The sequence below is a fragment of the Streptomyces sp. CWNU-52B genome (genome assembly GCF_047444975.1).
In the GTDB taxonomy this organism is placed as follows: domain Bacteria; phylum Actinomycetota; class Actinomycetes; order Streptomycetales; family Streptomycetaceae; genus Streptomyces.
Genome location: NZ_JBLFJV010000019.1, coordinates 1 through 57671 on the forward strand (window position 1 = coordinate 1; position 57671 = coordinate 57671).

Genomic DNA, 57671 nt, shown 5'->3' on the forward strand with positions numbered 1-57671 from the left:
GTCGTGGCTGGGCGCGCGGTTCCTCGCGCCCCTGGGGTGGGTGGGGGTTGGGGTGGTGTGTTTGGTGTGGGTCGGGTGTGGTTGAGCGCGCGGTTCCTCGCGCCCCTGGGGTGGGTGGGGGTTGGGGTGGTGTGTTTGGTGTGGGTCGGGTGTGGTTGAGCGCGCAGTTCCTCGCGCCCCTGGGTGGGTGGGGGTTGGGGTGGTGTGTTTGGTGTGGGTCGGTTGTGGTTGAGCGCGCGGTTCCTCGCGCCCCTGGGGTGGGTGGGGTTCGGGTGGTTTGATTGGTGTGGGGAAAAGCGGGGTGTCCCCGGCTTTTTTGGGGGCGCGGGGAACTGCGCGATCAAGTCCCTCGTGGCCGCAGTCGTACGACAGGCGGGTACCACCCACCCCCGTGGTCGAGAGGCTCGCGCGGCTCGGGTCAGTGAGCCGTTGTCGCCGGCTCGCGTGAGACGACCTCCGTGCCCCCGACCTGGCCCCCGCTGGCGATCGGGATGCTCGACAGCACCTCCGCCGGCAGGTCGAACGCGTCGACCAGGGTCATCAGGTGCGGGGCGAGATCGGCCATCACCGTGTCGACCGCCTTCGGCAGGGCCCGTACGTGATCGGCCGTCAGCCACCCCTCGGCGAGCAGATCGCCGGTGTGCTCGCCGAGCTGCTTGAGCAGGAACAGCCGGCACAGGTTCCGCATCAGATGCCCCGCCCGGGGATCCGCGGTCCGGTCGACCGCGGCCAGGAACGCGTCGGCCGCCAGCAGCCGGGCGTGCGCGGACACCATCTCCAGTGCGGCGTCCGCGGTCACGTTCCAGCGGCCGACCGGATCACCGGAGGGACCCTCGCGCAGAGCGGTGCGCGCCCGGTCCTGCCAGATGCGCTCGACCTCGGCCAGCAGGTCCCGCAGGAAGCGCAGCTCGGTGAGCTCGTGATCACCGGGACCGCACGGGCCACCTGCGGCACTCGCGGTACCCGCGGCACTCGCGTCACCCGCGGAAGCGGACTTCGTGTTCCGCCGTGCCACCTCGTGGCCGAAGACCATCTCGGAGGCGGCCTTCACCCAGATCACCAGATTGTCGCCCTCGGCCGTGATGCCCCCCTCGATGTTGAGGGGCAGGTCGGCCAGCCCGTTGGCCGGGAACAGACCCTGCGCGCCACAGCGTTCACGGCACTCGGTGGTGATCGCACGGGCCTCCCAGGTGATCCAGCCCTTGGCCACGGCCACCTCGCGCTCCACCTCCGCCCGGTCCTCCTCGGTGTGCGCGGCGAACCGCCGCACCGTCGACCGGTGCAGGAACGTCATCGCGTACGCCGAGGCCAGCGCGTGCAGCAGCCGGCCGTGGTGGCTGCGGTGGGCGGCCAGCGGAATGCGCTCGCCCGCCTTCGGACCGGACAGCAGACGACTGTGGGCGTACCGCACCGCGATCGTCAGCGCCGCCCGGGACATGCCCAGGGTGCCGGCGCTCATGCAGAGCTTGCCCATGGTCACGCGGTTGATCGAGCGCAGGAGCCGTTTGCGTCTGTTGCCGAGGTTGCTGGTCAGCGTCCCGTCGGCGGCCAGCCGCCCGTGCTCGGCCTCCAGCAGCGCCTCGCGCGGCAGCCACACATGGTCGAACGCGGTGAGGCAGTGGTCGACCGGGGTGCCGGTGCGCTGGGGCAGCCGGTGGACCCGTACGCCGGGCAGATGGCCGCTCTCGTCGCTGAGCGGGGTCAGGAACAGGAACGTCCCCCGGTCCTCGTCGTCCACCAGCAGGCGGGCCGCGACCAGGGCCGTCTTGGGGCCGCCGGTCAGGCTGGTGTTGGGCATGAACTTCTGCGCGCCCTCGGTGGGAGTGGTCAGGAGGAAACCGCCCGTCGCCCGGTCGTAGACCGCGACCGTCTCCATCGCCGCCACGTCGTTCCCGTGCTCCAGCTCCGTACAAAGAAACGTTCCTGTGTGCTGTATCGAGGTAAAGGCGGACAGGTCCCTCTCCGGTCCGCCGTCATGGTCGAGAACGCTGCCAAGAAAAAGGTTGTAGTGGATGCTCGCGAGGGTGGTCAGGCCACCGTCCACCGGCCCGGTCCACTCGTGCAGCCCCGCGAGGCGGTACGGGTCGGTCGCCAGTTCCACCGGATCGCCCGCGGCCTCGTTCAGCAGCCGCAGCCGCTCGTACGAGAGTGCCGTACGCTCCGGCGGCAGAAGCTCGGCCCGGTAGGCGAACTCCTTGCCTGAGACGAGCCGGCGCCAGACGTCGTGGACGCGCTCACGGTCGGCGTCCTCGAACAGGAGCTGGGCCAATTTGTCGGCGACTGGGTGGGTCTTCGTGTGCACGGGCACGGTCATCGAATTCCCCAGAGGGTGGGATCGGTTGGATGCGAACCACTGCCCCCTGAAGATACGTACCAACCGGTTTTGTTTACAAGGGTGCCCGGTGGTGCGTAGGGGCTCACTGGGGGGACTCGGGGGCGCTGGGAGCGTTGTTGATGCATTGTCGCAGCTCACCGATGTGCCGTGATATCGGAAAGCCGGGAATGCTTGCGAAACCGTTTGGCTGGTTTTATTCTGTGCCGCGAAAAAGTCCGCGTACAATACAGACCACTTGGTCTCTTTTCCCGGTGAGCGGGATCGTACGGAGGTATCCCGTGGCACAGCAAGAGCGAGCCATTCGGACGCGACGCGCGATTCTCGTCGCGGCGGCCGAAGTGTTCGACGAGGTCGGGTACGAGGCGGCGACCATCTCGGACGTTCTCAAGAAGTCGGGCATGACGAAAGGCGCCCTCTACTTCCACTTCACGTCCAAGGACGAACTCGCCCAGGAGGTGCTCGCGGAGCAGGTCGAGTCCCTGCCGCGGGTGCCCGAGCACGAGTTGAAGCTCCAGCAGTCGCTGGACGAGGCGCAGTTGCTCGCGTATCTGCTCAAGCAGGACACCGGCGACCCGATCGTCCAGGGCAGTGTGCGTCTCACCGTCGACCAGGGGTCCCCCAAGGACCCCCTCAACCGCCAGGTGCCGATGCAGGCGTGGCAGGACCACAACCAGGCCCTCTTCCAGGAGGCCAAGGTCAAGGGCGAGATGCTGCCGCACGTCGACGTGGAGGCCCTGGCCAAGCTGTTCGTCGGCGCCTTCACCGGTGTCCAGGTGCTGTCACGGATCATGACGAGCCGGGTGGACCTGGCGGAGCGGGTGGCCGACCTCTACCGCCATCTGATGCCGTCGGTCGCGGTGCCGGGAGTTCTCGTACGGCTGGACTTCTCGCCGGAGCGGGCGGCCCGCGTCTACGAGGAGGCCATGCGGCTGCGCGCGGCCGAGGGCGAGGCGGCGGACCCGACGGCCGAGGCGGAGGTGGAGGCGGAGGGCGATGGGGCCCGGTCCTCCGGCCGGCCCGGGAGACAGGCGCGGGGCGGGACACCGGCGGAGACCGTGCCCGCCGTCCAGTGAGGCGCCCCGTGCCGGCGGGCGCGCGAACGACCTACCGAACGGAGTACAGGAATGAACATGCCCGCCTGCCCGTACGCGCTCGACGTGACGGGGCGCGACCTCGTCGGTGAGGCCGAGAAACTGCGCTCGAGAGGGCCGGCCACGGAGGTGGAGCTGCCGGGCAAGGTGGCCGCCTGGGCGGTCGTCCGGCAGAAGTACGTCAAGCGGCTCCTGCTCGACCCGCGGGTGTCCAAGGACGCCCGGCAGCACTGGCCCGCCTTCGCCGAAGGCCGTATAAGCGCCGACTGGCCGCTCTACCCGTGGGTCGCCAACGAGAACATGCTGTTCTCCTACGGCGAGCACCACGCCCGGCTGAGGCGGCTGGTCGCGGGCGCGTTCACCGCACGCCGGAGCGAGGCCCTGCGGCCACGGATCGAGGAGCTCACGGCCGGGCTGCTGGACGGGCTGGCCGCCCTCCCCGCCGGTGAACGGGTCGATCTGCGGACCGAGTTCGCCAAGCTGCTGCCGATGCGGGTGATCTGCGAGCTGTTCGGGGTCTCGGAGCGGGCACGCGAACCGCTCTGCGCCGCGCTGGAGTTGGTGTTCGGCACGTCGGTGCCCGCCGCCGAGATGGCCGCCGCGCAGGTCGAGGTCTTCGGGATGCTGGCCCAGCTGGTCGCCGAGAAGCAGGCCGCTCCCGGCGGTGACCTGACGTCCGCGTTGATAGAGGCCCGCGACCAGGACGGCGGCCTCACCGAGCAGGAACTCCTCGGCACCCTCTATCTCATGATCGCCGCAGGTCAGGAGACGACCTGCACCCTCATCACCAACGCCGTCGGAGCCCTGCTCTCGCACCCCGAGCAGCTGGCCCACATCCGCGCCGGCCGGGCGACCTGGGCGGACGCGGTCGACGAGACACTGCGCTCGCGCAGCCCGGCGGCGTACTCGCCGATGCGGTTCGCGGTGGACGACATCGAGCTGGACGGCATCGACCTCGACGGCATCGTGCCGGGCGCTGTCACGCAGGAGAAGAGCGAGACGGGAAGGGGCGAGACGGGAAGGGGCGAGACGGGGAGCAGGAGTGAGCCGGGAGAAGGCGAGCCGGCCGGTGTGGTGATCCGGAAGGGGGACCCCATCCTCGTCTCCTTCGCGGCCGCGTCCGGGGACCCCGAGGCGTACGGGGACGATGTCGCCGTCTTCGACCTGCTGCGACCGGGCCGACGTGAGGACCTGGCCTTCGGGTACGGGGTGCACCGGTGCCTGGGGGCGCCCCTCGCACGGATCGAGGCGGGTGTGGCGCTGGCCGGTCTGTTCGAACGCTTTCCCCAACTGTCCCTGGCGGTACCGGTGGACGGGATCGAGCCAGTGGAGTCCTTCATCGTCAACGGCTACGGATCTCTACCCGTCCTGCTATAGAAACCGCGACAGTGGTTTGTTATGGTGTCCCTACCTTTCCGGGAGGCATGTCCTCGCGACAACGGAGCGTCCTATGGTCCAGCAGGAGCGCGCGGTGCGTACGCGCAACGCCTTGATCGAGTCGGCAGCCGAGCTCTTCGGCAAGTACGGCTTCGACGTCGTGTCCCTGTCCACGATCAGCACACGGGCAGGGGTGAGCAACGGCGCCCTGCACTTCCACTTCGCCAGCAAGGCCGCGCTGGCCACGGCGGTGTGGGAAGCGGCGGCCCAGCGGCTGCGCCGGATCACCAACGAAGGCGCGGCGCGGGGGCAGGCCGCCGGCTGCGGCGGGTCCCTGCAGGTGCTGGTCGACACCACGCACGCCCTGCTGCGGGGGCTCCGGCACGACGTGATCCTGCGGGCCGGCTTCGACCTGAGCGAGAACCCCGTGCCGGTGGCGCCCGTGGCGGACCTGCGGCGGCGGTGGCAGGCCTGGGTGGAGAGCCTGCTCGTCCAGGCGGCCCGGGAGGGCGCGCTGGCGCGCGACGTGGCGCCGCAGGACGCCGCGCACGCGGTGGTCGCGGCGACCGTGGGCTTCGGCTCGCTGGGCAGCCGCAACGCGCAGTGGCTGTCGCAGACCATGCTGACCCGCTTCTGGTCCCTGCTGCTCCCACGCCTCGCGACGGAACCGACCCTGAAGGAACTGGTCGCCTCCGGCCGCCGCCGAGAGACCGCCCCAGAGCCCCGCATCCACACCACCACACCCCCACGCTTCTTGGCCCGCCAGAGCGCATAGCGCCCCACGCGGGCCCGGTGTTTGAGGCCCGCGCGGAACGACGCGCTCGCCCCCCATGCCCCCGCAGCCGCCACTGCGGCACGAGGCACCCCTCGCGGGGGCGGCTTTTAGGGGCGCGGGGAACGGCGCGCTCAGCCCCCACGCTCCCGCAGCCGCCAACGCGGCACGAGGCACCCCCCGTGGGGGCGGCTTTTAGGGGCGCGGGGAACGGCGCGCCCAGCCCCCACGCTCCCGCAGCCGCCAACGCGGCACGAGGCACCCCTCGCGGGGGCGGCTTGTAGGGGCGCGGGGAACGGCGCGCTCAGCCCCCACGCTCCCGCAGCCGCCAACGCGGCACGAGGCACCCCTCGCGGGGGCGGCTTTCAGGGGCGCGAGGAACTGCGCGCCCAGCCCCCACACCCCCGCAGCCGCCAACACCCCACCAGCCACCCCCTCCCGCGCGGGCTGCTCAGGCGGGCCGCTCAGGCGGGCCGGACCTTCGTGAACCGACCCGCCACCCGAAGATCCGCCTCGATCAGCCCCGCCGTCGCCGACAGCTGAGGCAACACCTCACCCACACACTGCTCGACGGTCCGCCGTGAACTGTGCATGGCCACGTTCACGGCGGCCACCACCCTCCCCGTACGGTCCCGGACGGGCACCGCGATCGACCGCAGCCCCTCCTCCAACTCCCCGTCCGCCAGGGCGTACCCGGCCTCCCGCACCCGCTCCAGGACGGCCGCGAGGGCACCCGCGTCGGTGACCGTGCGCGGCGTCAGCGCGTGCAGGCCGGTCAGGAACGGGCCCCGCTCGGCCAGAGGCAGCCCCGCCACCATCACCCGCCCCAGCGAGGTCGCGTACGCGGGCAGCCGGGTGCCCACCGTGATGTCCACGCTCATGATGCGGCTGGTGGCGACCCGGGCCGTGTACTGGATCTCGGCCCCGGCCAGCACCGCGAGCGACGCCGAGTCGTGCAACCGGCCCGCGAGCTCGGCGAGATGCGGTGCCGCGATCTGCGACAGCGTCGTGCGCGACAGCGGCGGGAAGCCGAGGGCCAGGACCCGGGGCGTCAACGTGAAGGTCCGCCCGTGGGACCGCACATGCCCCAGGTGCTCCAGCGTGATCAGCGCCCGCCGGGCGGTGGCCCGCGCGAGCCCCGTCGCCTGCGCCACATCGGTGAGCGTCAGCTCGGCCCGGCCCTCACCGAACGCCGTGATCACGGTCAGCCCGCGGGCCAGCGACTCGACGAACTCCCGGCCCAGTTCCTGCTTCGAGGCACCGGTCCAGGTGGCGAGCCCGGCGGGAGCGGCGGGGGCGGCGGGCGGCTGCGCGGGGGCCTCGCGCAGGTCCCGTTCCATGGCGCGTACCGTCGCCCGCAGCCGGGGCAGCATGGTCTCCCGCAGGGAGTCCGCGGTGTGGCGGCTGGTGTGGCTCACCACGCTCACCACACAGGCGATGCGCCCACCGTGATCCCGTACGGGTGCCGAGACGGCGACGAGGCCCGGCTCGATCAGCTGGTCGTCGACGGCCCAGCCCTGGGCGCCCGCCTGGTGCGCCCGCCGCTCGAACTCCTCGTCCCGGGCGGAGTGTTCGGCGGGCTGCTCGCGTGGAGGTACCGCCGGGAATCCGCGGTCCTGCGGGTCCGCCGACCGCCGCTCCCGCCACCGGGCCCAGTCCTCGCCCGTCCACTCGGTGGCGAACAGCGGCCCGGGAGCGGTCCGTTCGGCCGGCAGCAGGTCGCCGATGCGGAAGCTCAGGGACATCGCGCGGCGGCGGGTGGCCTGGTGGATGAAGCGGATGCCGTCCCGGTCGGCGACCGCGAGGGAGACGGACTCGTCCAGCTCGTCCGCGAGCGCGTCGGCCCGCGTGTCCAGCAGCCGGGGCAGCCGCAGCGCGGCCAGGTAGGCGTTGCCCAGCTCCATCAGCCGTGGCGCGAGTACGGCGTCCCGGCCGTCCAGGCGCAGGTAGCCCATCCGGGCGAGGGTCGCCGCGATGCGGTCCACCGTGGACCTGGCCAGTCCGGTGGACTTCTCCAGGCCGCTGAGGCTCGACGTGCCACCCGCCTCGGTGAGGCGGTGCAGCACGGTGATGCCGCGCATCAGCGGGGTGACGGCCTCGACGGGGACGACTGCGTCCGGCTCCGCCGGCGTCGCAGGGCCCGGCTCGGCGGAGGTGAGGTGGGTCGGTGGCATGGGCTCCCCATTACGGTGTGCCGCCCACGGTAATGAATGAGGTCCGCTCCGCGCGGGAGGGCCGTACGGAAGCCGCGGGTGGCCGCGGGTGGCCGCAGGTCGTGGGGGCCGGTCGCACAGGGCGCCGCGTCACGTACGGCGATCACGGTCGGGCGATCACGTACGGGTCACGTACACCCGGTGGTTGCCCTTGGAGTCGGTGCCCGCGACCGTGATCCGGATGCCGGTGTCCAGGTCCTTGAAGTACTGGCCGGGGGAGAAGGGCGCGTCGGAGAGCTCGGCGTGGACGTTCGGGCTTCGGGTGCAACCGCCGCTGTCCTTCGTGGAGTCGATCACCGAGATCGGGCCCTGGCCGGTGTCGACGTCGGCGTTCACCTTGTAGATCAGTACGCCCGACTTGCAGACCGACTCGTCGTTGCCCGCCTGGGTGCGCAGTTCGACCGCGTACCCGGTCTTCGAGTCGACGGGCACGAAGACCAGTTTGACGCCGGTGCCGGGCTCGGTCAGCGGCGTCAGCAGATGCTCGGTCGTGCCGGGCTCGGCCGCGCAGCCGACCTGCGCGTCGTCGAGCCAGCCCAGCTTCCACTTGTGCCAGCCCAGCAGGTCGTTGTCGGCCCCCCAGTCCTCGCTCATGATGTCCCAGTGCCCGACCGCGCCGCCCCCGTCCTGGGTGTAGAGGTCGGGCAGCCCGAAGACATGGCCGTTCTCGTGGGGGAGCACGCGGTAACCGGTCTCGGCGTACGAGCCGGACCCGTCGTCCTGGCGGCTGTAGACGAAGGACGCGTTGGCCACGGGCACCCCGTCCGCGACCGGCGCCTCGGTGTTGCCCGCGAAGGTGACGGACAGGACCGTGTCCAGGGCGGACGGGCCGGCGTTCGGGGTGATCAGGATGTTCAGCAGGTCGTAGTCCTGGAAGTCCACCTTCGGGTCGGCGGTGGTCACGATGTCCTGGACCAGCTCGCGGTAGCCGGGGTCGAAGGGGGCGCCGCGTTCTATCCCGTACTCCTTGAACGACTTGGGCATCCGCAGCCAGTCGCCTATCGGGGCCTGCGGGCGGTAGTCGAGGCGGCCGTACGAACTGGTGCGGAACCAGTCGGTGGTCTGCGGGAAGAACTCGCCGAAGCGGTCGAGCGCCTTGCCCTGGCCGGGGGCGTCGGAGAAGTCGACCATCAGGTTCAGGGCCCGGACGGTACCGGTGGAGCGCGCGTAACCCGTGGGGGTGGGGATGCCCTCCGACATCTGCACGCCCAGCGAGCCGCTGATCATGCAGGGGCCGAGCGGGGAGGACCGGGCCAGTGCGATGGGTCCCGCCGTCGTCGTCGAGCCGGCCGAGAGATGTCCCGATCCGGCGGAGGTGCTGACCGCGAGGGTGAGGACGCTGACCGAGAAGAGGGCTGCGGTGCGACGGCGCGGGCGTATCCGACGGCTGCTCGGCTGCATACGGAGGCCTTTCGCTCCAGGCAGCCCACCGTGGCCGGCTGCATCCTGTCCGACTCACCCTGTGCCGCCGAATGCGCGGGCGCGCGCTGGAGGAGACCGATCGGGGAAGAGGCCCGTGACGGCACGGGCCGACGGCGGCCGGGGCCGACCGAAGGCAGGGGCGGACGGGCCGCGGCGGTACGGCCGGCCGCGACGGGGGATAAACCCATGGACCCGGTCCTGTGACTCAGGTCACAAGAAGTCTCTTCGGGAACGGGAAATAACCGGGGATCGTTTCCCCGTTTAGCCATGTGTCCGCATGAAGACGGGGGAAGGTCCCCGGACCGCGCGGACGGCAGAGACCACCGAGAGATCTTCGAAGGAGTACGCCGTGGAGACCGCGACCGTCGCACAGCGCAAGGTGCCCCGCCCGAGGGCCGATGCTCTGCGCAACCGGGAGCGGATCGTCGTCGCCGCACGGGACATGTTCGTCGAGTTCGGCGCCGAGGTGCCGTTCGACGAGGTGGCCCGCCGGGCCGGCGTCGGCAATGCCACGCTGTACCGCAACTTCCCGGACCGTGAGGCCCTCCAGCGTGAGGTCGTCTGCTCGGTCCTGGATCGCGTCTCCGAGCAGATCGAGCAGGAGCTCGCCGAGTCCGGCGACGCGTTCGAGGCACTCTCGCGGTTCGTCCACACGTCGGCCGACGAGCGGATCGGCGCCCTGTGCCCGATGCTCTCCGCGGCCTTCGACGACATCCACCCGGACCTGGTCGCCTCGCGCGAGCGGGTCGAGAGCCTGGTCGAGGCACTCATGGAGCGAGCCCGGGGGACGGGCCGTCTCCGCTCCGACGTCGCCGTCGGGGACCTCATGGTCGCCATCAGCCAGCTCACCCGGCCTCTGCCGGGCACCGCGTGCCCGAACATGGACCGCTTCGTACACCGCCACCTGCAGCTGTTCCTGGACGGTCTGCGGGCACCCGCCCGCTCCGAACTGCCCGGTGCGGCCGTGACCATGGAGGACCTGCGACAAGCATGACCGACCAGCCGGTCCGGACCGCGGCCCGCCGGACCGACCGACCGAGCGACTGATCACCGGGCGACCGATCACCGGCAGCCGGCTGGGCGAGCGTTCCCCGACCGGGGTTCGACGGACCAGCCGACCGACCGACAGGCAGATCGACTGACCGACCGACCGGACGGCCAGTTGGCCAACCGGCCGTCCGGACCGTCCGGACCGATCAGATCCGCGCACTTCGAGAGTCACTACTCACACCACAAGCCACCGGTCGTCACCGACAAAGACGTCGAGGAGGGCGTCGACAACGAAGTCGACGAAGACGTCACCGGCGACGAGCCGTCCCTTCCGTCACCTTTTTTCGCCACGAAGTCCTGAAGTGGGTACTCCCATGTCTGAAACAGTCCAGGCCAACGCCGCAAAGGCACCGGCTCCCGATTCCAACCGCTGGAAAGCGCTGGTCTTCATCGCGCTCGCCCAGCTGATGGTCGTGCTCGACGCGACCATCGTGAACATCGCACTGCCCTCGGCCCAGCAGGACCTGGGGATCTCCGACGGCAACCGCCAGTGGGTCATCACGGCCTACGCCCTCGCCTTCGGCGGACTCCTCCTGTTCGGCGGCCGGATCGCCGACATCTGGGGCCGCAAGCGCACCTTCGTCACCGGCCTGATCGGCTTCGCCGGCGCGTCCGCCCTCGGCGGTGCCGCGACGAACGAGGCGATGCTCCTCGGCTCCCGCGCCCTCCAGGGTGCCTTCGGCGCGCTGCTCGCACCCGCCGCGCTCTCACTGCTCGCGGTGATGTTCACCGACGCCAAGGAGCGCGCCAAGGCGTTCGGCATCTACGGGGCGATCGCCGGTGGCGGTGGCGCCGTCGGCCTGATCCTCGGCGGCTTCCTCACCGAGTACCTGAACTGGCGCTGGACCTTCTTCGTGAACATCCCGTTCGCGGTCGTCGCCGCGGCCGGTGCCTACTTCGTCATCCGTGAGCCCTCCGGGAGCCGCAACCGCTCGCCGCTCGACATCCCGGGCGTGGTCCTGTCCACCCTCGGTCTGGTCTCTCTGGTCTACGGCTTCACGCGTGCCGAGTCCGAGGGCTGGGGCGACTCCATGACGATCGGCCTGTTCGTCGCGTCGGCCCTGCTGCTCGCGTCGTTCGTCTTCGTCGAGTCCAAGGTCAAGGCCCCGCTGCTGCCCCTGCGTGTCATCACCGACCGCAACCGTGGCGGAATCTACCTCTCGCTCGGTCTCGCGATCATCGCGATGTTCGGCCTGTTCCTCTTCCTGACCTACTACCTGCAGATCGTGAAGGGCTACTCGCCGGTCAAGACCGGCTTCGCCTTCCTGCCGATGATCGCGGGCATGATCACGGGCTCCACGCAGATCGGTGCCCGCCTGATGACCCGCGTTCCGGCGCGGCTGCTGATGGGCCCCGGCTTCCTGGTCGCCGCGCTCGCCATGCTGTTGCTGACCCAGATGGAGATCGGCTCGTCGTACGCGACCCTGTTCCTGCCGGCCATGCTGCTGCTCGGTCTCGGCATGGGTACGGCGTTCATGCCGGCCATGTCCCTGGCCACGCTGGGCGTCGAGCCGCGTGACTCCGGTGTCGCCTCCGCGATGGTCAACACCTCGCAGCAGGTGGGTGGCGCGATCGGTACGGCTCTGCTGAACACGATCGCGGCCTCGGCCACCACGTCGTACCTCAAGGACCACCTCGCCGGTGCCACCACCCAGTCCCAGCAGCAGCTCGTGCAGCTGGAGGCCCAGGTGAACGGCTACACCAACGCGATCTGGTTCGCCGTCGGCATCCTCGTCGCGGCCGCGGCGATCGTCTTCACCCTGGTCACCGCCAAGCCGTCGGACGTGAGCCCGTCCGCCGGTTCGGTCGAGGGCGCCGAGGAGGACCTGCTGGTCCCGGTCATCGCCCACTGACCGATCCCGACAGGGGAACCCGCTGACCTCGTACGTACGCAGGGGTGGGGACGCCTTCGTACGTACGACCCCAAGATCTGCCCCGACTCCAGACACTGGAGCCGGGGCAGATCCACACCCACATCCACCACCCACACGGGCACCGCGCAGGCTCGTGGCTGCGGCTTTCAGGGGCGCGAAGAACGGCGCAGTCTCGTGTTCTTCAGGGGCGCGGAGAACGGCGCAGTCTTGTGTTCTTCAGGGGCGCGGAGAACGGCGCAGTCTTGTGTTCTTCAGGGGCGCGGGGAACGGCGCAATCTCTTAGGGGCGCGGGGAACTGCGCGACCAGCCCCCACCCACCCGCACCCGAACTCACACCCGCACCCGGCACCCGCACACGCCGCCCAGCCCTACCGCAGCCAGGGCAGATCCGCCCCCGCCCCCTCCGGCTGAAGCCCCTCCGCCACCACCCGCATCGCCTCACCGAGAGCCTCCTGCTGCTCAGGAGTGAGCCGGTCGAAAAGCGCCTGACGAACCGCCGCCACATGCCCGGGAGCGACCCGCTCCAGCACGGCGTACCCGTCGTCCGTCAGGACGGCGAACTGCCCCCGCTTGTCCGACGGACAGTCCTCCCGTCGAACCCACCCGTTCTTCTCCAGCCGCGCGACCGCATGCGAGAGCCGGGACCGGGTGATCTTCGCCCGCATCGCCAGCTCGGTCATCCGCAACCGCCGCCGCGGCGCCTCGACCAGCTGCACCAGCAGGCCGTAGTAGATGTGCGGCATACCCGCGTCCCGCTGCAACTGGCGATCGAGATGATCCTCAAGGAGCGTGGTCGCGTGCATGAACGCACGCCAGGTGCGCTGTTCCTCGTCACTGAGCCAGCGCGGCTGGTCACCGGATGCCGTGTTCATGCACCCACTGTACGAGGGTCATCCTTGAAACTTAAACAAGTAAGCGGTAATCTGTGACTCGTTAAGCTTGATACTTCAAGCAATCAAGGAGCCGCACCCATGTCCGCACCCACCGAAGAACGTGCCGGCGTGGAGCGCATGCCGGCCCTCTACCTCTCCCACGGCGCCCCGCCCCTGGCGGACGACGCCCTCTGGCCGGGCCAGCTCGCCGCCTGGTCCGCCGACCTCCCGCGCCCCAAGGCGATCCTCATGGTCTCCGCGCACTGGGAGGAGGCCCCGCTGGCCCTCGGCGCGACCGACCCCGTACCGCTGGTCTACGACTTCTGGGGCTTCCCCGAGCACTACTACAAGGTGCGGTACGACGCCCCGGGCGCCCCCGCCCTCGCCGAGTCCGTCCGCAAGCTGCTGCGCGCCCCCGGCACGCCGGTCCAGGACATCCCGGACCGCGGCCTCGACCACGGCGCGTACGTCCCGCTGGTGGAGATGTTCCCGGCGGCCGACATCCCCGTCCTGCAGATCTCCATGCCGACGCTCGACCCCGTCCGCCTCATGGAGATAGGCCGCAAGCTGGCCCCCCTGCGCGACGAGGGCGTACTCATCGTGGGCTCGGGCTTCTTCACCCACAATCTGGCGGCCCTGCGGCAGGGCGGCATCCCCGGCTGGTCGGCCGAGTTCGACGCGTGGGGCCACCAGGCCCTCGACTCGGCGGACGTGGACGGCCTGCTCGACTTCCTCCACAAGTCCCCGGCCGGGCACCTGGCCCACCCGCGCACGGAGCACTTCGCCCCGCTGTTCGTGACCATGGGCGCGGCCGACGCCGCCGGCGACCTGGAGACCCAGCGTTCGGTGATCGACGGCTTCTGGCTGGGCCTGGCCAAGCGCTCGGTCCAGTTCGGCTGACGAGCCCGGCGGCCGGGGAAGCTCCCCGGCCCCGGTCCCGGCCCGGCCCCGTACTCCCTCAGAGCTCCTTCTCGTACCAGGCCACGTCCCAGTACCGCCCGAACTTCCGGCCCACCTCCCGGTACGTACCGACGTACCGGAAGCCGAACCGGTCGTGCAGCCGTGTCGACGCCTCGTTGGGCTGCGCGATCCCCGCGTACGCCCGGTGGAGGTCCTCGCCCGCGAGCGCCTCGAACAGCGCCGTGTACAGGAGCGTCCCGACACCCCGCCCGCCCGCGTCCGGGGCGAGGTAGACCGTCACCTCGACGGACGTCCCGTACGCCGGCTTCGGCCGGAACGCGCTCGATGTGGCGTACCCCAGAATCCGCTGTGAGTCCGCGTCCACGGCAACCATCAGCCGGTGCGGGCCGTCTTCAGGGTGGGAGAGCAGCCAAGGGCGGCGCTCCTCCGCCGTGAAGGCCGCCGTGTCGAAGGTGATCGGCGTCTCGCGTACGTAGTGGTTGTAGATGTCCGTGAGGTCGTCGAGGTCACCTACGACTCCGGGCCTGACCTGCACCTCTGTGCGTTCCGACGGCACTCGGCCTCCTTTTACGGCGGCACAGGGTACTGCAAGATCAGAAAAATCGAGAGGCGGGTTGGGAATTCTGTCCGGATTCCAGTCGTTGTTTCCATCGGAGGCAGGGCACCCGGGAGGGTGACCGAGCCGCCACCGAGACACCACCATCAGGACCTGCCCCGCAAGCCCACCATCGCAAGGGAGCACGCATGGCAACCCGTGCCGTCGCCCGTCGTAAGTCCGCCTCCGGCGAGACCGACGCGGCACGCAGTGTTCGCGTCGTAGGCGGCGAGATCGCCGACCGCGACCTGGTCGGCATGTATCTCGACGAGATAGCGCGCACACCGCTGCTCGACGCCGCCAAGGAGGTCGAGCTGTCCGAGACCATCGAGGCCGGCGTCTACGCGCGGCAGCTGCTCGACGGTGAGGCCACCGAGACAAAGGTGAAGGCCTCCCGCGAGGAGCTCGAAGCGCTGGTCGCCGACGCCGAGCGGGCCAAGGACGTCTTCATCCGGTCGAACCTCCGCCTGGTCGTCGCGGTCGCGCGCCGCTACCCCCGCAGCGGTCTGCCGCTGCTGGACCTGATCCAGGAGGGGAACGCCGGCCTGGTCCGCGCGGTCGAGAAGTTCGACTACCGCAAGGGCTTCAAGTTCTCGACGTACGCGACCTGGTGGATCCGCCAGGCCATCACCCGGTCCATAGCCGACCAGTCCCGCACCATCCGGCTCCCCGTCCACCTGGTGGAGGAGCTGGGCCGGATCCGCCGTGTGCAGCGCGAGTTCAACCGCGAGCACGGCCGCGACCCGGAGCCCGCGGAGATCGCCAAGGAGCTGGGTTCCAACCCCGAGCGCGTGATCGACGTGCTCGACTGGGCCCGCGACCCGGTCTCGCTGAACATGGCCGTGGACGACGACGGTGACACCCAGTTCGGCGACCTGCTGGAGGACACCTCGGCCGTGTCGCCCGAGCAGTCCGTGCTCACGCTGCTGCGCAGCGAGGAGCTGGACGACCTCATCGGCCGCCTCGACCAGCGCACCGCCTCGATCATCAAGATGCGGTACGGCATCGACGACGGCCGGGAGCGCACGCTGACCGAGGTCGGCAAGGAGCACGGCCTCACCCGCGAGCGCATCCGCCAGATCGAGAAGCACGCGCTGATGGAGCTGAAGAAGCTGGCCCGGTCCACGGGGTTCGACGCCGCGGCGTAATCCGTTCTTCGCGGCGCGGACCTCCCGGGCGGGCATACTCGGCTCCGAGAGCTCCGGCGGCGCCCGTGGAAGCGAGGAAGGAAAAACTCGTTCCCACAGAGAGGATTGGGTTCCTGATCCGGGGGCACGCGAGCTTACCGCGGGCCACTCAGGTCGGGGCCGCGTCGGCCACGCCGCACGGCATGGCTGGTCAAGGCCTCCGACCGGCTCGTACAGAAGTCCGTTTACCGCCGCTTCAACACAGCGGTCCTGGGGCACAAAACTCCAGGGCCCCCAAATGCCGAGTCCCGACGCACTTCCCCCGGTGCCAGGGACTCTTCCAGAGTCGAGCTCCGGCGCCTCCCCCCCCTGGCGCCGGAGCTCGACTCCATTTCCGGGGTCGTTCGGTGGGGCCGCGCGAGCGCGCCGGGCACGATGACTGGGCCACCCCGAACCTGAACCCCGGGGTGACCCAGGGGCGACATTGTGTCACGCGAGCACATCCCGCCGAGGCACGCTCCGGCGCCCTCCCGACGGGGCCCGACCCCGCCGCCGCCCCGGCCGCAGCCCCGTCACCCGGCCCGGTCAGCCGGCCCCGTCCTTCGGCCCAGGCAGGACCTGGCTCCCGGCGGCCCGGCTCAGCCGACCGCCCAGATCCCGTACACGATCCACGAGTTCCGCCGGCTCGTGCACGGTGAACTCCACGCCCAGCATCGCGAGCCGCACCGCCAGCCACTCCACCGCGTCCCCGGCCGAGCCACGCAGCCGGCACCGCCGGTCGTCGATCGCCTCGGGTTCCCCCAGCCACGCGGGCACCAGCGCCGCGACGTGCTCCGCGGGGGCGGCGAACGTCACGTCGAACTCGTACGTCTCCTGCCGCCGGTACATCGACTGCCGCAGATACTCGGCCGCGTCCCCCGTGGGCAGCTCGCGCGGTGTGAAGCGGGCCCCGGTGGCGAAGGGGTCCGCCACCCGGTCGACCCGGAACGTACGCCAGTCCTCGCGGCCGAGGTCGTACGCGACGAGATACCAGCGACGGCCGGTCGACACGAGCCGGTACGGCTCGGTCTGCCGACGGCTCTCCGCCCCGTCCTTCGCGCGGTACGCGAACCGCAGCCGCTCCCGCCCCGCGATCGTCGAGGCCATCACGGTCAGCGTCTCGGGCGCGATACTGGCGCCGTCACCCGTCGTCAGGGCGGTGGTGGCGGCCTGCAGGGTGGCGACCCGGTGGCGCAGCCGGCTCGGCAGGACCTGTTCGAGCTTGGCCAGGGCCCGCACCGAGGCCTCGTCGACCCCCTCGACGGCGTGCCCCGCACCGGCCCGCAGCCCGACCGCGATCGCCACCGCCTCCTCGTCGTCGAGGACCAGGGGCGGCATGGCCTTGCCTGCGACCAGCCGGTAGCCGCCGTCCGCGCCCTTGCTCGCCCGCACCGGATAGCCCAGCTCCCGCAGCCGGTCGACATCCCGCCGCACGGTCCGCCGGGAGACCCCGAGCCGTTCGGAGAGCTCCCCGCCCGGCCACTCCCGCGGCGTCTGGAGCAGGGACAGCAACTGAAGGAGCCGGGCAGGGGTGTCGGTACTCATGGAGTTCTCCCTCCGGTACGCCGCAGCTTTCCGACGCGACGACCCCCAGGATGCCGCACCACTAGGACAGGACCTGGCCTATATCGTCCCTACCGTTCAGCCATGACCTCAGCAAGCAGCACCCTCACGTCACCCCGGCCGGAGGCGGACCGCCGACGCTGGTACGCCCTCGCCATCGTCATGACCGCGGCCTTCATGGACCTCGTCGACGTCACGATCGTCAACATCGCGATCCCCTCGATCCAGCGGGATGCGGGTGCGACCTTCGGCCAGATCCAGTGGATCACCGCGGGGTACGCGCTCGCCTTCGCGGCCGGTCTGATCACCGGCGGACGGCTCGGAGACATCCACGGCCGCAAGCGGCTCTTCCTCATCGGCATCGGCGGCTTCACCCTCGCGTCCGCGCTCTGCGGCTTCGCGGTGAACCCGGACATGCTCGTCGCCTCCCGGATCCTCCAGGGCGCCATGGCCGCGCTGATGGTGCCGCAGGTCCTGTCGATCGTGCACGCCACGTTCCCGGCCCACGAGCGCGGCAAGGTCTTCGGGCTGTTCGGCGCGATCGTGGGGCTCGGCGCGGTCTCGGGCCCGCTCCTCGGCGCGCTGCTCACCGAGTGGAACCTGTTCGGCCTGGAATGGCGGCCGATCTTCCTCATCAACCTGCCGGTCGGCATCGCGGGCCTGGTCCTGGGCCGGAGGTTCATCTCCGAGTCCAAGGCCCCGCACGCCCTGAAGCTCGACCTCGTCGGCGTCGCGCTGGTCACCCTCGGTCTGCTGATGCTGCTCTACCCGCTCATCCGCGGCCGCGAGCTGGGCTGGCCGACGTGGGGGTACGTCTCGATGGGCGGCGCCCTGGTCGTCTTCGGCGCGCTGGTGGCGTACGAGAAGAGGAAGGCGGCGCGGGACGGGTCTCCCCTCGTCGAGCTGTCGCTGTTCAAGGTGAAGAGCTTCGCCGCGGGCATCGCCGTACAGACCGTCTTCGGTCTCGGCCTGGGCATCTTCTTCCTGGTCTGGACGCTCTACATGCAGACCGGCCTGGGCTGGAGCCCGCTGCGGGCGGGTCTGACGGGCGTGCCGTTCTCGATCGCGGTGTCGCTGGCGGCAGGGCTGTCGGTGCAGAAGCTGGTGCCGCGGTTCGGCCGGAAGGTGCTCCAGGCGGGCGCGCTCACCATGGCCGCCGGCGTCGTGCTCTACATCTGGGAGTCCGACCGGTACGGCATGTCCGTCGCCCCCTGGCAGATGGCCCTTCCGCTGGTCGTCATGGGCGTGGGCATGGGCCTGATCGTCGCCCCGCTGACGGACGCGATCCTCTCCGGGGTCCCGCGCGAACACTCCGGTTCGGCGTCCGGCCTGATCAACACGGTCCAGCAGATGGGCAACGCGCTCGGCCTCGGGCTGGTCTCCGTGATCTTCTTCGGCGGAATGTCCGACCACCTGTCGTCGTTCGAGGTGGGCCCCGCGTTCGTGGACGCCTTCCAGCGGGCGATGGTCTGGGTCGCCGTGGTGATGGCGGCCATCTTCCTGCTGATGTTCGCCCTGCCGAAGCACCCGGCGCAGCACGTGGAGGGAGCGGAGGGAACGGGCGCCGCCGACCCGGCGGGCCCGGCGGACACCACGGACTCCGCGGACACCACGGACGCCGTCGAGGCTGGTCCCGCCAAGGCGTCGGAACTCGTCGGCTGATCGAGCGAGCGATGTCCGTTCATGCCCGCATGAATGTCCGAGCCTGTTTACTTTCCCGAAATCCGGGCGTAGCCTCCGGGGGAAACCACAGGTTCGGGTACAAGGCGGAGGCAAACGGACATGTACGCACCTGAGCGGCAGCAGGAGATCCTCCGGCTCGCGCGTGACGGTGGACGGGTGGACGTGGTGTCACTGGCGGAGGAGTTCCAGGTCACGGCCGAGACCATCCGCCGGGACCTGAAGGCCCTCGACCGGGCGGGCCTGCTGCGCCGGGTCCACGGTGGCGCCCTGCCGGCCGGGCGGCTCGACTTCGAGCCCGACCTCGCCGAGCGCGAGAGCACCGCCGCGGACGAGAAGGACCGCATCGCCAAGGCGGCCCTCACCGAACTGCCCGACGACGGCACGATGATCCTCGACGCGGGCACGACCGTCGCCCGCCTGGCGGGCATCCTCCCGCTGGAGGCGACGCTCACCGTCGTGACCCACAGCCTGCCCATCGCGGCCCGCCTCGCCGACCACCCCGGTATGCAGCTCCACCTCATCGGCGGCCGCGTCCGGCACCGTACCCGCGCGGCGGTCGACGCCTGGGCGCTGCGGGCGTACGGGGAGATCCGCGCGGACGTGGTCTTCCTCGCCGCCAACGGCTTCTCCGCCGAGCACGGCCTGACCACCCCCGACCTCGCCGAGGCCGCCGTGAAGCGCGCCGCCGTCGCCGCGGCGCGCCGCGTGGTGCTGCTCGCCGACTCGGCCAAGCACGGCCAGGAACACTTCGCGCGCTTCGGCGGCCTCGGCGAGGTCGACCTGCTGATCACCGACAGCGGGCTGAGCCCCGAGGCCGTCACCGCCATCGAGCGCGGCGGCACGGAGGTGCTCTGTGTCTAGAGACGAGTACGGCATGATCCTCACCGTCACCCCCAACCCGTCCCTGGACCGTACGTACGAGGTCCCCTCGCTCGACCGCGGCGAGGTCGTCCGGGCCACCGGCGAGCGCATGGACCCGGGCGGCAAGGGCGTCAACGTCTCGCGGGCCGTCGCCGCGGCGGGCCGGCGCACCGTCGCCGTCCTGCCCCTCGGCGGCGCCCCGGGCGCGCTCGTCGCCGCCCTGCTCGACGAGCAGGGCATCGAGGTCGCACCGGTCCCGGTCGCCGGGGCGACCCGCTCGAACATCGCGCTCGCCGAGGCGGACGGCGTCCTCACGAAGATCAACGCACCCGGGCCCGAACTCACCCCCGCCGAACAGGAAGCACTCCTGGAGGCCGTACGCGAGCAGTCCCGCGACGCCGACTGGATCGCCTGCTGCGGCAGCCTGCCCCGCGGCCTCGCCCCCTCCTGGTACGCGGAGTTGGTCGCCCGAGCCCACCGGGCGGGCGTCCGCATCGCGCTGGACACCTCGGGACCGGCCCTGCTCGCGGCCCTCCGCGAACGGCCCGACGTCGTGAAGCCGAACATCGAGGAACTCTCCGAGGCGGTCGGCCGCCCGCTCACCACCGTGGGCGACGCGGTCAAAGCGGCCGAGGAGTTGCGGCAGTCGGGCGCCCGGACGGTGCTGGCCTCGCTCGGCGCGGACGGACAACTGCTCGTCGGCGAGGAGGGGGTGTGGTTCGCGAGCGCCCGCGTCGACGCCGTACGCAGCAATGTGGGCGCGGGGGACTCCTCCCTCGCCGGATTCCTCGTCGCCGGCGGCAGCGGGCCCGACGCGCTCGCCTCCGCCGTGGCCCACGGAGCCGCGGCCGTCCAGCTGCCGGGCAGCGTGATGCCGAGCCCGGCGGACCTCGACCCGTCCGCGGTGACGGTCACGGCGGAGATCCCGCTGGACCGCGTACTGACGGAGCCCGCGTCATGACCATCACTTCAGCCACTTCAGCCACCCCCGCCCCCGATGCCGTCCCCGAAGCCACCCCCGTCCCCACCTCAGTTCCCACCCTCGCCCACACCTCTCCCCGGGCGATACGCGTGCGAAGGAGCCCGCGATGAGCGAGATGATCACCGCGGACCTGGTCGATCTCGACCTGTCCGCCGATACGAAGGAAGCGGCGGCGCGCGCCCTCGCCGAGCGCATGGTGTCTCTGGGGCGGGTGACCGACCTGGACGGCTTCCTCGCCGACGTGGCCGCCCGCGAGGCCCAGATGCCGACCGGCCTCGACGGCGGCATCGGCATCCCGCACTGCCGCAGCGCGCATGTCACCGAGCCGACCCTGGCCTTCGGGCGCAGCGCGGCCGGGATCGACTTCGGCGCGCCGGACGGCCCCGCGGACCTGGTCTTCCTGATCGCCGCCCCGGCCGGCGCGGACGACGCCCACCTCACGATCCTGTCGTCGCTGGCCCGCCAGTTGATGAACGCCGAGTTCACCGCCGCGCTGCGGTCGGTGGACGACGCGGCTGCCGCGGCGGCGCTCATCCGAGGGGACGACGCCCCTGCTCCTGCTTCCGCCCCTGCTCCTGGTGCGGGGACTTCGACGGGGACCGAGCCCACGGCGACGGCCGCAGCGACCTCGGCAGCCGTCGTCGCGGCGGACGAGGACCGGCCGTTCCGGATCGTCGCCGTCACCTCCTGCCCCACCGGCATCGCGCACACCTACATGGCGGCCGAGTCGCTGGAGCGGGCGGGCCAGGAGGCCGGTGACGTCGAGATCGCCGTCGAGCCACAGGGATCGGCCGGCTTCACCCGCCTCGACCCCGCCGTCATCGCGGCGGCGGACGGTGTGATCTTCGCGCACGACGTGCCCGTACGGGAGAAGGACCGGTTCGCCGGAAAGCCCACCGTGGACGTCGGAGTGAAGGCGGGCATCAGCAAGCCCGCCGAACTGATCGCCGAGGTACGCGGCAAGGCCCGGCGCGGCGAGGTCACCTCGGCCGCCCGGTCCGGCGGAACCCCGGTGGACCGGGCGGGCGACCCCGACGACGGCTACGGCACGAAGCTCCGCAAGTGGCTGATGACCGGCGTGAGTTACATGGTCCCCTTCGTGGCCGCGGGCGGCCTGCTGATCGCGCTGGGCTTCGCGATCGGCGGCTACAAGGTCAGCGACGCCAAGCCGGTCACCGAGGTGTTCGACTGGGGCCAGATCGACAGCTGGGGCGCGCTGCTGTTCCAGATCGGCGGCGTCGCCTTCGGCTTCCTGATCCCCGTCCTCGCCGGATACATCGCGTACGGGATGGCCGACCGGCCGGGTCTGGTGCCGGGCTTCGTCGGCGGCATGATCTCGTTCAACATCAACGCCGGTTTCCTCGGCGGTCTGGTGGCAGGTCTGCTGGCCGGCGGGGTGGTTCTCGCCATTCAGCGGGTCAGGATCCCGCCGGTGCTGCGCGGCATCATGCCGGTGGTGGTGATCCCGCTGATCTCGTCGATCGTCGTCGGCTTCCTGATGCTGATCGTGATCGGCAAGCCCATCGCCGAGGCCCAGGACGCGATGACGGACTGGCTCGGCGGCCTCTCCGGCACGAACGCGGTCCTGCTCGGCGTGCTGCTCGGCCTGATGATGTGCTTCGACCTGGGCGGTCCGGTCAACAAGGTCGCGTACGCCTTCGCCACGGCCGGTATCGCGGTGCAGGACCCGGGCGACTCCGCGATGAAGATCATGGCGACCGTGATGGCCGCGGGCATGGTCCCGCCGCTCGGCATGGCGCTGGCGACCACCCTCCGCAGGAGGCTCTTCACCCCGGCCGAGCAGGAGAACGGCAAGGCCGCCTGGGTGCTCGGCGCGTCCTTCATCTCCGAGGGAGCCATTCCGTTCGCGGCCGCCGACCCGCTGCGGGTCATCCCGGCCTCGATGGCGGGCGGCGCGGTCACCGGCGCGCTGACCATGGCCTTCGGCTCGACCCTGCGCGCCCCGCACGGCGGCGTCTGGGTCACCTTCCTGATCGGCAGGCCCTTCCTCTACCTGCTCGCCATCCTGGTCGGCACGGCGGTCACGGCCGGTCTGGTCATCGTCCTGAAGAGCATGCGCAAGCAGACTCCGGACGGCGACAGCGCGGGGAAGACCGCGGAGGCCGCGACGGGGACGCGGGCGGCGGAACAGCCGGTCGCCGTGTAGCCCCTCCGCTGAGCGAGCCGCGTCGCCGACAGGGCGGACGGACACGGCTGTGGCCCGGGACCGGATCCCGGGCCACAGCCATGTCCGCGCGGAATCTGTCTCTGTGCGCCTCTGCCTGTCCCCGCCGGCCCCTGTCCTTCTGCGCCTCTGTCAGTTCAGGTTGGCTGCCAGGCGCTCCATGGCGTCCCGGGCGTCCGTCTCCGACGGATAGACCTCGCACCTGTGCCGCCCGTCGGGTGTGGCCGTGTGCTCGACCTCCCACAGGGACAGCTCGCGGCCGTCCTGCAGCAGGAACGCGTGCTCGTACAGCGAGAAGGACACCCCCTTGCGGCCGGTCCGGCCGAGCCGCCCGAAGGCCTGGGTGATCTGGTGCGCGAACGCCATCCGTAACAACTCGGCCGTGGCCTCGCCCGGCCGGTCCGTGTTCTCGGCGCGTCGCAGCAGCCGCCGGCCGTGGTCCGCCGAGTCGTCCAGGACGTACGTGTGCAGCGGTTCGGGAACGGGGGCCAGCCGCACCAGGACGGGCAGTTCGAAGTCGAGGGTGTCCGAGGGCAGCGGCAGGCGCACGGTCGCCGTACGCACCTCTTCCTCGTCCTCGTAGACCTCGTGCTGTGTGTCGCGGCCGGGCGCGGTGTTGTGGACCAGCTCCCAGAGCGTGAGCGCGCTCCCGTCGGCGAGCAGCCAGGTGTGGCGGTAGGTCTCACGGTGCAGTCCCGCGCTGTGATGCGCGGAATGCAGTGAACTGTCGTGGGCCAGAGCCCGGTCGAGCCGCCGTATCGTGTCGTCCGTCAGCTCGAAGGAGTTCAGGGCGCGACCGAGGAGTCGCGCGAGATGCTCCTCCGGAGACTCGGGCGACTCGGGTGGCTCGTACGCTGCCGTCTCGTACGGAACGCTCAAGGCTTCTCCCGGCGTTGCTGCATGTCACCTTGTGGGTGCATACCGTAGCCCCTCGGTCGGACATCATGTCCGGGAACCGAGAAAACGTACGCAGGGAAAACGCCGGGGCCGCACGGGGAGTTCCCGCGCGACCCGGGCAAAACCTCAAAAGTCTTAGGTCAGAGGGCGCTTCCGGCGGTCCAGGCACTCCATGCCATGTTCCAGCCGTTGAGCCCGTTGTCCGGCGAGACCGTCTTGTCGGGGGAGTTCTTGACCGTCACGACGTCCCCGACGAGCGAGTTGTCGAAGAACCACTTGCCGTTCGTGTCGCTCGCGGCGCCCTGCGCGTCAGCGAGCCCGACGCAGCCGTGGCTGGTTCCCGACCTGCCGAAGGGCGGATTGCCCTTGTCGTACCAGTAGTTGCCGTGGATGAAGGTCCCCGAGGCCGTCAGCCGCATCGCGTGCGGCACGTCCGCGATGTCGTACTCGCCGCCGTAGCCGACCGTCGACCCGTCCATCCGCGTCTGCCGGAACTTCTCGGCGATCACCATCTGGCCGTTGTACGTGCTGTTGTCGGGGCTGCCCGCCGAGATCGGGACCGTCTTGAGGGTCTGCCCGTCCCGCACGACCGTCATGGTCTGCGTGGCGGCGTCGACCGTGGACACCTGGGAACGCCCGACCGTGAAGGTGACCGTCTTGTCCTGCACTCCGTAGACGCCGTTCGCGCCCTCGACCCCGTCCAGGTCGACCTTCGTCGTGACCTTGGAACCGGCCTTCCAGTACTCCTCGGGCCGGAAGTCCAGCCGCTGCGCGCCGAACCAGTGCCCGACCACCTTCTGCCCGCTGCTGGACGTGACCTCGATGTGCGACTGGACGTCCTTCTTGTTGCTGATCGCCTTGTCGAAGGTGAAGGACACGGGCATCCCGACCCCGACCTTCGCGCCGCCGTCGGGTGTGTAGGTCCCGATGAAGCTGTTGTCCGTGGACACGGTGGTGAAGGTGGAGTCGGCCGCCGCCAGCTTTCCCTCCCCGACCTGGGCGCGGGCCGATATCCGGTACTTCGTCCCCCGCTCCAGCTGCTCCTTGGGCTTCCAGCTCTTCCCGTCCGCCGCGATCGACCCCGGTACGGCCGTCCCGGTCGAGGATGCCGTCATCTTCACCTCGGTCAGCTTGCCTTCGCTGACCTTGACGCCGGTCGAGTTGATCGAGGCCCCCGCCGAACCGTCCTTCGCGGAGATCAGGATCTCGGCCCCCGAAGCCTTGGACCCGCCGGGCTTGTTGTCGGCGTTGGCGTCCCCGCCGCACGCGGTGAGGGTCAGGGCGCCGACCATCAGGGCGGCACAGGCCACCAGCGTGCGCCTCGCTGTTGCGTCGGGCGTTGTCACGGGCTGCTCCAGGTTCAGGTGGTTGGGGATGTCCGCTCCGTCGGGTGGAGGCGGAACCATGAACAAGGAGTGGCACACGGGCGGTCGGGGTTCCCCGAGCCGCCCCGGAACACCATCACGTGACAGAGTCGGGACAATCCGGAGCTCTTGGCCGGGCGTCCCGGGTCCGGGTGGGGCGGGGGCCGACACTGGACCCATGACAGCTGACGCACTGACCGATGTGACCGGACTGCGGGTGGGACACGCCACTCGGACCGGCGACGGGTGGCTCACCGGCACGACGGTCGTTCTGGCGCCGGAGGGCGGCGCCGTCGCGGCCGTGGACGTGCGCGGGGGAGGCCCCGGCACCAAGGAGACCGACGCGCTCGATCCTCGCAATGTGGTGCGGAAGGTCGAGGCGATCGTGCTGACCGGCGGCAGCGCGTACGGGCTGGACGCGGCGACCGGCGTGATGGCCTGGCTCGAGGAGCGGGGCCGTGGCGTACGGGTCGGGCCCGATCCGCGCCATGTCGTGCCGGTCGTGCCGGCGGCCTGTGTCTTCGACCTGGGCCGGGGCGGCGACTTCCGGGCCAGGCCGGACGCGGAGACGGGCCGCGAGGCGGTGGAGGCCGCCGCGGCGAGCGAGTACGGCGGGCCCGTGCCGGAGGGGTGTGTGGGCGCCGGGACCGGGGCGACCGTCGGAATGATGAAGGGCGGGATCGGGACGGCGAGTGTCGTGCTCGGGTCGGGTGTCACGGTGGCGGTGCTCGTCGTGGCCAACGCGGCGGGGTCGGTGCTGGAGCCCGAGACGGGGGCGCTGTACGGGGAGTTGGTCCAGGGGCGGACGGAGTGTCCGGCTCCGGAGGTGCACGAGGCGGCGCGGACGCGGCTGGCCGAGGCCGCGGCCAGGAACACCGTTCCACCGCTCAACACCACGCTGGCGGTCGTCGCCACCGACGCCGACCTGTCGAAGGCACAGGCCCAGAAGCTCGCCGGGACGGCTCACGACGGCATCGCGCGGGCGGTCCGGCCGGCGCATCTGCTCAACGACGGAGACACCGTGTTCGCACTCGCCACGGGCGCGCGGCCCCTCGCGGCACAGGACCCCCTCGCCCTGAACGAGATCCTCGCGGCGGGCGCGGACCTGGTGACGCGCGCGATCGTACGGGCGGTGCGGGCCGCCGAGTCGGTGGAGGGGCCGGGCGGGGTGTGGCGCGCGCACCGGGAGCTGTACGGGGAGAAGTAGCGGGCCCGCGGGCGAGGCCCTCACTCGTCGGCCCGGCGCCCCAGGTGCCCTCGCGCGTACTCTGGAGGCATGAGTGAAGCGCCCACCCCCGCACCGCGTGACCCGAAAGCGCAGGCCCAGGCCGCGCTGGTCTTCGACGATCCGCTGAGCCGGCCGTCCCAGGACGACACGGACCGTGGCTGGGGCGAGCGGCCGACCGGCGACAGCGCCGATGACCTGGCCCGCTTCCTCGACGAGAAGCCGCCCCACCACATCTGAGCCGCGCGCTATCGCTCGCTGTGCCCGGAGCCGCGCTGGGCCACGAGGGCGTCGCGGATCTCCTTCAGGACGGCCAGCTCGGTCACCTCGATCACTTCCTGCGTGTTCTCCTTCGCCTTCTGACGGGCCGCCTGCCGGGCGAGGTACTTCGACATCGGCAGCACCATCAGGAAGTAGACGACGGCCGCGGTGATCAGGAAGGTCAGCGTCGCGCTGAGGACAGTGCCCCACATGATGGGGATGCCGCTCGTCGCGGTCCCTGTCGCCTCGTCGAAGTTGCAGGGGTCCTTCAGGCACGAGCTGTACTTGTCGAGGTCCTTGGTGCCGAAGGCGCCGACCAGCGGGTTGATCACGCCCTTCACCATGGAATTGACGATGTTGGTGAAGGCGGCGCCGATGACCACCGCGACAGCCAGGTCGACGACGTTCCCGCGCATCAGGAAGGCCTTGAAGCCGTCCAGGACACTCGGGCTCTTCTTCTCGCTCACCAGGGAGCCCCTTTTCGATCGCACAGACTGTTGAATGAACAGCTACGCAACCTACGTCAGGGTGTGGCGGCCCTGTCCAATTCCCGGACTCGGACGAGCGACTTGACAGCGTCACTGTGCCCATCGCGCTCAGCACAGGGTCACCGCCAGCCGTGAGGTCACGCCCGCCCCGGCCAGCCGGGTCGCGGTCCCGCGTGGCACGGACAGGACGACCAGCGCGCCACCCTCGGCCACGCTGTCCGGGGACTCGGGGACCTTCACCACTCTCGCGCCACGCGCCACCACCCGTGCGCCGCCCGCCGCCGACTGCCCGGCCGCGACCACGTCGACCCGGTCGCCGGCCCTGAGGAGCCGCACCGTCGCGCCGTCGGCGATCCGCACCGGCGCCGTCACCATCTCGACCACCGGACGGGCCCGCGGCGGCCCCGGGTCCCGCGCCGCCGTACCCGTACCCCTGGGCCCGGCGGCGACGAGGGCGGCCGCGGTCACCGCCAGACCGGCCGCGAGGGCCCGCCGCCGGTGCCCGACCAGCCGCCGTAGCCGGCGCCTCCCGCCGCGCACCCGCACGGGAGCGAAGTGCGGCACCTCACACGTACCGGGAACGTCCGTGCCCAACGGACGGGGAAAGGAAGACAGCTGGGACATGGCCACCACCACCTGCGGTCGAAGATTCGGCTCCGAACCAGCCTGCGGCCTCCCGCCGACCCCCGCCGCCCCTCGTGGACAACCCCCCAGTTGTGGAAAACCCCACCACCCGAAGGAGTGCCGCCCCCGCACCCGGCGACGAAACGGGAGCGGGAAAGGACCCTTGAACACCCGCACCCGGCGACGAAACGGGAGCGGGCCGTGCCGGTACGTCGAAGCCCGCCGCGTAGGGCTCCTCCAGGAGAGAGCACCGTGGAGACGTACAGCGGTACACCCGGGGGCGGCGGGCAAGACGTACCGGCACGGCCCCGACCCCAGACCCACGCCACCCCGCACCCGGCCTCAGACCCGCACCCGGGCCCGCACCCGGCCCCAGACCCGCACCCCCACCCGGCCCCACGCCTAAGGCAGCGAGACCCCCGGATCCATCCCACCCAGCGCCGAAGCGCAAAGACAGTCCCGCGCCCCACCCGCCGGCAGCCCGGCCACCGCGTCGAACAGCACGCCCCGCAACCGCTCCACGTTCGCCGCGAACACCTTCAGCACCTCGTCGTGCGAGACCCCTTCACCGGCCGCGGCCCCCGCGTCGAGGTCGGTGACCAACGTCATCGACGTGTAGCAGAGCTCCAGTTCACGAGCGAGCGCCGCCTCGGGATGCCCGGTCATGCCCACCACGGACCACCCCTGCGCCCGGTACCAGAGCGACTCCGCACGGGTCGAGAACCGCGGCCCCTCGATCACGACCAGCGTCCCGCCGTCCACCGCCTCCCACTCCCGCCCACGCGCCGCGGCGAGTGCGACCTCGCGCCCCACGGGACAGTACGGATCGGCCAACGACACGTGCACCACGTTCGGTGTGCTGCCGTCCCGCAGCGGCACCCCGTCGAAGTACGACTGCGCCCTGGACTGCGTACGGTCCACGAACTGGTCCGGTACGAGCAGCGTCCCGGGCCCGTACTCGGGACGGAGCCCGCCCACCGCGCACGGCCCGAGCACCTGGCGCGCGCCGACGGAGCGCAGCGCCCACAGGTTGGCCCGGTAGTTGATGCGGTGCGGCGGCAGATGGTGGCCGCGGCCGTGGCGGGGCAGGAACGCCACCCGCCGCCCGGCGATCTCGCCGAGGAAGAGGGAGTCACTGGGCGGCCCGTAAGGGGTGTCCACCTGTATCTCGGTCACGTCGTCGAGGAACGAGTAGAAACCTGATCCGCCGATGACGCCGATCTCGACGTTCTCCGTGTTCGCCATGAACGGCACCCTAACCGGGCCGGGAAACGCCGAAGACCCTGCCGTTCACGACGACAGGGTCCGGTAAGAAATGAGGCGCGAGGAGGTCTCAGGCAGCGTTGCTGCCGGAGGACGAACTCGTGGACGACGACTTGGCGTCCGAGGACTTCGAAGCCGAGGACGGCTTGGAGTCCGACGACGACTTCGACTCGGACTTGGAGTCCTTCGAAGCCGAGGACGAGGCCGAAGCCGAGGCGGGGCTGCTGCTGGACGACGAGCCGCGGCTGTCGTTGCGGTAGAAGCCCGAGCCCTTGAAGACGATGCCCACGGCGGAGTACACCTTCTTGAGGCGGCCACTGCACTCGGGGCACTCGGTCAGGGCGTCGTCCGTGAACTTCTGTACCGCCTCGAGGCCCTCGCCGCACGCGGTGCACTGGTACTGGTAGGTCGGCACGTGTCTTCCTCCTGGCACTCTCAGTCTGTGAGTGCTAACGACGGTCCATACTGACGTATTCCTCGGGATCAGTCCACTGCCACCGGCACGCGGTGACCCACGCCACGTGCGACGGTACGGCTCGCGGCGGGTGCGGCGAGCCGCGAGCGCAGGGCCACGAGGGTCGCCAGGGCGAGCAGGGTGCCGCCCATCGGGACGAGGAAACCGGCCCCGTCCCAGAGGCGGTCCTCCAGCTGTCCCGCCGCCAGGACGGCCGCGGCCTGGCCGAGCGCGACCGCGCCGGTCAGCCAGGTGAAGGCCTCCGTGCGGGCGCCCGCCGGCACCAGACCCTCGACGAGCGTGTAGCCGGTGATGAGGGCGGGCGCGACGCACACGCCGACCAGCAGGCCGAGCCCGGCGAGGACGACGACCGACTGCGCCGCCCACAGCCCGGAGGCGGTCAGGGCCAGGGCCGCGTACCCGATGACCAGGCGGCGGCGCGGGGCCACCTTCCAGGCGATCGCGCCGCAGACGAGGCCGGAGAGCATGTTGCCGGCGGCGAACGTCCCGTACAGGACGCCGTTCAGGCCGGGTTCGCCGATCGACGCGCTGAACGCGGCGAGCGAGACCTGCATGCCGCCGAAGACGGCGCCGACGCCCAGGAAGGCCACGATCAGGACGCGTACTCCGGGTACCGACAGCGCGGAGGCGTGCTTCACGCGCGCGTGCCCGTCGCCGCCGGCCCCGCTCGCACCACCCACGGACGGCCCGAGACCGCTCACCGAGGGCTGGGTACGGCGCTGGGAGGCGAACAGCAGCCCCCCGGCCAGGGTCAGCGCCGCCTCGGTGAGCAGACCCGCGGCCGGGTCCACGGCGCTGCACAGGGCGGTCGCCAGGAGCGGCCCGAACACGAAGGTCAGCTCGTCCGTGACGGACTCGAAGGCCGCCGCGGTCGTCATGAGGGGCGAGCCCTGGAGCTTGACGCCCCAGCGGGCCCGCACCATGGGCCCGATCTGCGGTACCGACGCGCCGGTCGGCACGGCGGCCACGAAGAGCGCCCACAGGGGAGCGTCCGAGAGGGCCAGCGCGGTCAGCGAGAGGCCCGCCAGCGAGTGGACGACGACCCCGGGGAGCAGCACGGCCCGCTGGCCGTGCCGGTCGGCGAGGCGGCCGGTGTACGGCGCGAACAGCGCCATGGCGACACCGGTCACGGCGGCGACGGCGCCGGCGGTCCCGTACGAGCCGGTGGTGTGCTGCACGAGCAGCACGATGGAGATGGTCAGCATCGCGAACGGCTGGCGTGCGGCGAAGCCGGGGAGCAGGAAGGTCCAGGCGCCGCGCGTGCGCAGCAGCTGTCCGTATCCAGGACGGGAGGTGACCGTGGATGCCACGGCCGTGCCTTTCTGCCGCCTGGTAGCGCGACCCCGTGGACCGGGGCGTGGGGCGCCGAGAGCTGTCCTCTTGCGCGGAACTGCGGTAGATACCGGGCCGCCCGCTGAGAGGGGCACCGCGGCCGCCGTACGACTCGCGCCAGCACTGCTTCAGGCAGAGTTGGTTCGATCAGGTGTGCCTCGATCGTACAGGCAGGAACGAGCCGCCTCGCCGCCCGAACCCGCCGCCTCCCGAGCCCCCACCGGCCCTTCGCCGCCCGCCCCACCTGGGCCCGCGGGCCCGTCTCGGTCTTCAGCCGCGTCCCGGAGGGCGGTCTCAGCCCTCCTTGCCGTCCCCGCCCGTGCCCAGCCACCCCGCCAGCTTGCCGCCCTGTCCGACCGCGCGCAGTCGTCGCTCGGCGGCGTCCCGGACCGGGTCCGTGGCCACGACGAGCAGCTCGTCGCCGCGTCGCAGCACGGTCGCCGGAAGCGGAACGAACGATTCTCCACCGCGTACGACCAGCGTGACGGCCGCACCCGCGGGCAGCCGCAGCTCGTTGATCTCGACGCCGTGCATCTTCGACCCGTCCGGGATCGCGACGGACAGCAGATGTCCGCGCAGCCGCTCCAGCGGCGCGGACTCGATGCCCAGGTCGGCGGTCTCCGAGGAGGCCTTCGACAGCCCCAGTTTCCGGGCCAGCCAGGGCAGCGTCGGCCCCTGCACGAGGGTGTAGACGACGACCAGGACGAACACGATGTTGAAGATTCGGCGGCTGCCCTCGACGCCGCTCACCATCGGGATGGTGGCCAGGATGATGGGCACGGCGCCGCGCAGCCCGGCCCAGGACATCAGGGCCTGTTCCTGCCAGCGCATGCGGAACGGCAGCAGCGCCGCCATGACGCTCAGCGGTCGCGCCACCATGGTCAGCACCAGGCCGATGACGAGCGCCGGCCAGATGTCGTCGCCCATCTCGTGCGGGCTGACCAGCAGGCCGAGCAGCACGAACATGCCGATCTGGGCGAGCCAGCCGAGCCCGTCGGCGAAGCCGCGGGTGGCGGGCCAGTGCGGCAGCTTGGCGTTGCCGAGGACCATCGCCGCCAGGTACACGGCGAGGAAGCCGCTGCCGTGGGCCAGCGCGCCGGCCGCGTACGCGGTGACGGCGATCGCCATCACGGCGATCGGGTAGAGACCGGAGGCGGGAAGCGCCACGTGCCGCAGCCCGTACGCCCCCAGGAAGCCCACCGCGAGCCCGATGGCCGCGCCGATGGCCAGCTCCAGCGCGATCTCACCGATCAGGTGGTACCAGTGGTCCACCGGTCCGGCCGTGGAGAACGCGACGACGAGGATGACGACCGGGGCGTCGTTGAAGCCGGACTCGGCCTCCAGGATGCCCGTCACCCGTGAGGGCAGGGGCACCTTGCGGAGCACCGAGAAGACGGCGGCCGCGTCCGTCGAGGACACCACGGCGCCGATGATCAGTGCCTGTCGCCATTCGAGGCCGACCAGGTAGTGGGCCGCGGTCGCCGTGACGCCGACGCTCACCGAGACGCCGACGATCGCCAGTGAGGAGGCGGCCGGGAGCCCCGGTCTGACTTCCTTCCACTTCGTGCCGAGGCCGCCCTCGGTGAGGATCACGACCAGGGCCGCGTAGCCGATGACCTGGGTCAGTTCGGCGTTGTCGAAGTGGACGTCGCCGATGCCGTCCTGGCCCATGGCGACGCCGATGCCCAGGTAGACGAGCAGGCTGGGGAGCCCGCTGCGCGAGGAGATCCGAACCGCTGCCACCGCGACGAGCAGAACGAGCGAGCAGACGAGCATGAGCTGGTTGAGGTGGTGGACAGTCAGCGGCTGTTCCCTTCTCGCTGGTCCGGTCGGACTGGTCCGGGGGACCGGTCCGACCAGTTGGATCGCCCCGGCCGGTCGGCCGTGAGCCGGTCCGGTCGTCACGAAAGTTCAACCGTGACCGTTTTCGGCTGCTTCGATGGTTCAACTACTTCGTTACCTTACCTAAGTCTTGACGCTTTCTTGACGCCTATCAAGGCAAGATCGAACTTCCGTCCGACCGCGTTCCCGACTCCGCGTCAAGTCCGGGTGGGCCCTGCGCCTATGGTTGCTCCAGCGCTCAGTCACATGGACAAGCCCGTCTGCCGCTCGCGTGAGGACAGCAAGGACAGCGATGCCCCCGAACACCACCGCATCTTCCGGACAGAAGCCCGGCAAGTCCGGCAGGAAGAAGGGGCGCAGAGCCCGTCTGATCCTGATCATCCTGGTTCTGGCCATCATCGGTGGCGTCGCCTACGGGGCGTTCTGGAGCGTCAGCACCGTGCGCGCCTCCTTCCCGCAGACCAAGGGTTCCGTCACCCTCGACGGCCTCTCGGGCCCGGTGGACGTCAAACGGGACGGCTACGGGATCCCGCAGGTCTACGCCTCGACCGACGAGGACCTGTTCATGGCGCAGGGCTACGTCCAGGCGCAGGACCGGTTCTACGAGATGGACGTCCGCCGCCACATGACGGCGGGCCGGCTCTCGGAGATGTTCGGCAAGGGCCAGGTCGACAACGACGAGTTCCTGCGCACACTCGGCTGGCAGCGGGTGGCGCAGAAGGAGTACGAGACCACGCTGTCCGCCGCGACGAAGAAGTACCTCCAGGCGTACGCCAAGGGGGTCAACACCTACCTGGCGGGCAAGGGCGGCGCGGACATCTCCCTGGAGTACGCGGCCCTGGGCTTCTCCAACGACTACAAGCCCCAGGAGTGGACCCCGGTCGACTCCGTGGCCTGGCTCAAGGCGATGGCCTGGGACCTGCGCGGCAACATGCAGGACGAGATCGACCGCTCCCTGATGACCAGCCGGCTCGGCCCGAAGCAGATCGCCGACCTGTACCCGCAGTACCCGTACGACCGGAACAAGCCGATCGTGCGGGAGGGCCAGTACGACAGCCTCACGGGGGAGTACTCCCAGAGCGCGGGGACCGGCACCGGTAGCGGCACCGGCACTGGCATCGGTGGCGGTACCGGCACCGGCGGTACGCAGGCCTCGGCGGGCACCGGGCTCACGGGCGGCACCGAGGCCCCCGCGGGGCTGGAGAGCCAGCTGGCGGGCCTCTACGAGGTGCTGGACGACGTCCCCGAGTCCGTCGGCGTGAACGGCAACGGCATCGGCTCCAACTCCTGGGTCGTCGGCGGCGACCACACCATCAGCGGCAAGCCGCTGCTGGCCAACGACCCGCACCTGTCGCCCTCGCTGCCGTCCGTCTGGTACCAGATGGGCCTGCACTGCAAGAGCGTCTCCGCGAAGTGCCAGTACGACGTCTCCGGGTACACCTTCGCGGGCATGCCGGGCGTGATAATCGGCCACAACAACAAGATCGCCTGGGGCATGACGAACTCCGGCGCCGACGTGACCGACCTGTACCTGGAGAAGCTCACCGGGGAGGGCTACGAGTACGACGACAAGGTGCTGCCCTTCACCACCCGCAAGGAGAAGATCAAGGTCGCGGGCGGCAAGAGCAAGACCATCGTCGTCCGGGAGACCAACAACGGACCGCTGCTGTCCGACCGCGACGACGAACTCGTGAAGGTCGGCAAGAAGGCGGGCGTCGACAGCGCGGCCCCCGACCGCGGCGACGGCTACGGCATCGCCCTGCGCTGGACCGCGCTGGATCCGGGCACCTCGATGGACGCCGTCTTCGCGCTGAACAAGGCCGCCGACTGGACGGACTTCCGCAAGGCGGCCACCCTCTTCGACGTCCCCTCGCAGAACCTGACCTACGCGGACGAAGAGAACAACATCGGCTACCAGCTGCCGGGCAGGATCCCGACCCGCGGCGAGGGCGACGGCTCGCTCCCCTCGCCCGGCTGGGACTCCAAGTACCGCTGGACCGGCTACATCAAGCAGGCCGCGCTGCCGTACGAGTACAACCCGAAGCGCGGCTACATCGTGACCGCCAACCAGGCCGTGGTCGACAAGGACAGCTACCCGTACACACTCACCACCGACTGGGGCTACGGCACGCGCAGCCAGCGGATCGCCGACCTCATCGCGTCGAAGACGAAGAACGGCGGCAAGATCTCGACGGACGACATGCGGCAGATGCAGCTCGACAACAGCAGTGAGATCGCCAAGCTGCTGGTGCCCAAGCTGCTCAAGATCGATGTCGTCGACAAGGACGTCCGCGAGGCGCAGAAGCTCCTGGAGGGCTGGAACTACACCCAGGACGCCGACTCGGCGGCGGCCGCGTACTTCAACGCGACCTGGCGCAACATCCTCAAGCTCGCCTTCGGCAACAAGCTGCCCAAGGAGCTGCGGGTCAAGAGCCAGTGCCTGTACGTCGAACCGGCCGACTCCACGGGACCGGTCGACGGGGACGACGACAAGGTGCGCGAGTGCGGCCAGCGCGACGCGGACAGCGCGCAGCCGGACGGCGGCGACCGCTGGTTCGAGGTGGTCCGCAAGATCCTCGACGACGAGGACAACGACTGGTGGTCGACGCCCAAGACGCGCACCGACTCCACCGTCGTCGACACCCGTGACGAGCTGTTCGAGCGGGCCCTCAAGGACGCCCGCTGGGAGCTGACCGCCAAGCTCGGCAAGGACATCGACACCTGGAACTGGGGCCGGCTGCACCGCCTGTACCTGAAGAACCAGACCCTGGGCACCGACGGCCCCGGCTTCCTGCAGTACATGCTCAACCGCGGCCCGTACAACCTGGGCGGCGGCGAGGCGGCGGTGAACGCCACCGGCTGGAACGCGGCGGGCGGTTACTCGGTCGTCTGGGTGCCGTCGATGCGCATGGTGGTGAACCTCGACGACTTCGACAAGTCCAAGTGGATCAATCTCACCGGGGCCTCCGGACACGCCTACAGCGCCCACTACATCGACCAGACGAACAAGTGGGTCAAGGGCGAGCTGCTGCCGTGGGTCTCCACGGACCGGGCGGTCGAGAAGGCCACGTCGGACACGCTGGTACTGCAACCCTGACGAGACCGGGGTCCAGGACCCCGAGGCCCTGAGAAGGCCCTTCCGGGATTTTGGGAAGCACTCGGTGAAATGGCCCTCCACGCACGCGTGGAGGGCCATTTGTGCGTCAGACGAACCGACGCACTCCCGAAGGGGTCACCGCCGCGTGCACCGGCCGGTCGTGCGCCTCCCCGGGGACCAGGCCGACCACTTCGGAGTCGTACAGCAGCACCACCAGGGCCGGATCCGCGGCCGCCCGCTCCAGACGGGCGAGGACCCGGTCGTACGATCCGCCGCCGCGGCCCAGCCGCATCCCGCGCCCGTCCACGGCCAGGCCGGGCAGCAGGACGGTGTCGGCCGTGAGCACGGCGTCCGGGCCCAGACGGTCGCCCGCGGGCTCCAGGAGGGCCATCCTGCCCCCGTGCCGGACGCGTACGAGAGCGGCGGCGCCGTCGTAGGTGCCCCAGTCGAGGTCGTTGTCCGGGAGGAGCACCGGGAGCAGGACGCGCACGCCCCGCGCGTGGAGTGCGTCGAGGAGTGCGCGGGTGCCCGGCTCGCTCCCCACGGAGACGTACGCCGCGACCGTGCGCGCGTGCGCCAGTTCGGGCAGTTCCAGGGCGCGCGTGGCGAGAACCGATCCGGTCTCGCGCACGTCATCGGCCGTCAACCCGCTCCTCACCGTGAGGATGCCTCGCCGCAACAATGGCTTGCCAGAGTCCTCTTCGGATCCAAGGCGACTCATAGACTTGTTCCGCACCCTTCGCATTGCGCTCATATGAGAGCAAATTAACCGGAGCCACAGATTCCCTACAAAGACACCGGATATGGTGTCGGGCATGACTCAGTCGCACCCAAGGATCAGCAAGGCTGTCATCCCGGCAGCGGGTCTCGGCACCCGGTTCCTGCCGGCAACCAAGGCGACTCCCAAAGAGATGCTGCCTGTCGTGGACAAGCCGGCGATCCAGTACGTGGTCGAGGAGGCCGCGTCCGCGGGGCTCGATGACGTCCTCATGATCACGGGCCGCAACAAGCGGCCCCTGGAGGACCACTTCGACCGCAACTACGAGCTGGAGTCGGCCCTTCAGAAGAAGGGCGACGCCAAGCGGCTCGCCAAGGTGCAGGAGTCGAGCGACCTCGCCACCATGCACTACGTCCGCCAGGGCGACCCCAAGGGCCTGGGCCACGCCGTCCTGTGCGCCGCCCCGCACGTCGGCCACGAGCCCTTCGCCGTGCTCCTCGGCGACGACCTCATCGACCCGCGCGACCCGCTGCTCAAGCGCATGGTCGACGTCCAGGAGGAGCGCGGCGGCAGCGTCATCGCGCTCATGGAGGTCGAGCCCGAGCAGATCCACCTCTACGGATGCGCGGCCGTCGAGGCCACCGAGGAGGGCGACGTCGTCAAGGTGACGGGACTCGTCGAGAAGCCCGACGCGGCGGACGCCCCCAGCAACTACGCGATCATCGGCCGTTACGTCCTGGACCCCCACGTCTTCGACATACTCCGCACGACCGAGCCCGGCCGCGGCGGCGAGATCCAGCTCACCGACGCCCTCCAGCAACTCGCGGACGACGAGAAGGTCGGCGGCCCCGTGCACGGCGTCGTCTTCAAGGGCCGCCGCTATGACACCGGTGACCGCGGCGACTACCTGCGTGCCATTGTCCGACTCGCGTGCGAACGTGAAGACCTGGGCCCGGACTTCCGGACCTGGCTTCGAAGTTACGTCACCGAGGAGATGTAGGAACTTGAGCAGCGTCGCGACGACCCGTGCCACCGGCCAGGACCATTTCTGGTCGGTGTCCGAGCACCTAGAGGACATCCTCGCGACCGTACGGCCCCTCGACCCCATCGACCTGCAGATCCTCGACGCCCAGGGCTGCGTCCTCGTCGAGGACGTCATCGTGCCGGTCTCCCTGCCGCCGTTCGACAACAGCTCGATGGACGGGTACGCGGTCCGGGTCGCGGACGTCGCGGGCGCCAGCGAGGAGTACCCGGCGGTCCTCACCGTCGTCGGCGACGTGGCCGCGGGCCAGTCCGAACTGCTCCATGTGGGCCCCGGCCAGACCGCCCGCATCATGACGGGCGCCCCGCTGCCGCCCGGCGCCGAGGCGGTCGTCCCCGTGGAGTGGACCGACGGAGGCCTCGGCCAGGGCCCCGCCGCCGGGATGCGCGCCCGCAGCACGTCCCCCGAGGGCGCCTCGGGACAGGTGCACGTGCACCGCCCGGCGCAGGCACGCGCGCACGTGCGCGCCAAGGGCAGCGACGTGAAGGCCGGCGACCTGGCACTGGCCGCGGGCACCGTCCTCGGCCCCCCGCAGATCGGCCTGCTCGCCGCGATCGGCCGCGGGACCGTCCGGGTCCGGCCGCGCCCGCGCGTGGTGGTCATGTCCACCGGCAGCGAGCTCGTCCAGCCAGGCGGCGGCGAGCTGGAATCCGGCCAGATCTACGACTCCAACAGCTTCGCGCTGTGCGCCGCGGCCCGGGACGCCGGAGCCCTCGCCTACCGCGTGGGCGCGATCGCCGACGACGCCGAGACACTCCGCGCCACCATCGAGGACCAGCTCATCCGCTCCGACATGGTGGTCACCACGGGCGGCGTCAGCGTCGGCGCGTACGACGTCGTCAAGGAGGCGCTCTCCTCGGTCGGCGACGAGGACGAGGCGGGCGGCGGCATCGACTTCCGCAAGCTCGCCATGCAGCCCGGCAAGCCCCAGGGCTTCGGCACCATCGGCCCCGACCACACCCCGCTGCTCGCCCTCCCCGGCAACCCCGTCTCCTCGTACGTGTCCTTCGAGCTGTTCGTGCGCCCGGCGATCCGCACCCTGATGGGCGTCGAGGACGTCCACCGGCCCACCACCACGGCGACACTCCGTACGGACAAGGCGCTCACCTCGCCCGCCGGACGCCGCCAGTTCCTGCGCGGCCGGTACGCGGACGGGGAGGTGACACCCGTCGGCGGTGCCGGATCCCATCTGATCGCGGCCCTCGCGCACGCCGACGCGCTGATCGTGGTCCCGGAGTCCGTCGAGTCCGTGGCGTCCGGCACCGAGGTCGACGTGGTCCTCCTCGGCTGAGCGCTCCGGGTTGGGGGTACCGTGTCGCGCACGACAGGCACGACCGGGAGCGCCGCCACAGCATGAGTACGCAAGCATGAGCACGCAAGGCAGACTGACCCACATCGACGAGGCGGGTGCCGCCCGCATGGTCGACGTGTCCGCGAAGGACGTGACGGCCCGCACCGCACGCGCGAGCGGGCGCGTCCTGGTCTCGCCGCGCGTCGTCGAACTGCTGCGCGGCGAGGGAGTGCCCAAGGGCGACGCCCTCGCCACCGCGCGCATCGCGGGCATCATGGGGGCCAAGCGCACACCGGATCTGATCCCTCTGTGCCATCCGTTGTCGGTGTCCGGTGTCAGACTTGACCTGTCGGTTGCGGACGACGCCGTCGAGATCCTGGCCACCGTGAAGACCACCGACCGCACGGGCGTCGAGATGGAGGCCCTCACCGCGGTCACCGTGGCGGCTCTCACCGTGATCGACATGGTCAAGGCGGTCGACAAGGGGGCGGTCATCACGGACGTACGCGTGGAGGAGAAGACGGGCGGCAAGTCGGGCGACTGGAGCCGGACATGACGCCGCCGCACCCTGAGCCCTCGCGGCCCTCGCGGCCCTCGCGGCCCTCGTCGACGGCACCGGCCGGGGCGCCCGTCGGGGAGGCGCTGACAGCCCCGTACAGCGCGCTCGTGGTGACGGCCTCGAACCGCGCGGCGGCGGGTGTCTACGAGGACCGGGGCGGGCCCCTGATCGCGGCGGGACTCGTGGCGTTCGGCTTCGCCGTCGACGGCCCCTTGGCGGTTCCCGACGGGGACCCCGTCGAGAGCGCGCTGCGGGAGGGCGTCCGCGCCGGTTACGACGTCGTGGTGACCACCGGCGGCACGGGCGTCTCACCCACCGACCGCACTCCGGAGGCCACGCGGAAGGTGATCGCGTACGAGGTGCCGGGCATCGCGGAGGCCGTCAGGGCGTTCGGCCGGGACAAGGTGCCCACGGCGGCGCTCTCCCGGGGCCTCGCCGGCGTCGCGGGCGGAACACTGATCGTGAACCTGCCGGGCTCCACCGGCGGGGTCAAGGACGGCCTGGCCGTCCTCGAACCCCTCCTGATCCACGCCGTCGACCAGCTCCGCGGCGGCGACCACCCCAGACCCGACGGCAGTGGGGGTGCGAGCTGAACACCCCATCCTGGCCGGTCGAGCTGGTGGACGGCGATGTGGTCCTCAGACCCATAAAGCTGCGCGACCAGCGAGCCTGGCGTGACGTCAACCGCCGCAACCGTGACTGGCTGCGCCCCTGGGAAGCGACCATTCCGCCGCCCACGCCCAGCGGGCCGATCATCCACCGGCCGACGTACCGGCAGATGGTCCGGCATCTGCGCGCGGAGGCGAACGCGGGGCGGATGCTCCCCTTCGTCATCGAGTACCAGGGGCGCCTCGTCGGACAGCTGACGGTCGCCGGAATCACCTGGGGTTCCATGTGCTCGGGCCATATCGGCTACTGGGTGGACCAGGCGGTCGCCGGACGCGGAGTGATGCCGACAGCCGTGGCGCTCGTGTCCGACCACTGCTTCCGGACCGTTGGTCTGCACCGCATCGAGGTCTGCATTCGGCCCGAGAACGGCCCCAGCCGGCGGGTCGTCGAGAAACTCGGATTCCGCGACGAAGGCATTCGTCCACGCTATCTCCACATCGACGGCGCCTGGCGCGACCACCTCGTCTTCGCGCTCACGGCCGAGGAGATCCCCGAAGGACTGCTGGCCCGCTGGCGGCGGACGCGGCGCTCCAGGAACACGTCCGAAAACGCACCTCGGGACACCCCTCGAAACCCGGCGTAAATGAAATGGGTGTTCGAAAATGATCGGTGATCGACCACTCTCGGGCATTAATTTCGTACCCTCGGTGGCCTGCTGATCGCATCGGTCACAAAAAAAGCTCGAAATATCAGCCAGATCGTGCGACACACCGACTCAATTGGCAGATGGCCTCATGCAAACCCCTCTACCGTGTGAGGCGTGACCAACAGCGGCCTCATCTACGCAGTCATTGTCGGGGCCTGGGCCGCCTACTTGGTGCCGATGTGGCTCCGTAGGCAGGACGAGCTGAACGAGGCCCGTCCGACGGAACGCTTCAGCACCGCCATCCGGCTTCTGTCCGGACGAGCGGGTATGGAGCGCCGGTACGCCAAGGACCTGCGGGCGCGCTCCACCGACGAGGGGGAGCCCCGCGCCGACCCGGACGGCGTCACCGACTCGGTGGACGTCCGGGCCTTCGCCATGCCTCCGACGCGCCGTGAGGTACGGGCGGACGTCGACGACGCGCGTGACGCCCGCGAGGCGCGCACCGCGCGTGAGGCGCGTGAGGCACGTGACCGGTCCGAAGCGCAGGCACAGCAGGCGCAGGCGCAGCAGGCGGAACAGCAGGCTTTGAGACAGGCGTCGCGGCAGGCGGCGGCGAAGCAGGCGGCGGCCGCCGAGGCGGAAGCGGCGGCGGCCGCGACGGCGCCCGAGGCCGCCCCCCGGACCAAGGCCCGCCCGGCGAGGAAGCAGGGCCGCGCGGCGGACGGCCGCCCCGTGCCCCGGCAGGGCGGCAAGTCCTCGCCGAACGGAGCGGGCGCGTCCCCCGCGCGCAGGGCGGCCGCGGCGGAGGCCGCAGCCCGTGCCCGGCGCTCGAAGGTGCTCGCGCGCCGTCGGCGTACCACCGTCGTCCTCTTCTTCGCCTTCTCGCTCGGGGCGATCGTCGCGGCCGTCGGCGGGCTCGCGTTCCTGTGGGCGCCCGGGGTGCCCGCGGTCCTGCTGAGCATCTACATCGCGTACCTGCGCTCCCAGGAGCGCCGGCGCTTCACCTATGTGATGGACCGCAGGCAGGCCGAGGTCGCGGCGCAGCGGCTGCGCGAGCGGCAGCCGCGCCGGCGGCCCCCGACCGACCCGGGCGCCACCGACGAGCCGGAGGACGGACCCGAGCCGGACACCGACCCCGGTATGTCCGCGCTCGCCGCCGACCGCCGTGCCCTCGTCGAGCAGACCGACCACGCGGAGTGGGTCGACCAGCAGCGCGAGCGCCGGCACGGACCTGTACGGGGCGAGAGCTGGGACCCTGTCCCGGTGCCCCTGCCGACGTACGTGACGGCGCCGGTCGCCCCGCGTGCCACGTCCGAGGTGGACCTGGCCGGCCCCGACGCGTGGAGCTCGGCCCGGTCCAGCACGGTCGAACCGAACGCGGAACGCCCCACGGCGGATCCGGCCGGGACGGCCGACGCGGAGGAGGAGCCGGACGGACCCGACGGGAGCGAGGGCTCGGACAACGCCGCGGACGTCCGCCGCGCGGCCTCGGCCCGGCGCGCCCGCGAGCGGGGCCGCACCCCCCTCTTCGACCAGTACGAGGACGGCGACCGGCGACGCGCCGCCAACGAGTGACGACGCCTCGGACCGACCGCCCGGAAACCCCCCGAAACCCCCGCCCCTGACCAGCGGGAGAGCCTCCGGCAACGGATTTCCGAGCACCCGGATCAGGATGCTAGAGTTTCACTCGTTGCAAGGGCCTGTGGCGCAGTCTGGTAGCGCACCTCGTTCGCATCGAGGGGGTCTGGGGTTCAAATCCCCACAGGTCCACCACCGCAACAACTGTTCTTGAGTCAGCTCAGGAGTGGTTGACGAGATCCCGTCCGATCGGAAGATCGGACGGGATCTTCGTCGTTTCCGGGCTGTGTTCGATGTGATGTGCGAGGGTCCCATTCGTCACAGGTGCGTCGCCCGGCGCAGCAGGCGGTCGATGTTCTCGCGGCTGCGCCTGTCGGTGGGGGTCTGGACGACGAGGCGGACGCCGGGGTGGTCGGTCAGTTCCATGCCGGTGGCGCGCAGGCTCACTTCGCCGATCCCCGTGATGTCGTAGCGCTTGTCGCACAGGTGGGGTGGAGCGACGTCCTGCGTGGCCCAGAGCCGGGAGAACAGCGGGCTGGCGTTACACAGACGGGTGACGAAGTCCTGCCATCGCGGGTCGCCCGCGTTCTGGCTGTAGCGATAGCGGAACCCCGCCACGGCCTCGGGCGCCTGCTCGTCGCGGTTGACGATGTGGTGCTGCCCCTCCGGTGCCGCGAAGAGGTGCCAGAGGGTGTTGCGCCTGCCGGGCGGAGCACTGACCAGAGCGGGGTGCAGGGCCGCGTACGCGTGGTTCCAGCGCAGCACGTCGGTGCGGGCGTCGACCAGCATGGCGGGCAACGGGTCCAGGGCTCCCAGGACGGTGTCGAGGTGGCCGGGGAGCTCGGTCGGCGGATCGCTGATGACCGGGGGCTGGGGGACCTCGGCCAGACGGTAGAGGTGGTCACGCTCGGCGGCACCCAGAAACAGCGTGCGGGCCACCGCGTCGAGCACCTGGGAGCTGACGTTGATCGGCCGCCCCTGCTCCAGCCACGTGTACCAGGTGATGCCGACACCGGCCAGTTGGGCGACCTCCTCGCGGCGCAGTCCGGGGGTGCGCCGATGGACTCCCGGGGGTATGCCGACGTCCTCGGGTGAGACCCGCGCGCGTCGTGAGCGCAGGAACTCCCGTAGGTCGGTCCGGTTCGTGGATGTCGGCACAGATCCACTGTGCCAGAGCCGGGAGGTGCCGGCCTGGTGCTGCCAGTACCAGTATCAGCGGGCTCCTGGCACCGGTGTCCGCACAGGACGCAGGCTCGTACCGCCCGTGTTCCCCAGGACGTTTCCTTCGGAACAGCTGCCCGGATGAACGGACGACGAGTTCCATGAGCAACGCGTTTCACAACAAGGTCGCGGTCGTGACGGGCGGGAGTGCCGGTATCGGCCACGTCACCGCACGGAAGATCGCCGAAGGGAGCGGCACCGTCTACATCACGGGACGGGACCAGGACGCCCTGACGGCGGGGGCCGCGGACATACCGGGTGATGTCATCGGGGTGCGGGCCGACTCGCGCTCGGCCGACGACCTCGACCGGCTCTTCGCACAGGTGGAGCGGCGCAGCGGCCGGCTGGACGTGCTGGTCGTCAACGCGGCGGCGATCGCGACCGCACCGCTGGGAACCATCACCGAGGACGTCATCAGGACGGTCTTCGACGTCAACATCACCGGCACGATCATGACCGTCCAGAAGGCGCTGCCGCTGCTGGCGAACGGTGGCGTCATCGTCCTCACCGGCTCGATGGCCGCGCACAAGGCGTCGCGCGGGCGGAGTCTCTACGCGGCCTCCAAGGCCGGGGTCCGCGCCCTCGCCCGTACCTGGGCCCTTGAGCTGACCCCACGCGGGATCCGGGTGAACGTGGTGAGCCCGGGCCCGACGGACACGCCCGGTATCGCACAGCTGGCCGCCACCGCCGAGGAACGCGAGGCGCTCATCGCCACGATGGGTACCGGGACCCCGATGACCCGGGCCGGTACCGCGGAAGAGGTCGCTGCCGTCATCGCCTTCGTCGCCTCGGACGCGGCCTCCCACGTCAACGGCGCCGACTACCAGGTCGACGGCGGATATGGCCAGGTCTGACACCTTCACGGGGCCGTCACGGACCACCTGGACACGGCCGAATGTCCTCGATCACGGCTCGCGCGGCACGGCCTGCTCGATTGCGGACCACGCGTCGACCACGGAGACGAGCTTGCCGGTGTCGGTCGTGGGCGTCGTCGTCAGCAGCACGTCGACCGCTGCGGCGACCTTCTTCGCGGCCTTCGTAGGTCACGGCCCCGGTCCGCAGGGACAGCGGCTCACGTCCGTGGCTGCTTCTGGGCCGATCTGCTGACCGAGGGGCATTCGCTGCCAGGGCCACCCCCTGCGCATCGTCCCGGACCCGGGCACGGCCTCCCGCCGCGTACCACCGGGCAGCCCCATGCCCCGCTGGATACCGTGGCGACCACCGCCGCCGCGCGGGCCGCGTGTCCTCACAAGGGCTTCGCGAAGCAGCGGCTGTCCTCGTGGAAGCGGTAGTGGCCGAACTTGGCGCAGGGCTCGTAGCCGCTGGACGCGTACAGGGCGATGGCCTCGGGCTGCTTGTCGCCGGTCTCCAGGACCATGCGGGTACGGCCGGCCGCGCGGGCGTCGTCCTCCAGGGCCCGCAGGATGCGCCGGGCCAGGCCGTTGCCGCGTGCCTCCTCGACCACGTACATGCGCTTCAGCTCCGCGTCGCCGTCCGAGTAACCCTCGTCGTTCTCGTCCTGGGTACGCCAGCCGCCGGTGGCCACGGGTGCGCCCTGCGCGTCGTACGCCATCAGGTAGAGGCCGAGCGGTGGCTCGAACATCGACGGGTCGAGCGGGGTGACGTCGCCGTCGTCGCCGTAGCGCACGGCGTACTCGGCTTGCACCTGGTCGTTGAGCTTGACGGCGTCGGGGTGGTCGAAGGTGGCCCGGCGGATGTCCATGCTGGTTCTCGTACTTCTGTGAAGGGGTGCGGTGTGCTCGTCCAGTGTGCCGGTATCGTGCCCGGGTGCTGACTGTGACCTCTGTGAACGTGAATGGACTGCGGGCCGCCGCCAAGAAGGGCTTCGTGGAATGGCTGGCGGCGACCTCCGCCGACGTGCTGTGCCTCCAGGAGGTACGGGCCGAGCCGGGGCAGCTCCCGGAGGGCGTGCGGCAGCCCGAGGGGTGGCATGTCGTGCACGCGCCCGCCGCCGCGAAGGGGCGGGCCGGAGTCTCCCTCTACACCCGCCGCGAGCCCGACCGCGTCCAGGTCGGCTTCGGATCCGCCGAGTTCGACGGCAGCGGCCGCTATGTCGAGGCCGACCTGCCCGGAGTCACCGTCGCCAGCCTGTATCTGCCCTCCGGTGAGGTCGGGACCGAGCGGCAGGACGAGAAGATCCGGTTCATGGGTGAGTTCCTCACCTATCTGAAGGGGCTGCGCACCCGGGCCGCCGCCGACGGGCGCGAGGTCGTGGTGTGCGGCGACTGGAACATCGCCCACCGGCAGGCCGACCTCAAGAACTGGCGGGGCAACCAGAAGAACTCCGGGTTCCTGCCCGAGGAGCGGGAGTGGCTGGGGCAGGTCTTCGACGCGTCGGACGGCGGGTACGTGGACGTCGTACGCGCGCTGCACCCGGACGTGGAGGGGCCGTACTCGTGGTGGTCGTACCGGGGGCGGGCCTTCGACAACGACGCGGGCTGGCGGATCGACTACCACGTCTCCACACCCGGACTCGCGTCCCGTGCCGTCAAGGGCTCCGTGGAGCGGGCGGCGACCCACGACGAGCGGTGGTCGGACCACGCACCGGTGACCGTCGTGTACGAGTGACGAGTGGTCCGCCTACTCGCTCCCGAGATCGAGCGCTCGCGCGCTCGTGATCCTCGCCTCCGCCCGGCTGCTCGGCTGCTCTGCTCTCCGTGACGTCACACGAGACGCCGGTTCGCCGGAGAGTGTGCGGACACCCGGGCACGGAAAGGCTCCTCCTCACAGGACGGTACTTACCGGTCGGTCGTAGGGGGACGTGTGCGGGGGCAGGAGCGGGATGGCCACAACGAACTGAGCGGCGTCGTCCACGGTTCCAGCGTGCAGGCCGCCGTCGTCCACGGTGACGTCCACCTCCGCACCGGAGGGAGCACGGAACCGCGACCGCCGTGGCAGCTCCCGCCTGCCGTCCGTCTCACCGACCGCACCGCGGAGGTGGAGCGGCTGGAACGTCACCGGGCCGTCGCCGCCCAGCGGGACCACCCCGCTCTCGCCACCGTGAGCGGCCTCGGCGGAGTCGGCAAGACCGCGCTGGCCCTGGCCTGGCTGCACCGGTTGCGCCGGGACTTCCCCGGCGGCCAGCTCTACGCGGACCTCTGCGCGCAGGCGCCCGCAGGCCCGCTCGACCCCAGCCACGTGCTGGGCAGCTTCCTGCGCGGGCTCGGTGTGCCGCCGCAGCAGGTGCCGGACGGCATCGCCGACCGGGCCGCGCTGTACCGCTCGCTCACCGCCGAGCGCCGGATCGTCGTGCTGCTCGACGACGCGGCGACGGCGGCGCAGGTACGGCCGCTGCTGCCGGGCGGCCCCAACATCACCCTGGTGACCAGCCGTCGGCGGATGTCAGGACTGGCTCTCGAAGGCGGCTACCAGGTCCATCTGGAACCACTCGCCCCCGAAGCGGCGGTCGAACTGCTCGCGGTCACCCTCGCCGACGACCGCGTGGCCACGCAGCCGGACGACGCCCGCGCACTCGTCGAACTCTGCGCGGGGCTGCCGCTGGCCGTGCGGGTCGCCGGGGCCCGCCTCGCGGCGCGGCCGCGGCGCCGGATCACCACGATGGTCCGGGCCCTGACCGCGGAGCGGGGCCGGCTGGACGCGCTGGCGATCGACGGCGATCACGGTGTACGGGCCGCTCTCGACCTCTCCTACCAGGGGTTGCCCCGGGAAGCGGCCCGGCTCCACCGGCTCCTCGGCGTGCATCCGGGGACGGAGTTCGGGGCAGGGGTCGCGGGCGCGGTGCTGGGGTCGGCCGGTGCGGGCGCCGGTGTGGTGGGGGACCGGGACGCGTGCGGAGAATCCGATTCCCGGTCCGGTGCCGGTGCCGGTACGGGGGCCGGAGACGGGGGCCGGCCCGGTGAGGGTGCTGACTCCGGCCGGGGGCCGGACCCCGGCGAACTGCTCGATGTCCTCCACGACGCCAACCTGCTCATCGACATCGGCGAGGACCGCTACCGGTTCCACGACCTCGTACGGCTGCACGCCATGGGGAAGGCCGCGGAGGACGAGTCCGCTGCGGAGCGGGCAGCGGTCTTCCGCCGTATCGCCGACCACTATCTGGCCACCGCGACGCGGGCCGAGCGGGCCGTCGATCCTCAGCACCCCTTACGGGAACGGTCCTACGGGCCCGGCCCGGTGATCGTCGAGTGCTTCGGCGACGACGCCGGAGCGGCGCTGGACTGGTTCGAGCGGGAGCTGCCCAACCTGTTGGCGGTGATACGGCGGGCCAGGACGACGGGGGAGCACGACATCAGATGGCAGCTCGCCGACGCCCTGGGCCCCTTCTTCCTGCGGCGCAAGCACTACGACGCATGGCGCGCCTCGCACGCCGAAGGGCTTGCCGCGGCCAGGGAGACGGCGGACGGGCCGGCCGAGTGCCGGATGCTGACCTCCGGCGGCCAGTGCGAGCTGGGCAGGGGGGACCCCGCCCACGCCCTGGAGATGTTCGACGAGGCGGCACGGCTCTTCGCGGCCGCCGGGGACGAACTGGGGTACGCGCGGACGGCGAACTACCGTGGGCTGGCCCACCAGCGGGCGGGCCGGCCGGACGAGGCGGCCGAGCTGTTCGAATGGGCTGCCGCGGAGCTTCCCCGGTGCGGGGACCTCCGGGCCGGCGGGCTCGCCCGGCTCAACGCGGCAGACGTCGAGTTCGCCCGAGGCCGGCTCTCCCGGGCGGCCGAGTGCGCCGTCGAGGCGCGTACGGCGCTGCTGGCGGCCGACGACTCCTACAACGTCGCGCGTGCGGCGACCCTGCTGGGCCGGATCCGCCTGGGCGAGGGCCGGCCGGACGAGGCGGAGCGCCGGCTCGCCGGTGCGCTGGCCGTGCTGCGCGAGGTCGGGGCCCACTACGAGACGGCCCGTGCGCTGGATGCCCTGGGCGAGGTCGCCGCACTGCGCGGACAGCGTGAACTCGCCCGGGGGTACTACCAGGAGGCGCTGGAGCTCTACGTCGGCGTGAACCGGCCGGGACCGGCCGACGGTGTACGGGAGCGGCTGCGCGGGCTCGACGAGGGCGGCGCCTTCGGCTCAGGAGCCCACGGCTGAGGAGCCCCTGAGAGGGGAGCCCGCGCGAGGAGAGGACCCGGTCGGCGAGCGCCGGCCGCGGTCCCCCCTGACCGATGCGCTCCCGAGTCGGCGACCAGCCAGGCGTGCGCCAGCGAGGCCCAGACGGGCCAGGGACACAGGGCGGCATGGCCTGAGGTGAGCGTCAGTGTGAGCGGCGCGCGGGTGGTGCCCGGCCCGTACGGTCCGAGCCGGAGCCGGCACTCGCGGGACCCGCGGTACACCGCGACCACCGCGGCGCCCGGATGGTCGGCGGCCAGCGCTTCGGCCGCCGCACCCGCCGCACCCGATGAGCCGGATGAGCCGGATGAGCCGGATGAGTCGGGTGCGAGCAGGACGTCCGCCAGCGGTGGCCAGGGAGACGGCGCGGGAAGCGTGACGCGCACATGCCGGTCAACGAACGGACGGTCGTGCGCGGGCAGCGCCAGCGCGACCTCGACGTCGTGGACCGAGGGAGCCCGCAGCCGCTCGTCGACGGAGATCACCCGCGCATCGTCGACGGAGGCCGTAGAGGAGTCGGCGAAGAAGGCGGCACAGGCGGCGATGAAGGGGACGGCGAAGGGCGCGGTGACGCGTGCGGTGAGGTCACTCATGAGGCTGCGCCCCCGGCTCGTCGCAGCGCACGGTCACCGGCAGCCGGGCCCGCTCCACGGTGGGTGCCGCGGCCGGCGGACGCAGGTGGAGCCGGCGGTACAACAGCGTGCGCATCCGGCGGGCGAACCGGCCCGGCTCCGAGCTGAGCCGCGCCGCGATCCGCGTGTACAGCTCCGAGCGGTACGTCGCCGAGCTCTGTCGCAACTGCCTGCGCAGCGGACGGTCCGCACGGACCCGGGGCGCCAGGGCTCGCAGTTCGGCCATCGGCGAGGAGGGGTCGAGCTCGGTGTCCGGAGAGCCGGCCGTCAGGATCCGCGCACCGGTCATCGCCCCGTAGAGCGACACGGAACCGTGGTCGCTCACGATGTAGTCGGCGGCGACGACGGCCCCGCACCACTCCGCGTGCTGGCCGACCAGGCCGACGCCGGACCGGTTCAGCCGGGCGAAGGCGCTGCGGATGTGCCATTCGCTGTGCGCGTTCCAGACATGGGAGTGCAGCATGACCACGATGCGGAACTCCTCCCGGGGAAGCTCGGCGGCCAGCCGCTCCAGCAGGTCCCACTGCTGTCCCAGCAGGGAGTCGGGTCCCCAGGTGGAGCAGACGAGTACCAGTTCCTGACGGGGCCCGGTCCGAAGGGCCTCCCGGTACAGCGCCCGTGAGGGCAGGCTCGCCATCACACGGTCGTAGGAGGGGTCTCCGACGACCTCCGCGACGGGCAGTGCTTCGGGGCACTCACGGCCGAGCCGTTCCCGATCGTCCTCGTGCGCCAGCACGATGGCGGACGGGACGACCACGCCGTCCCTGACCAGCCACTGCCGGCCCAGCCCGTACACCTCGGGCTCCGCCACGGTCCGGCGGCGGTGGTCGCCGGGTGCGGAGACCCGTTTGTTGTACGAGGCCCCGTGCGGGAGCACGATGACCGGGACGTGCAGCTCGTGCAGACCGCCGTAACTCGCGGCCAGCGCGAGGTCGAAGCGAGTGTTCACCGCCTGGTCCCAGGGCACCACCAGCGCCCGGGTGTCCTCCAGGAACGCGTCCACGCCGTGGTTGAAGACGTCCGCGGCCGTAGTGAAGACCACTTGCACCCTCGGGTCGCCCTCCAGCAGCCGGACCGCTTCCAGCAGGCGACGCGCGGAGGTCACCGTGTGCACCACGGCGAGCACCCTCTTGCGTATCCGGAAGGTGGCCCAGCGTTCCACGTCCAGGCGCAAGGGCACCGCCAGACGCCGGTCGGCATCCGGCATCGTCATACTCATACGAACTCCCCCGAACTCCCCCGTCATGCCAACTTCCTTGTTGGCTCAGTCAGTTGAAGCGGAGCCGGCTGCCGGTGGCAGTGCGGCCCCGCCTTCCGTGTCTGCCCGGGAGGCTGGACGGTGGGCTTGCAGAAACCTTGCAGTCCCCGCACGGAAGAGCCCGTGGATCACCGGGGGACAGTGTGCGGTCCCCGTGTGCGCCCCTCGCGCATCCGTGCGCCCCGCTCCGCTCCCTCCGGCCGTTCCGGCACTGCCCCGACAGTGAGTTGCAGGAAGCGGCTGAACCATCTGGGGGAGATGGTGGACCTTCTTGCACTGGGGCCTCTCGAGTTGTGGCACCAGGGACGTCAGTACGCGCTCGGCTCGCTGAAGGAGCGATGCGTCCTCGGGATCCTGCTCTACGCCCGGGGAGACCCGGTCTCCGTGGACACGTTGGTCGAGCGGGTCTGGGACGAGGACGAGCTGCCCGCGGCTCCCGTGGAGGTGCTGCGCACCTACCTCTCGCGGCTGCGTACCAGGCTCCACCGTGCCGTCGGCGACGACGCGATGGTCGAGCGTGCGTCGCCGCGCCGCTACCGGCTGCGGGTCGAGCGTGAGGACGACGTGGACTTCGTACGCCTGGAACAGCTGCGCGCGCAGGCCCGTGCGGCGGCGGGGCGGGGCGACACGGAGTACGCCGTCGGACTGCTGCACGCCGCGCAGGCGCTCTGGCGCGGGGAGCCGTTCGCGGAGTTCACCGGGGCCTGGGCCGCCTCCGCGCGGGCCCGGCTGACCGAGGACCACCGGCGGGTGCGGGAGGAACGCATCCGCCTGGAGCTGGAGTTGGGCCGCCATGCCGACCTCATCGGCGAGCTCCACGAACTGGTGTCCCTCAGCCCCCTCGCCCAACAGGCCGTCGCCGCCCTGATGCTGGCTCTCTACCGCTCAGGACGCGACGGCGAGGCGCTGGCCCTGTACAGGGACACCCACGGCCGTCTCGGCAGCGAGCTGGGCATCGACCCCGGGGCGGACCTGAGGGACCTCCAGCAGCGCATCCTCCGCCAGGACCCGGCCCTGCGGGAGCCGGAGCCCGAGGCCGGCCCGTCCCGTACGGCGCACACCGCTTCCGCACGGGCGACGGCAGCGGCCGGTGAAGGACGCACACCAGGACCGACCGGCGGCACGGCGACCGCGGACGGCCCCGCGGGGCACGTGGGCAGCAGCCTCCCTCGTGACACCCGGGACTTCATCGGCCGCAGGGGCGAGCTGGACATCCTGCTCGCCGAACCCGCCCCCGAGGACAGCGCCACAGCACTGCCCCTGACCGTTGTGCACGGTATGCCCGGGGTCGGCAAGTCCGCGCTGATCGTCCATGCCGCGCACCGCATGAGGTCGCGCTACCCCGCGGGCCAGTTCTACGTGGATCTGCGCGGCTACAGTGACCAGCCGCCGTACGAACCGGCCGACGCCCTCGCGTTCCTGCTGCACACCGTCGGCGTGGCCGATCCGCTGCCGGTCTCGCTCGACGAGCGGATCGCGCGCTGGCGGGAGTGGACCGCGCACCACCGGGTGCTCGTCGTCCTCGACAACGCGCGGGACGCCGAGCAGGTGAGGCCGCTGCTGCCCGGTTCGTCGGAGTGCCGTGCGATCGTGGCCAGCCGCAACCGGCTCGCCGACCTCGACGGGGCGGCCTCCCTCCCGCTGGACGTGCTGTCCGTGTCCGAGGCGGCCTCGCTCTTCGCCCGGATCGTGGGCGCGGCGAGGGTCTCCGACACGTCCGCGCTGCGCCGCGTCGTGGAGCTGTGCGGCAGCCAGCCACTCGCCGTGCAGCTACTCGCGAGCAGGTTCCGGCACCGGGACACCTGGGATCTGGAGTACGTGGCCGACCGGCTGGCGCGCGCGGGTGACCGGCTGGACGAGGTCGACGAACGCGTCGCCGCCGCGCTGCGGCTGTCGTACACCGATCTCGACGCTCCGGCGCGGCGGCTGTTCCGCCGGCTGGCGTTGCATCCGGGCCCGGACATCACCCTGGAGGCGGCGATCGCGCTGTCCGGGGACGGTCCGGACGTGGTCCGTCGCGCGGTGGACACCCTTCAGGACCGCCATCTGCTCGACGAGCCGGTCCGGGACCGCTGCCAACTCCACGATCTGGTACGGGCGTTCGGCAGTCGGCTCGGGCGCGGGGAGGACCCGGAACCGGTCCGGCGGGAGGCTCTGCGGCGGCTGATGACGCACTACCTCACGGCCGCCGACCGGGCGGACCGGGCCGCGTATCCGCGCCGACGGCGGCGGGCCCTCGGGCCCGAGCTCGTGTCGGCGGACACCCTTGAGTCCGGTACGGCGCCCAGCGCCGACGAGGCGTCGGTCTGGCTCACCGTGGAGCGGGGCAACCTGCTGGCCGTGGCGCGTACGGCCGCCGCCGAGTTCCCGGACGTCGCCGCCCACTTCCCGCACGTCCTCGCGCAGTCCCTCCAGCTCTGGGGCATGCACGACATCACCGCGGAACTGCACGGGGCGGCGCTCACCGCGCTGCGCTCCGGTGGTGACCGGGTGGCTCTCGCGCAGACGCTGGTGGAGCGGGCGAGCGTGCTGGCCCGGGAGGACCACGGCGCGGCGCTGGCCGCCGCCACCGAGGCGCTCGGATTCTTCGAGGACCTGGGGGACACCCACGGCCGGGCCGACGCTCTCTTCGAGATCGGCCGCGCGCACCTGGGAGCGGGTCACGGTGAGGAGTGCCTGGCGGAACTCGCGCGGGCTCTTGAGCTCTACCTCCTTGTCGGCGACCGGCACGGGGTGGCCGAGACCCTCAAGGTGCAGGGCACGGCGTTGGTGCACCGGGCGGAGTACGCGCAGGCAGGCGACCTCTTCGAGACGATGCTCGCCATCCACCGGGACCTGGGAGATCTCCACGGAGAGGCGATCGCCTGGAACAATCTGGGTGATATCCGGTTCGCTGTGGGGCGGCACGAGGAGGCGAGGGGGTACTACGAACAGGCTCTGGTGCTCATGCGGCGAGTCGGCGGGAAAAGGGATATCGCCATCATCGACACCAATCTCGGCGCGGTGTACCACGCGACGGGCCAGTCCGGTCGGGCTCTCGGCTGTTTTCGCCGGGCCCTCGCCAGCCATCGGGACTGCGGCGACGCCATCGGGGAGATCACGACTCTGATCCGGCTGGGCGAGACCTGTGCGGGGTCGGGGCGGACGGAGGACGCCCTGTCCCACTTCGGCGCGGCGGAAGAGGCCGCGCGGCGAATTGGGAATTCTTACGAAAGGTTGCGGAGTTTCATCGGAATTGCGGACACGCAGTATGCGATGGGGCGGTTGAACGTCGCGCTGGAAACCTATCTGCTCGCGCAGGACATCGCCGAATGCCACAGCTATTCTCTGTGCTCGGCGCAGGCCCTGGCGGGAATGTGCCGTACCTGTCTCAGTATGGGAAACATCGAGTCGGCGCGCGCCCATGCCGAGCGCGCACAGACGATCTATCGAAGACTCGGGGCGGTGTCCGAGGCTGATGAGCTGCGGCGGCTGTTCGCCGACCGGGGGGCTACCGGGTCCTGAGGGTCCTTTTGGGAGAGGGATCCGGTACTTCGCTATTTACCAGATACAGTCGGCCGCCGCAGCGGATACCGAGAGGATGCAGAAAGCGAACGTGGTGCCGACGAGCGTGTAGAACCTGCGCACTTTTCTCCCGATCGTACAGGTGTTTGGAAAAGGGTCCATCAGTTCCATGGATGGTGCGGAGCCTAGCCCATGTGGGGGACTGCATGGTGCTGGTGTGCGCGTTGACGCCGGGAAACCGGTCAGGTATCCGCTTTGCTGTCGCGGGGCAATCCGCTCAGTCGCCGGTCCATCGCCATCGACAGTTCCGCCTCCACCACGCTCTTCGCCAGGGGGCGCAGGCGTTGGAGGTCTTCCGGGGTGCGGTCGGGGGTGAGGACCAGGTCGGTGAACAGTTCGGCCAGGGCGTCCGCGTGGGCGCGTACCCGGCGGGCGGCGGCGAGGATGTCCGCGAGCGGGACGCCCTCCCGGACCAGGGCCGCCGAGGTCTCCAGGAGCCGGCGGCTGATGTGGACGAGGTCCGTGCCGTCGGTGGCGAGGTAGCCGAGGTCCAGGGACGCGGCGAGGTTCTCCGGGGTCGCCTGGCCCGCGAAGACGTCGGCCAGCTCCTCGGGGGAGAGGCGCACCGGGGTCTCCTCGGTGGGCGCGCCGAGCCCGAGCAGCTCTCCCACGTCCCGGCCGTGGTCGAAGGCCTCGGCCAGCTCGGCGATGCCGTTGAGCGTGTGCCCGCGCTCCAGGAGGGCGGCGATGGTGCGCAGGCGGGCGAGGTGGTCCTCGTCGTACCAGGCGATCCGGCCCTCGCGGCGCGGCGGCGGTATGAGCTTGCGCTCCCGGTAGAAGCGCAGTGTGCGCACGGTGATGCCGGCCTTCCCGGCCAGCTCCTCCATTCGGTACTCCCGCTTGGCGACCACAGCGGCACCCTATGCCGTACCGCCGGTAACTTTCCGGTGCGCGACCCCTACCCATGAGTACGGAGCTGCTCTACTCTCCCCATTGCGCCAGTGTTCACTGGCGCGGTCGTACGCGGCATGGAGGCATCGGGATGACCGAGCACGAGCATGTACGGGTGGCGGTGATCGGCTCCGGCTTCGGCGGGCTGGGCGCGGCCGTGCGGTTGCGCCGTGAAGGCGTCACCGACTTCGTCGTCCTGGAACGGGCCGGCAGCGTGGGCGGGACCTGGCGCGACAACAACTACCCGGGCTGCGCCTGCGACGTACCGTCCCATCTGTACTCGTTCTCGTTCGCGCCCAACCCCGACTGGCCGCGCACCTTCTCCGGGCAGGAGCACATCCGCTCCTATCTGGAGCACGTCACCGACGTCTTCGGGCTGCGGCCGCATCTGCGCCTGAACTCCGAGGTCAAGCTGATGACGTGGGACGAGGAGCGGCTGCGCTGGGAGATCGAGACGAGCAGCGGGACCCTCACCGCCGACCTCGTCGTGTCCGCCACCGGGCCGCTCTCCGACCCCAAGGTGCCGGACGTCCCGGGCATCGACACCTTCCCCGGCAAGGTCTTCCACTCGGCCCGCTGGGACCACGACTACGACCTGCGCGGCAAGCGGGTCGCGATGGTCGGCACCGGGGCCTCGGCCATCCAGATCGTGCCGGCGATCCAGCCCGAGGTCGCGAAGCTCACCGTCTTCCAGCGCACCCCGGCCTGGGTGCTGCCGCGCGTCGACCGGGCCGTCAGCGGCGCCGAGCGTCTGCTGCACCGCACGCTGCCCGTCACCGCCCGGCTGCGGCGCGGAGTCCTGTGGGGCATCCGGGAGTTGCAGGTCCAGGCGTTCACCAAGCGGCCCAACGAGCTGGGCCTGGTCGAGCAGCTGGCCAAGCGCCACATGTTCCGTGCCGTCAAGGACCCGGCGCTCCGGGCCAGGCTGACACCGTCCTACCGCATCGGCTGCAAGCGCATCCTGCTGTCCAGCACGTACTACCCCGCTCTCGCCCGGCCCAATGTGGACGTGGTGGCGAGCGGGCTCAGCGAGATCCGCGGCTCGACCGTCGTCGCCGCCGACGGCAGCGAGGCCGAGGTCGACGCGATCGTCTTCGGCACGGGCTTTCATGTCACCGACATGCCGATCGCGGAGCGGGTCGTCGGCGTGGGCGGCCGGACGCTCGCCGAGGCGTGGTCGACGGGCATGAAGTCGCTGCGGGGCTCGACCGCGGCCGGGTTCCCCAACTGGATCTCGGTCATCGGGCCCAACACGGGCCTCGGGAACTCCAGCATGATCCTGATGATCGAGTCGCAGCTGAACTATCTGGCCGACTACGTACGGCAGCTGGACGTGCTCGGCGGCCGGGCCGCCCTCGACGCCCGCCCCGGCGCGGTCGACGCCTGGAACCACCGGGTCCAGGAACGGATGAAGCGCACGGTGTGGTCCACCGGCGGCTGCAACAGCTGGTACGTCGACGAGCACGGCGTCAACACGACGGTCTGGCCGGGTACGACCACCGAGTTCCGCGGCGCCACACGGCATGTGGACCTCGCGGAGTACGACCTGATCCGCGCACCGGAACCGGCGCCGGAACCGGCATCGGTGTCCGAGGAGTCCGATGCGCGGCCCACGCGCCGTACGAGCGCGAAGGCCGACGCGAAGGTGAACGCGAAGAAGAAGGCGGAGGCCGAGGCATGAGCCGACTGACCCATGTGGCCTCCGGCCCCTACGCGCCGCCCGCACCCGCGCGCGAACTGACCGCGGTCTCCGCCGACGGGGCCCGCCTGCACGTCGAGGTGCACGGAACCGTGGACACCGTGGACGCCGCGGACGCCGCCGCCCCCGCCGCGGTCCCCACCGTGGTGCTCGCCCATGGGTGGACGTGCTCGACCGCCTTCTGGGCCGCCCAGATACGCGACCTCGCCGTCGACCACCGGGTGATCGTGTACGACCAGCGCGGGCACGGGCGCAGCCCCGCCCACCCCGTGTGCAGTACGGACGCGCTCGCCGACGACCTGGAGGCGGTGCTCGCGGCCACGCTCGCGCCGGGCGAGAAGGCGGTCCTGGCCGGGCACTCGATGGGCGGGATGACGCTGATGGCCGCGTCCGGGCGGCCCGGGTTCCGGGAGCACGCCGCCGCCGTGCTGCTGTGCAGTACGGGCAGTTCACGGCTGGTCGCCGAGTCGCGGATCGTGCCGATGCGGGCCGGCCGGACGCGGACCTGGCTCACGAAGCAGATCCTCGGGTCGCGGGCGCCGCTCGGGCCGGTCACACCGCTCGCCCGGCGGATCCTCAAGTACGGGACGATGGGCCCCGGTTCGGCGCCGGTGATGGTCGAGGCCTGCGCCCGGATCGTGCACGCGTGCCCCCGCCGGGTGCGGTACGCCTGGTCGAAGGTGCTCGACCTGCTCGATCTCGACCAAGGGGTACGGGAGTTGACCGTGCCGACCGCGGTCGTCGTGGGGACCGCCGACCGGCTGACGCCCGTCGTGCACGCGCGCTCGCTGGCCGCCGCGCTGCCGGACTGTGTCAGCTCCACCGAACTGCCCGGGATCGGGCACATGACCCCGGTGGAGGCCCCCGAACTGGTCACCGCCCGGATACGCGAACTCGTCACCACCTACGCAGTGATCAAGGAGGGCGCATGAGCAGGGTCGGTCTGGAAGGACAGGTCGCCGTCGTCACGGGGGCCGCGCGGGGCGTCGGGGAACTCCTCGCCCGCAAGCTCTCCGCCCGCGGCGCCACGGTCGCGCTGGTCGGCCTGGAG

General features: G+C 71.2%; 47 protein-coding genes and 1 tRNA gene (1 of these 48 running past the window's edge). 28 read left to right on the forward strand and 20 right to left on the reverse strand.

Annotation, left to right across the window (positions count from 1 at the left end; genetic code table 11):
• Positions 1-418 precede the first annotated feature (418 nt).
• On the reverse strand, positions 419-2314 hold the full coding sequence (locus tag ACLVWQ_RS17870) for an acyl-CoA dehydrogenase (RefSeq protein WP_414109804.1): 1896 nt from the start codon (positions 2312-2314) through the stop codon (positions 419-421).
• Positions 2315-2613: 299 nt separating this feature from the next.
• Between ACLVWQ_RS17870 and ACLVWQ_RS17875 the strand changes: the two genes are divergently transcribed.
• The 3 genes from ACLVWQ_RS17875 (at position 2614) to ACLVWQ_RS17885 (ending at position 5578) form a co-directional block, all read left to right on the forward strand.
• The gene (locus ACLVWQ_RS17875; RefSeq protein WP_414109806.1) at positions 2614-3408 is read left to right on the forward strand and encodes a ScbR family autoregulator-binding transcription factor; all 795 of its coding nucleotides are present in this window, start codon (positions 2614-2616) and stop codon (positions 3406-3408) included.
• Positions 3409-3459: 51 nt separating this feature from the next.
• Positions 3460-4803: a cytochrome P450 family protein gene (locus ACLVWQ_RS17880; protein WP_414109807.1), complete on the forward strand. Its 1344-nt coding sequence runs from the start codon at positions 3460-3462 to the stop codon at positions 4801-4803.
• 73 nt (positions 4804-4876) lie between these two features.
• Positions 4877-5578 carry a ScbR family autoregulator-binding transcription factor gene (locus ACLVWQ_RS17885; RefSeq protein ID WP_414109808.1) on the forward strand — a complete coding sequence of 234 codons (702 nt, stop codon included), beginning with the start codon at positions 4877-4879 and terminating at the stop codon, positions 5576-5578.
• A 461-nt stretch (positions 5579-6039) separates the two neighbouring features.
• Here the strand turns inward: ACLVWQ_RS17885 and ACLVWQ_RS17890 are convergent, their stop codons facing one another.
• Positions 6040-7749, reverse strand: a complete 1710-nt coding sequence (locus ACLVWQ_RS17890) for an IclR family transcriptional regulator C-terminal domain-containing protein (RefSeq protein ID WP_414109809.1) — start codon at positions 7747-7749, stop codon at positions 6040-6042.
• Between the two features lie 156 nt (positions 7750-7905).
• On the reverse strand, positions 7906-9189 hold the full coding sequence (locus ACLVWQ_RS17895) for a M6 family metalloprotease domain-containing protein (RefSeq protein WP_414109811.1): 1284 nt from the start codon (positions 9187-9189) through the stop codon (positions 7906-7908).
• A gap of 370 nt (positions 9190-9559) precedes the next feature.
• Between ACLVWQ_RS17895 and ACLVWQ_RS17900 the strand changes: the two genes are divergently transcribed.
• Together ACLVWQ_RS17900 and ACLVWQ_RS17905 are read left to right on the forward strand one after the other, a co-directional pair.
• Complete coding sequence (locus ACLVWQ_RS17900) at positions 9560-10204, forward strand: TetR/AcrR family transcriptional regulator (RefSeq protein ID WP_414109812.1); 645 nt, start codon at positions 9560-9562, stop codon at positions 10202-10204.
• Positions 10205-10574: 370 nt separating this feature from the next.
• Positions 10575-12113: an MFS transporter gene (locus ACLVWQ_RS17905; protein ID WP_414109813.1), complete on the forward strand. Its 1539-nt coding sequence runs from the start codon at positions 10575-10577 to the stop codon at positions 12111-12113.
• A 389-nt stretch (positions 12114-12502) separates the two neighbouring features.
• On the opposite strand, the gene ACLVWQ_RS17910 is transcribed toward ACLVWQ_RS17905, so the two are convergent.
• Positions 12503-13006, reverse strand: coding sequence for a MarR family winged helix-turn-helix transcriptional regulator (locus ACLVWQ_RS17910; protein ID WP_414109815.1), 504 nt, complete (start codon positions 13004-13006; stop codon positions 12503-12505).
• A gap of 99 nt (positions 13007-13105) precedes the next feature.
• Between ACLVWQ_RS17910 and ACLVWQ_RS17915 the strand changes: the two genes are divergently transcribed.
• The gene (locus ACLVWQ_RS17915; protein ID WP_414109816.1) at positions 13106-13906 is read left to right on the forward strand and encodes a dioxygenase; all 801 of its coding nucleotides are present in this window, start codon (positions 13106-13108) and stop codon (positions 13904-13906) included.
• A 58-nt stretch (positions 13907-13964) separates the two neighbouring features.
• Here ACLVWQ_RS17915 and ACLVWQ_RS17920 read toward each other — a convergent pair whose 3' ends face one another.
• Entirely contained in the window at positions 13965-14483 is a 519-nt protein-coding gene (locus ACLVWQ_RS17920) for an N-acetyltransferase family protein (protein WP_414109818.1), read from the reverse strand.
• Positions 14484-14671: 188 nt separating this feature from the next.
• On the opposite strand from ACLVWQ_RS17920, the gene ACLVWQ_RS17925 reads away from it, so the two are divergent.
• Complete coding sequence (locus ACLVWQ_RS17925; RefSeq protein WP_414109819.1) at positions 14672-15670, forward strand: RNA polymerase sigma factor RpoD/SigA; 999 nt, start codon at positions 14672-14674, stop codon at positions 15668-15670.
• A 564-nt stretch (positions 15671-16234) separates the two neighbouring features.
• On the opposite strand, the gene ACLVWQ_RS17930 is transcribed toward ACLVWQ_RS17925, so the two are convergent.
• On the reverse strand, positions 16235-17233 hold the full coding sequence (locus ACLVWQ_RS17930; protein WP_414109820.1) for a helix-turn-helix transcriptional regulator: 999 nt from the start codon (positions 17231-17233) through the stop codon (positions 16235-16237).
• Positions 17234-17335: 102 nt separating this feature from the next.
• On the opposite strand from ACLVWQ_RS17930, the gene ACLVWQ_RS17935 reads away from it, so the two are divergent.
• The 4 genes from ACLVWQ_RS17935 to ACLVWQ_RS17950 all read left to right on the forward strand — a co-directional run bounded on the left by ACLVWQ_RS17935 (position 17336) and on the right by ACLVWQ_RS17950 (position 22944).
• Entirely contained in the window at positions 17336-18913 is a 1578-nt protein-coding gene (locus tag ACLVWQ_RS17935; protein ID WP_414109821.1) for an MFS transporter, read from the forward strand.
• 120 nt (positions 18914-19033) lie between these two features.
• The gene (locus tag ACLVWQ_RS17940) at positions 19034-19795 is read left to right on the forward strand and encodes a DeoR/GlpR family DNA-binding transcription regulator (protein WP_414109822.1); all 762 of its coding nucleotides are present in this window, start codon (positions 19034-19036) and stop codon (positions 19793-19795) included.
• Between the two features lie 13 nt (positions 19796-19808).
• Complete coding sequence (pfkB, locus tag ACLVWQ_RS17945; RefSeq protein WP_414110370.1) at positions 19809-20756, forward strand: 1-phosphofructokinase; 948 nt, start codon at positions 19809-19811, stop codon at positions 20754-20756.
• A 127-nt stretch (positions 20757-20883) separates the two neighbouring features.
• Positions 20884-22944 carry a fructose-specific PTS transporter subunit EIIC gene (locus ACLVWQ_RS17950; protein ID WP_414109823.1) on the forward strand — a complete coding sequence of 687 codons (2061 nt, stop codon included), beginning with the start codon at positions 20884-20886 and terminating at the stop codon, positions 22942-22944.
• A gap of 150 nt (positions 22945-23094) precedes the next feature.
• Here ACLVWQ_RS17950 and ACLVWQ_RS17955 read toward each other — a convergent pair whose 3' ends face one another.
• A complete protein-coding gene (locus ACLVWQ_RS17955; RefSeq protein ID WP_414109825.1) occupies positions 23095-23841 on the reverse strand; it encodes a DUF6227 family protein in 747 nt (248 codons plus the stop codon).
• A 158-nt stretch (positions 23842-23999) separates the two neighbouring features.
• Positions 24000-25205 (reverse strand): Ig-like domain-containing protein, encoded by a 1206-nt coding sequence (locus ACLVWQ_RS17960; protein ID WP_414109827.1) that lies wholly within the window; start codon positions 25203-25205, stop codon positions 24000-24002.
• Positions 25206-25401: 196 nt separating this feature from the next.
• On the opposite strand from ACLVWQ_RS17960, the gene ACLVWQ_RS17965 reads away from it, so the two are divergent.
• Together ACLVWQ_RS17965 and ACLVWQ_RS17970 are read left to right on the forward strand one after the other, a co-directional pair.
• The gene (locus tag ACLVWQ_RS17965) at positions 25402-26430 is read left to right on the forward strand and encodes a P1 family peptidase (protein ID WP_414109828.1); all 1029 of its coding nucleotides are present in this window, start codon (positions 25402-25404) and stop codon (positions 26428-26430) included.
• A 69-nt stretch (positions 26431-26499) separates the two neighbouring features.
• Complete coding sequence (locus ACLVWQ_RS17970; RefSeq protein WP_414109830.1) at positions 26500-26688, forward strand: hypothetical protein; 189 nt, start codon at positions 26500-26502, stop codon at positions 26686-26688.
• A gap of 8 nt (positions 26689-26696) precedes the next feature.
• On the opposite strand, the gene mscL is transcribed toward ACLVWQ_RS17970, so the two are convergent.
• From mscL to ACLVWQ_RS18000, 6 genes are all read right to left on the reverse strand, one after another.
• Positions 26697-27176, reverse strand: coding sequence for a large conductance mechanosensitive channel protein MscL (mscL, locus tag ACLVWQ_RS17975; RefSeq protein WP_414109831.1), 480 nt, complete (start codon positions 27174-27176; stop codon positions 26697-26699).
• 129 nt (positions 27177-27305) lie between these two features.
• Complete coding sequence (locus ACLVWQ_RS17980; RefSeq protein WP_414109832.1) at positions 27306-27821, reverse strand: hypothetical protein; 516 nt, start codon at positions 27819-27821, stop codon at positions 27306-27308.
• Positions 27822-28223: 402 nt separating this feature from the next.
• Positions 28224-29066 (reverse strand): S-methyl-5'-thioadenosine phosphorylase, encoded by an 843-nt coding sequence (locus ACLVWQ_RS17985; protein ID WP_414109833.1) that lies wholly within the window; start codon positions 29064-29066, stop codon positions 28224-28226.
• 88 nt (positions 29067-29154) lie between these two features.
• The gene (locus tag ACLVWQ_RS17990) at positions 29155-29499 is read right to left on the reverse strand and encodes an FmdB family zinc ribbon protein (RefSeq protein ID WP_414109834.1); all 345 of its coding nucleotides are present in this window, start codon (positions 29497-29499) and stop codon (positions 29155-29157) included.
• A gap of 68 nt (positions 29500-29567) precedes the next feature.
• On the reverse strand, positions 29568-30869 hold the full coding sequence (locus tag ACLVWQ_RS17995) for an MFS transporter (protein ID WP_414109835.1): 1302 nt from the start codon (positions 30867-30869) through the stop codon (positions 29568-29570).
• A 316-nt stretch (positions 30870-31185) separates the two neighbouring features.
• A complete protein-coding gene (locus tag ACLVWQ_RS18000; RefSeq protein ID WP_414110371.1) occupies positions 31186-32667 on the reverse strand; it encodes a potassium/proton antiporter in 1482 nt (493 codons plus the stop codon).
• Between the two features lie 358 nt (positions 32668-33025).
• Between ACLVWQ_RS18000 and ACLVWQ_RS18005 the strand changes: the two genes are divergently transcribed.
• On the forward strand, positions 33026-35830 hold the full coding sequence (locus ACLVWQ_RS18005) for a penicillin acylase family protein (RefSeq protein WP_414109836.1): 2805 nt from the start codon (positions 33026-33028) through the stop codon (positions 35828-35830).
• Positions 35831-35936: 106 nt separating this feature from the next.
• Here the strand turns inward: ACLVWQ_RS18005 and ACLVWQ_RS18010 are convergent, their stop codons facing one another.
• The gene (locus ACLVWQ_RS18010; protein ID WP_414109837.1) at positions 35937-36551 is read right to left on the reverse strand and encodes a 5-formyltetrahydrofolate cyclo-ligase; all 615 of its coding nucleotides are present in this window, start codon (positions 36549-36551) and stop codon (positions 35937-35939) included.
• Between the two features lie 94 nt (positions 36552-36645).
• On the opposite strand from ACLVWQ_RS18010, the gene galU reads away from it, so the two are divergent.
• The 7 genes from galU to ACLVWQ_RS18045 all read left to right on the forward strand — a co-directional run bounded on the left by galU (position 36646) and on the right by ACLVWQ_RS18045 (position 42468).
• Positions 36646-37548, forward strand: a complete 903-nt coding sequence (galU, locus tag ACLVWQ_RS18015; RefSeq protein WP_414109838.1) for a UTP--glucose-1-phosphate uridylyltransferase GalU — start codon at positions 36646-36648, stop codon at positions 37546-37548.
• A 4-nt stretch (positions 37549-37552) separates the two neighbouring features.
• A complete protein-coding gene (gene glp / locus ACLVWQ_RS18020) occupies positions 37553-38881 on the forward strand; it encodes a gephyrin-like molybdotransferase Glp (protein WP_414109839.1) in 1329 nt (442 codons plus the stop codon).
• Positions 38882-38957: 76 nt separating this feature from the next.
• On the forward strand, positions 38958-39437 hold the full coding sequence (gene moaC, locus ACLVWQ_RS18025) for a cyclic pyranopterin monophosphate synthase MoaC (RefSeq protein WP_414109840.1): 480 nt from the start codon (positions 38958-38960) through the stop codon (positions 39435-39437).
• Positions 39434-40033 (forward strand): MogA/MoaB family molybdenum cofactor biosynthesis protein, encoded by a 600-nt coding sequence (locus tag ACLVWQ_RS18030; protein ID WP_414109842.1) that lies wholly within the window; start codon positions 39434-39436, stop codon positions 40031-40033. The genes moaC and ACLVWQ_RS18030 overlap by 4 nt, the downstream gene beginning before the upstream one ends.
• Positions 40030-40692: a GNAT family N-acetyltransferase gene (locus ACLVWQ_RS18035; protein WP_414110372.1), complete on the forward strand. Its 663-nt coding sequence runs from the start codon at positions 40030-40032 to the stop codon at positions 40690-40692. The genes ACLVWQ_RS18030 and ACLVWQ_RS18035 overlap by 4 nt, the downstream gene beginning before the upstream one ends.
• Positions 40693-40869: 177 nt before the next feature.
• Positions 40870-42270: a gephyrin-like molybdotransferase receptor GlpR gene (glpR, locus tag ACLVWQ_RS18040; protein ID WP_414109843.1), complete on the forward strand. Its 1401-nt coding sequence runs from the start codon at positions 40870-40872 to the stop codon at positions 42268-42270.
• Positions 42271-42391: 121 nt separating this feature from the next.
• Positions 42392-42468 (forward strand) — tRNA-Ala (locus ACLVWQ_RS18045).
• 123 nt (positions 42469-42591) lie between these two features.
• On the opposite strand, the gene ACLVWQ_RS18050 is transcribed toward ACLVWQ_RS18045, so the two are convergent.
• Positions 42592-43431 carry a helix-turn-helix transcriptional regulator gene (locus tag ACLVWQ_RS18050; protein ID WP_414109844.1) on the reverse strand — a complete coding sequence of 280 codons (840 nt, stop codon included), beginning with the start codon at positions 43429-43431 and terminating at the stop codon, positions 42592-42594.
• Between the two features lie 164 nt (positions 43432-43595).
• On the opposite strand from ACLVWQ_RS18050, the gene ACLVWQ_RS18055 reads away from it, so the two are divergent.
• Positions 43596-44348: an SDR family NAD(P)-dependent oxidoreductase gene (locus ACLVWQ_RS18055; protein ID WP_414109845.1), complete on the forward strand. Its 753-nt coding sequence runs from the start codon at positions 43596-43598 to the stop codon at positions 44346-44348.
• Between the two features lie 392 nt (positions 44349-44740).
• On the opposite strand, the gene ACLVWQ_RS18060 is transcribed toward ACLVWQ_RS18055, so the two are convergent.
• Positions 44741-45217 carry a GNAT family N-acetyltransferase gene (locus tag ACLVWQ_RS18060; RefSeq protein WP_414109847.1) on the reverse strand — a complete coding sequence of 159 codons (477 nt, stop codon included), beginning with the start codon at positions 45215-45217 and terminating at the stop codon, positions 44741-44743.
• Between the two features lie 65 nt (positions 45218-45282).
• On the opposite strand from ACLVWQ_RS18060, the gene ACLVWQ_RS18065 reads away from it, so the two are divergent.
• Together ACLVWQ_RS18065 and ACLVWQ_RS18070 are read left to right on the forward strand one after the other, a co-directional pair.
• A complete protein-coding gene (locus ACLVWQ_RS18065) occupies positions 45283-46083 on the forward strand; it encodes an exodeoxyribonuclease III (RefSeq protein WP_414109848.1) in 801 nt (266 codons plus the stop codon).
• A 195-nt stretch (positions 46084-46278) separates the two neighbouring features.
• Entirely contained in the window at positions 46279-48558 is a 2280-nt protein-coding gene (locus ACLVWQ_RS18070) for an ATP-binding protein (protein ID WP_414109849.1), read from the forward strand.
• On the opposite strand, the gene ACLVWQ_RS18075 is transcribed toward ACLVWQ_RS18070, so the two are convergent.
• Positions 48459-49169, reverse strand: coding sequence for a hypothetical protein (locus ACLVWQ_RS18075; RefSeq protein ID WP_414109850.1), 711 nt, complete (start codon positions 49167-49169; stop codon positions 48459-48461). The genes ACLVWQ_RS18070 and ACLVWQ_RS18075 overlap by 100 nt on opposite strands.
• A complete protein-coding gene (locus tag ACLVWQ_RS18080; RefSeq protein ID WP_414109851.1) occupies positions 49162-50427 on the reverse strand; it encodes a hypothetical protein in 1266 nt (421 codons plus the stop codon). The genes ACLVWQ_RS18075 and ACLVWQ_RS18080 overlap by 8 nt, the downstream gene beginning before the upstream one ends.
• 297 nt (positions 50428-50724) lie before the next feature.
• Here ACLVWQ_RS18080 and ACLVWQ_RS18085 point away from each other — a divergent pair, with 297 nt between their 5' ends.
• Entirely contained in the window at positions 50725-53970 is a 3246-nt protein-coding gene (locus ACLVWQ_RS18085) for an AfsR/SARP family transcriptional regulator (protein ID WP_414109852.1), read from the forward strand.
• A gap of 242 nt (positions 53971-54212) precedes the next feature.
• Here the strand turns inward: ACLVWQ_RS18085 and ACLVWQ_RS18090 are convergent, their stop codons facing one another.
• A complete protein-coding gene (locus ACLVWQ_RS18090; protein WP_414110373.1) occupies positions 54213-54857 on the reverse strand; it encodes a MerR family transcriptional regulator in 645 nt (214 codons plus the stop codon).
• A gap of 155 nt (positions 54858-55012) precedes the next feature.
• Here ACLVWQ_RS18090 and ACLVWQ_RS18095 point away from each other — a divergent pair, with 155 nt between their 5' ends.
• The 3 genes in view from ACLVWQ_RS18095 to ACLVWQ_RS18105 are tightly spaced (each overlapping or abutting the next) and all read left to right on the forward strand, a layout consistent with a single transcriptional unit that may run on beyond the window.
• Complete coding sequence (locus tag ACLVWQ_RS18095) at positions 55013-56602, forward strand: flavin-containing monooxygenase (RefSeq protein WP_414109854.1); 1590 nt, start codon at positions 55013-55015, stop codon at positions 56600-56602.
• Positions 56599-57552: an alpha/beta fold hydrolase gene (locus tag ACLVWQ_RS18100; protein WP_414109855.1), complete on the forward strand. Its 954-nt coding sequence runs from the start codon at positions 56599-56601 to the stop codon at positions 57550-57552. The genes ACLVWQ_RS18095 and ACLVWQ_RS18100 overlap by 4 nt, the downstream gene beginning before the upstream one ends.
• Positions 57549-57671, forward strand: the 5' portion of a protein-coding gene (locus tag ACLVWQ_RS18105; protein WP_414109856.1) for an SDR family oxidoreductase. Its footprint extends 780 nt past the window's final position; 123 of the gene's 903 nt are visible here — the first part of the coding sequence; it begins with the start codon at positions 57549-57551; its stop codon lies beyond the right edge, outside the window. Before ACLVWQ_RS18100 ends, ACLVWQ_RS18105 begins: the two co-directional genes overlap by 4 nt.

Bases quoted from the DNA above. Each gene is read 5' to 3' on its own strand.
- ACLVWQ_RS18000 (WP_414110371.1), bottom strand. From the start codon at position 32,667: ATGCTCGTCTGCTCGCTCGTTCTGCTCGTCGCGGTGGCAGCGGTTCGG.
- ACLVWQ_RS17930 (WP_414109820.1), bottom strand. From the start codon at position 17,233: ATGAGTACCGACACCCCTGCCCGGCTCCTTCAGTTGCTGTCCCTGCTC.
- ACLVWQ_RS17965 (WP_414109828.1), top strand. From the start codon at position 25,402: ATGACAGCTGACGCACTGACCGATGTGACCGGACTGCGGGTGGGACAC.
- ACLVWQ_RS17985 (WP_414109833.1), bottom strand. From the start codon at position 29,066: ATGGCGAACACGGAGAACGTCGAGATCGGCGTCATCGGCGGATCAGGT.
- ACLVWQ_RS18095 (WP_414109854.1), top strand. From the start codon at position 55,013: ATGACCGAGCACGAGCATGTACGGGTGGCGGTGATCGGCTCCGGCTTC.
- ACLVWQ_RS18005 (WP_414109836.1), top strand. From the start codon at position 33,026: ATGCCCCCGAACACCACCGCATCTTCCGGACAGAAGCCCGGCAAGTCC.
- ACLVWQ_RS18030 (WP_414109842.1), top strand. From the start codon at position 39,434: ATGACGCCGCCGCACCCTGAGCCCTCGCGGCCCTCGCGGCCCTCGCGG.
- ACLVWQ_RS17870 (WP_414109804.1), bottom strand. From the start codon at position 2,314: ATGACCGTGCCCGTGCACACGAAGACCCACCCAGTCGCCGACAAATTG.
- ACLVWQ_RS17895 (WP_414109811.1), bottom strand. From the start codon at position 9,189: ATGCAGCCGAGCAGCCGTCGGATACGCCCGCGCCGTCGCACCGCAGCC.
- ACLVWQ_RS17935 (WP_414109821.1), top strand. From the start codon at position 17,336: ATGACCTCAGCAAGCAGCACCCTCACGTCACCCCGGCCGGAGGCGGAC.
- galU (WP_414109838.1), top strand. From the start codon at position 36,646: ATGACTCAGTCGCACCCAAGGATCAGCAAGGCTGTCATCCCGGCAGCG.
- ACLVWQ_RS18010 (WP_414109837.1), bottom strand. From the start codon at position 36,551: ATGAGTCGCCTTGGATCCGAAGAGGACTCTGGCAAGCCATTGTTGCGG.
- ACLVWQ_RS17970 (WP_414109830.1), top strand. From the start codon at position 26,500: ATGAGTGAAGCGCCCACCCCCGCACCGCGTGACCCGAAAGCGCAGGCC.
- ACLVWQ_RS18090 (WP_414110373.1), bottom strand. From the start codon at position 54,857: ATGGAGGAGCTGGCCGGGAAGGCCGGCATCACCGTGCGCACACTGCGC.
- ACLVWQ_RS18075 (WP_414109850.1), bottom strand. From the start codon at position 49,169: ATGAGTGACCTCACCGCACGCGTCACCGCGCCCTTCGCCGTCCCCTTC.
- ACLVWQ_RS18085 (WP_414109852.1), top strand. From the start codon at position 50,725: ATGGTGGACCTTCTTGCACTGGGGCCTCTCGAGTTGTGGCACCAGGGA.
- pfkB (WP_414110370.1), top strand. From the start codon at position 19,809: ATGATCCTCACCGTCACCCCCAACCCGTCCCTGGACCGTACGTACGAG.
- ACLVWQ_RS17910 (WP_414109815.1), bottom strand. From the start codon at position 13,006: ATGAACACGGCATCCGGTGACCAGCCGCGCTGGCTCAGTGACGAGGAA.
- ACLVWQ_RS17925 (WP_414109819.1), top strand. From the start codon at position 14,672: ATGGCAACCCGTGCCGTCGCCCGTCGTAAGTCCGCCTCCGGCGAGACC.
- ACLVWQ_RS17885 (WP_414109808.1), top strand. From the start codon at position 4,877: ATGGTCCAGCAGGAGCGCGCGGTGCGTACGCGCAACGCCTTGATCGAG.
- ACLVWQ_RS17890 (WP_414109809.1), bottom strand. From the start codon at position 7,749: ATGCCACCGACCCACCTCACCTCCGCCGAGCCGGGCCCTGCGACGCCG.
- ACLVWQ_RS17950 (WP_414109823.1), top strand. From the start codon at position 20,884: ATGAGCGAGATGATCACCGCGGACCTGGTCGATCTCGACCTGTCCGCC.
- ACLVWQ_RS18060 (WP_414109847.1), bottom strand. From the start codon at position 45,217: ATGGACATCCGCCGGGCCACCTTCGACCACCCCGACGCCGTCAAGCTC.
- ACLVWQ_RS17980 (WP_414109832.1), bottom strand. From the start codon at position 27,821: ATGTCCCAGCTGTCTTCCTTTCCCCGTCCGTTGGGCACGGACGTTCCC.
- moaC (WP_414109840.1), top strand. From the start codon at position 38,958: ATGAGCACGCAAGGCAGACTGACCCACATCGACGAGGCGGGTGCCGCC.
- ACLVWQ_RS17915 (WP_414109816.1), top strand. From the start codon at position 13,106: ATGTCCGCACCCACCGAAGAACGTGCCGGCGTGGAGCGCATGCCGGCC.
- ACLVWQ_RS18080 (WP_414109851.1), bottom strand. From the start codon at position 50,427: ATGAGTATGACGATGCCGGATGCCGACCGGCGTCTGGCGGTGCCCTTG.
- ACLVWQ_RS18100 (WP_414109855.1), top strand. From the start codon at position 56,599: ATGAGCCGACTGACCCATGTGGCCTCCGGCCCCTACGCGCCGCCCGCA.
- ACLVWQ_RS17940 (WP_414109822.1), top strand. From the start codon at position 19,034: ATGTACGCACCTGAGCGGCAGCAGGAGATCCTCCGGCTCGCGCGTGAC.
- ACLVWQ_RS17905 (WP_414109813.1), top strand. From the start codon at position 10,575: ATGTCTGAAACAGTCCAGGCCAACGCCGCAAAGGCACCGGCTCCCGAT.
- ACLVWQ_RS18055 (WP_414109845.1), top strand. From the start codon at position 43,596: ATGAGCAACGCGTTTCACAACAAGGTCGCGGTCGTGACGGGCGGGAGT.
- ACLVWQ_RS17880 (WP_414109807.1), top strand. From the start codon at position 3,460: ATGAACATGCCCGCCTGCCCGTACGCGCTCGACGTGACGGGGCGCGAC.